This is a genomic window from Mesorhizobium sp. WSM4833 (assembly GCF_055811095.1).
The window spans coordinates 439,125-495,164 of the sequence record NZ_JBVVQG010000002.1 but is presented as its reverse complement, the minus strand read 5'-3'; the positions used below and the strand labels follow the sequence as shown (position 1 = coordinate 495,164).

At 63.0% G+C, this 56,040-nt stretch carries 54 protein-coding genes (1 of these 54 cut by a window edge); 31 read left to right on the top strand and 23 right to left on the bottom strand.

Annotated elements, in window-relative coordinates:
* The 5 genes in view from AC0L2D_RS05565 to AC0L2D_RS05545 are tightly spaced (at most 28 nt apart) and all read left to right on the top strand, a layout consistent with a single transcriptional unit that may run on beyond the window.
* Positions 1-54 carry the 3' portion of an ABC transporter substrate-binding protein gene (locus AC0L2D_RS05565; RefSeq protein ID WP_473540550.1) on the top strand. 1,113 nt of this gene lie to the left of the window's left edge, so the window shows 54 of its 1,167 coding nt (coding positions 1,114-1,167); its start codon lies off the left edge, out of view; the stop codon is at positions 52-54.
* 4 nt (positions 55-58) lie between these two features.
* Positions 59-763 carry an ABC transporter ATP-binding protein gene (locus tag AC0L2D_RS05560; protein WP_473540549.1) on the top strand — a complete coding sequence of 235 codons (705 nt, stop codon included), beginning with the start codon at positions 59-61 and terminating at the stop codon, positions 761-763.
* Positions 764-767: 4 nt separating this feature from the next.
* Positions 768-1,649, top strand: a complete 882-nt coding sequence (locus AC0L2D_RS05555; RefSeq protein ID WP_027035600.1) for a branched-chain amino acid ABC transporter permease — start codon at positions 768-770, stop codon at positions 1,647-1,649.
* 4 nt (positions 1,650-1,653) lie between these two features.
* On the top strand, positions 1,654-2,283 hold the full coding sequence (locus AC0L2D_RS05550) for an FMN-binding negative transcriptional regulator (RefSeq protein ID WP_473540548.1): 630 nt from the start codon (positions 1,654-1,656) through the stop codon (positions 2,281-2,283).
* Between the two features lie 28 nt (positions 2,284-2,311).
* A complete protein-coding gene (locus AC0L2D_RS05545; RefSeq protein ID WP_064994643.1) occupies positions 2,312-3,358 on the top strand; it encodes an ornithine cyclodeaminase in 1,047 nt (348 codons plus the stop codon).
* Positions 3,359-3,369: 11 nt separating this feature from the next.
* On the opposite strand, the gene AC0L2D_RS05540 is transcribed toward AC0L2D_RS05545, so the two are convergent.
* The 4 genes from AC0L2D_RS05540 to AC0L2D_RS05525 all read right to left on the bottom strand — a co-directional run bounded on the left by AC0L2D_RS05540 (position 3,370) and on the right by AC0L2D_RS05525 (position 8,009).
* Positions 3,370-4,473 (bottom strand): alcohol dehydrogenase family protein, encoded by a 1,104-nt coding sequence (locus tag AC0L2D_RS05540; protein WP_473540547.1) that lies wholly within the window; start codon positions 4,471-4,473, stop codon positions 3,370-3,372.
* 8 nt (positions 4,474-4,481) lie between these two features.
* Positions 4,482-5,861, bottom strand: coding sequence for an aspartate aminotransferase family protein (locus AC0L2D_RS05535; protein ID WP_063170117.1), 1,380 nt, complete (start codon positions 5,859-5,861; stop codon positions 4,482-4,484).
* 32 nt (positions 5,862-5,893) lie between these two features.
* A complete protein-coding gene (locus AC0L2D_RS05530) occupies positions 5,894-7,387 on the bottom strand; it encodes an NAD-dependent succinate-semialdehyde dehydrogenase (protein ID WP_064994645.1) in 1,494 nt (497 codons plus the stop codon).
* 130 nt (positions 7,388-7,517) lie between these two features.
* Positions 7,518-8,009: an Lrp/AsnC family transcriptional regulator gene (locus AC0L2D_RS05525; RefSeq protein WP_013530324.1), complete on the bottom strand. Its 492-nt coding sequence runs from the start codon at positions 8,007-8,009 to the stop codon at positions 7,518-7,520.
* Between the two features lie 82 nt (positions 8,010-8,091).
* Here AC0L2D_RS05525 and ehuR point away from each other — a divergent pair, with 82 nt between their 5' ends.
* From ehuR to AC0L2D_RS05470, 11 genes are all read left to right on the top strand, one after another.
* Positions 8,092-9,477, top strand: a complete 1,386-nt coding sequence (gene ehuR, locus AC0L2D_RS05520; RefSeq protein WP_224621652.1) for a MocR-like ectoine utilization transcription factor EhuR — start codon at positions 8,092-8,094, stop codon at positions 9,475-9,477.
* A 125-nt stretch (positions 9,478-9,602) separates the two neighbouring features.
* Positions 9,603-10,394 carry an ectoine/hydroxyectoine ABC transporter ATP-binding protein EhuA gene (gene ehuA, locus AC0L2D_RS05515; RefSeq protein WP_064994647.1) on the top strand — a complete coding sequence of 264 codons (792 nt, stop codon included), beginning with the start codon at positions 9,603-9,605 and terminating at the stop codon, positions 10,392-10,394.
* 87 nt (positions 10,395-10,481) lie between these two features.
* Positions 10,482-11,333 (top strand): ectoine/hydroxyectoine ABC transporter substrate-binding protein EhuB, encoded by an 852-nt coding sequence (gene ehuB / locus AC0L2D_RS05510; RefSeq protein ID WP_013530327.1) that lies wholly within the window; start codon positions 10,482-10,484, stop codon positions 11,331-11,333.
* Between the two features lie 157 nt (positions 11,334-11,490).
* Positions 11,491-12,150 (top strand): ectoine/hydroxyectoine ABC transporter permease subunit EhuC, encoded by a 660-nt coding sequence (ehuC, locus tag AC0L2D_RS05505; protein WP_013530328.1) that lies wholly within the window; start codon positions 11,491-11,493, stop codon positions 12,148-12,150.
* 34 nt (positions 12,151-12,184) lie between these two features.
* Entirely contained in the window at positions 12,185-12,844 is a 660-nt protein-coding gene (gene ehuD, locus AC0L2D_RS05500) for an ectoine/hydroxyectoine ABC transporter permease subunit EhuD (RefSeq protein WP_024502312.1), read from the top strand.
* 3 nt (positions 12,845-12,847) lie between these two features.
* Positions 12,848-13,624 (top strand): ectoine utilization protein EutA, encoded by a 777-nt coding sequence (eutA, locus tag AC0L2D_RS05495; RefSeq protein ID WP_064994648.1) that lies wholly within the window; start codon positions 12,848-12,850, stop codon positions 13,622-13,624.
* A 9-nt stretch (positions 13,625-13,633) separates the two neighbouring features.
* On the top strand, positions 13,634-14,626 hold the full coding sequence (gene eutB / locus AC0L2D_RS05490) for a hydroxyectoine utilization dehydratase EutB (protein WP_473540546.1): 993 nt from the start codon (positions 13,634-13,636) through the stop codon (positions 14,624-14,626).
* A complete protein-coding gene (gene eutC / locus AC0L2D_RS05485) occupies positions 14,623-15,615 on the top strand; it encodes an ectoine utilization protein EutC (RefSeq protein WP_127369274.1) in 993 nt (330 codons plus the stop codon). Before eutB ends, eutC begins: the two co-directional genes overlap by 4 nt.
* A gap of 129 nt (positions 15,616-15,744) precedes the next feature.
* Positions 15,745-16,923 (top strand): ectoine hydrolase DoeA, encoded by a 1,179-nt coding sequence (doeA, locus tag AC0L2D_RS05480; RefSeq protein ID WP_063172777.1) that lies wholly within the window; start codon positions 15,745-15,747, stop codon positions 16,921-16,923.
* Positions 16,924-16,928: 5 nt separating this feature from the next.
* Positions 16,929-17,927, top strand: coding sequence for a N(2)-acetyl-L-2,4-diaminobutanoate deacetylase DoeB (doeB, locus tag AC0L2D_RS05475; protein WP_024502317.1), 999 nt, complete (start codon positions 16,929-16,931; stop codon positions 17,925-17,927).
* A gap of 470 nt (positions 17,928-18,397) precedes the next feature.
* Positions 18,398-18,652 carry a DUF768 domain-containing protein gene (locus tag AC0L2D_RS05470; RefSeq protein WP_013530335.1) on the top strand — a complete coding sequence of 85 codons (255 nt, stop codon included), beginning with the start codon at positions 18,398-18,400 and terminating at the stop codon, positions 18,650-18,652.
* A 70-nt stretch (positions 18,653-18,722) separates the two neighbouring features.
* Here the strand turns inward: AC0L2D_RS05470 and AC0L2D_RS05465 are convergent, their stop codons facing one another.
* The 3 genes from AC0L2D_RS05465 to AC0L2D_RS05455 form a co-directional block, all read right to left on the bottom strand.
* Entirely contained in the window at positions 18,723-19,841 is a 1,119-nt protein-coding gene (locus tag AC0L2D_RS05465; protein ID WP_473540545.1) for a DmpA family aminopeptidase, read from the bottom strand.
* Between the two features lie 4 nt (positions 19,842-19,845).
* A complete protein-coding gene (gene xseA / locus AC0L2D_RS05460; protein WP_473540544.1) occupies positions 19,846-21,477 on the bottom strand; it encodes an exodeoxyribonuclease VII large subunit in 1,632 nt (543 codons plus the stop codon).
* An 83-nt stretch (positions 21,478-21,560) separates the two neighbouring features.
* Positions 21,561-22,517, bottom strand: coding sequence for a LysR substrate-binding domain-containing protein (locus tag AC0L2D_RS05455; RefSeq protein WP_013530338.1), 957 nt, complete (start codon positions 22,515-22,517; stop codon positions 21,561-21,563).
* A gap of 178 nt (positions 22,518-22,695) precedes the next feature.
* On the opposite strand from AC0L2D_RS05455, the gene AC0L2D_RS05450 reads away from it, so the two are divergent.
* Complete coding sequence (locus AC0L2D_RS05450) at positions 22,696-22,986, top strand: DUF1127 domain-containing protein (protein WP_013530339.1); 291 nt, start codon at positions 22,696-22,698, stop codon at positions 22,984-22,986.
* A gap of 160 nt (positions 22,987-23,146) precedes the next feature.
* Here AC0L2D_RS05450 and AC0L2D_RS05445 read toward each other — a convergent pair whose 3' ends face one another.
* From AC0L2D_RS05445 to AC0L2D_RS05430, 4 genes are all read right to left on the bottom strand, one after another.
* Positions 23,147-24,193: a DUF937 domain-containing protein gene (locus AC0L2D_RS05445; RefSeq protein ID WP_473540543.1), complete on the bottom strand. Its 1,047-nt coding sequence runs from the start codon at positions 24,191-24,193 to the stop codon at positions 23,147-23,149.
* 100 nt (positions 24,194-24,293) lie between these two features.
* Positions 24,294-25,667 (bottom strand): glutamate--cysteine ligase, encoded by a 1,374-nt coding sequence (locus AC0L2D_RS05440; protein WP_063170127.1) that lies wholly within the window; start codon positions 25,665-25,667, stop codon positions 24,294-24,296.
* Between the two features lie 144 nt (positions 25,668-25,811).
* On the bottom strand, positions 25,812-26,546 hold the full coding sequence (locus tag AC0L2D_RS05435; RefSeq protein ID WP_024502322.1) for a 16S rRNA (uracil(1498)-N(3))-methyltransferase: 735 nt from the start codon (positions 26,544-26,546) through the stop codon (positions 25,812-25,814).
* Positions 26,547-26,577: 31 nt separating this feature from the next.
* Positions 26,578-27,225: a hypothetical protein gene (locus AC0L2D_RS05430; RefSeq protein WP_063172772.1), complete on the bottom strand. Its 648-nt coding sequence runs from the start codon at positions 27,223-27,225 to the stop codon at positions 26,578-26,580.
* Positions 27,226-27,313: 88 nt separating this feature from the next.
* Here AC0L2D_RS05430 and AC0L2D_RS05425 point away from each other — a divergent pair, with 88 nt between their 5' ends.
* Positions 27,314-28,012 carry a type 1 glutamine amidotransferase gene (locus AC0L2D_RS05425; RefSeq protein ID WP_473540542.1) on the top strand — a complete coding sequence of 233 codons (699 nt, stop codon included), beginning with the start codon at positions 27,314-27,316 and terminating at the stop codon, positions 28,010-28,012.
* A gap of 293 nt (positions 28,013-28,305) precedes the next feature.
* Entirely contained in the window at positions 28,306-28,437 is a 132-nt protein-coding gene (locus AC0L2D_RS05420) for a hypothetical protein (protein ID WP_013893872.1), read from the top strand.
* 38 nt (positions 28,438-28,475) lie between these two features.
* On the opposite strand, the gene AC0L2D_RS05415 is transcribed toward AC0L2D_RS05420, so the two are convergent.
* From AC0L2D_RS05415 to AC0L2D_RS05405, 3 genes are read right to left on the bottom strand one after another with little or no spacing between them, the layout of a single operon-like run.
* A complete protein-coding gene (locus AC0L2D_RS05415) occupies positions 28,476-29,249 on the bottom strand; it encodes a metallophosphoesterase family protein (RefSeq protein ID WP_224675442.1) in 774 nt (257 codons plus the stop codon).
* A gap of 27 nt (positions 29,250-29,276) precedes the next feature.
* Entirely contained in the window at positions 29,277-30,422 is a 1,146-nt protein-coding gene (locus tag AC0L2D_RS05410) for an alpha-hydroxy acid oxidase (protein ID WP_013530347.1), read from the bottom strand.
* A 19-nt stretch (positions 30,423-30,441) separates the two neighbouring features.
* A complete protein-coding gene (locus AC0L2D_RS05405; RefSeq protein WP_032808722.1) occupies positions 30,442-31,245 on the bottom strand; it encodes an FCD domain-containing protein in 804 nt (267 codons plus the stop codon).
* Between the two features lie 206 nt (positions 31,246-31,451).
* Here AC0L2D_RS05405 and AC0L2D_RS05400 point away from each other — a divergent pair, with 206 nt between their 5' ends.
* From AC0L2D_RS05400 to glcF, 4 genes are all read left to right on the top strand, one after another.
* Positions 31,452-32,774 carry a DUF3422 family protein gene (locus tag AC0L2D_RS05400; RefSeq protein ID WP_013530349.1) on the top strand — a complete coding sequence of 441 codons (1,323 nt, stop codon included), beginning with the start codon at positions 31,452-31,454 and terminating at the stop codon, positions 32,772-32,774.
* 128 nt (positions 32,775-32,902) lie between these two features.
* Positions 32,903-34,399: an FAD-linked oxidase C-terminal domain-containing protein gene (locus AC0L2D_RS05395; RefSeq protein WP_064994790.1), complete on the top strand. Its 1,497-nt coding sequence runs from the start codon at positions 32,903-32,905 to the stop codon at positions 34,397-34,399.
* Positions 34,400-34,622: 223 nt separating this feature from the next.
* Positions 34,623-35,828 (top strand): FAD-binding protein, encoded by a 1,206-nt coding sequence (locus AC0L2D_RS05390; protein ID WP_024502329.1) that lies wholly within the window; start codon positions 34,623-34,625, stop codon positions 35,826-35,828.
* Positions 35,829-35,838: 10 nt separating this feature from the next.
* Positions 35,839-37,164 (top strand): glycolate oxidase subunit GlcF, encoded by a 1,326-nt coding sequence (gene glcF, locus AC0L2D_RS05385; RefSeq protein WP_473540541.1) that lies wholly within the window; start codon positions 35,839-35,841, stop codon positions 37,162-37,164.
* Positions 37,165-37,182: 18 nt separating this feature from the next.
* Here glcF and AC0L2D_RS05380 read toward each other — a convergent pair whose 3' ends face one another.
* Together AC0L2D_RS05380 and AC0L2D_RS05375 are read right to left on the bottom strand one after the other, a co-directional pair.
* Positions 37,183-38,103 carry a bifunctional 5,10-methylenetetrahydrofolate dehydrogenase/5,10-methenyltetrahydrofolate cyclohydrolase gene (locus tag AC0L2D_RS05380; RefSeq protein ID WP_013530353.1) on the bottom strand — a complete coding sequence of 307 codons (921 nt, stop codon included), beginning with the start codon at positions 38,101-38,103 and terminating at the stop codon, positions 37,183-37,185.
* A 260-nt stretch (positions 38,104-38,363) separates the two neighbouring features.
* A complete protein-coding gene (locus AC0L2D_RS05375) occupies positions 38,364-39,101 on the bottom strand; it encodes a L,D-transpeptidase (protein WP_013530354.1) in 738 nt (245 codons plus the stop codon).
* A 214-nt stretch (positions 39,102-39,315) separates the two neighbouring features.
* Here AC0L2D_RS05375 and AC0L2D_RS05370 point away from each other — a divergent pair, with 214 nt between their 5' ends.
* Positions 39,316-39,954: a DNA-3-methyladenine glycosylase I gene (locus AC0L2D_RS05370; RefSeq protein ID WP_013530355.1), complete on the top strand. Its 639-nt coding sequence runs from the start codon at positions 39,316-39,318 to the stop codon at positions 39,952-39,954.
* 2 nt (positions 39,955-39,956) lie between these two features.
* Here the strand turns inward: AC0L2D_RS05370 and AC0L2D_RS05365 are convergent, their stop codons facing one another.
* A complete protein-coding gene (locus AC0L2D_RS05365; RefSeq protein ID WP_024502332.1) occupies positions 39,957-40,208 on the bottom strand; it encodes a hypothetical protein in 252 nt (83 codons plus the stop codon).
* Positions 40,209-40,456: 248 nt separating this feature from the next.
* On the opposite strand from AC0L2D_RS05365, the gene hisS reads away from it, so the two are divergent.
* The 5 genes from hisS to AC0L2D_RS05340 all read left to right on the top strand — a co-directional run bounded on the left by hisS (position 40,457) and on the right by AC0L2D_RS05340 (position 47,113).
* Positions 40,457-41,959, top strand: a complete 1,503-nt coding sequence (hisS, locus tag AC0L2D_RS05360; RefSeq protein ID WP_473540540.1) for a histidine--tRNA ligase — start codon at positions 40,457-40,459, stop codon at positions 41,957-41,959.
* A 60-nt stretch (positions 41,960-42,019) separates the two neighbouring features.
* Positions 42,020-43,141: an ATP phosphoribosyltransferase regulatory subunit gene (locus AC0L2D_RS05355; protein WP_473540539.1), complete on the top strand. Its 1,122-nt coding sequence runs from the start codon at positions 42,020-42,022 to the stop codon at positions 43,139-43,141.
* Positions 43,138-43,836 carry an ATP phosphoribosyltransferase gene (hisG, locus tag AC0L2D_RS05350; RefSeq protein WP_473540538.1) on the top strand — a complete coding sequence of 233 codons (699 nt, stop codon included), beginning with the start codon at positions 43,138-43,140 and terminating at the stop codon, positions 43,834-43,836. Before AC0L2D_RS05355 ends, hisG begins: the two co-directional genes overlap by 4 nt.
* Before the next feature lie 331 nt (positions 43,837-44,167).
* Positions 44,168-45,940 (top strand): AMP-binding protein, encoded by a 1,773-nt coding sequence (locus tag AC0L2D_RS05345; RefSeq protein WP_473540537.1) that lies wholly within the window; start codon positions 44,168-44,170, stop codon positions 45,938-45,940.
* A gap of 69 nt (positions 45,941-46,009) precedes the next feature.
* Positions 46,010-47,113: a calcium:cation antiporter gene (locus tag AC0L2D_RS05340; RefSeq protein ID WP_127366006.1), complete on the top strand. Its 1,104-nt coding sequence runs from the start codon at positions 46,010-46,012 to the stop codon at positions 47,111-47,113.
* A 198-nt stretch (positions 47,114-47,311) separates the two neighbouring features.
* Here AC0L2D_RS05340 and AC0L2D_RS05335 read toward each other — a convergent pair whose 3' ends face one another.
* The 6 genes from AC0L2D_RS05335 to AC0L2D_RS05310 all read right to left on the bottom strand — a co-directional run bounded on the left by AC0L2D_RS05335 (position 47,312) and on the right by AC0L2D_RS05310 (position 53,833).
* Entirely contained in the window at positions 47,312-48,718 is a 1,407-nt protein-coding gene (locus AC0L2D_RS05335) for a M24 family metallopeptidase (protein WP_473540536.1), read from the bottom strand.
* 33 nt (positions 48,719-48,751) lie between these two features.
* A complete protein-coding gene (locus AC0L2D_RS05330; protein WP_275953928.1) occupies positions 48,752-49,639 on the bottom strand; it encodes an ABC transporter substrate-binding protein in 888 nt (295 codons plus the stop codon).
* A 33-nt stretch (positions 49,640-49,672) separates the two neighbouring features.
* On the bottom strand, positions 49,673-50,497 hold the full coding sequence (locus AC0L2D_RS05325) for an ABC transporter permease (RefSeq protein ID WP_082827471.1): 825 nt from the start codon (positions 50,495-50,497) through the stop codon (positions 49,673-49,675).
* Positions 50,494-51,510, bottom strand: a complete 1,017-nt coding sequence (locus tag AC0L2D_RS05320; RefSeq protein WP_473540535.1) for an ABC transporter permease — start codon at positions 51,508-51,510, stop codon at positions 50,494-50,496. The genes AC0L2D_RS05325 and AC0L2D_RS05320 overlap by 4 nt, the downstream gene beginning before the upstream one ends.
* On the bottom strand, positions 51,507-52,568 hold the full coding sequence (locus AC0L2D_RS05315; RefSeq protein WP_473540534.1) for an ABC transporter ATP-binding protein: 1,062 nt from the start codon (positions 52,566-52,568) through the stop codon (positions 51,507-51,509). Before AC0L2D_RS05315 ends, AC0L2D_RS05320 begins: the two co-directional genes overlap by 4 nt.
* Before the next feature lie 128 nt (positions 52,569-52,696).
* On the bottom strand, positions 52,697-53,833 hold the full coding sequence (locus AC0L2D_RS05310) for an extracellular solute-binding protein (protein WP_473540533.1): 1,137 nt from the start codon (positions 53,831-53,833) through the stop codon (positions 52,697-52,699).
* Between the two features lie 331 nt (positions 53,834-54,164).
* Here AC0L2D_RS05310 and AC0L2D_RS05305 point away from each other — a divergent pair, with 331 nt between their 5' ends.
* Both AC0L2D_RS05305 and AC0L2D_RS05300 read left to right on the top strand, forming a co-directional pair.
* Complete coding sequence (locus AC0L2D_RS05305; RefSeq protein WP_473540532.1) at positions 54,165-54,899, top strand: aspartate/glutamate racemase family protein; 735 nt, start codon at positions 54,165-54,167, stop codon at positions 54,897-54,899.
* 143 nt (positions 54,900-55,042) lie between these two features.
* The gene (locus AC0L2D_RS05300) at positions 55,043-55,765 is read left to right on the top strand and encodes a GntR family transcriptional regulator (protein WP_063172756.1); all 723 of its coding nucleotides are present in this window, start codon (positions 55,043-55,045) and stop codon (positions 55,763-55,765) included.
* Positions 55,766-56,040 lie beyond the last annotated feature (275 nt).

The following is a 56,040-nucleotide window of genomic DNA, read 5'->3' as shown; positions in this document are numbered from 1 at the left end:
GGCAAGCATGTCGAGACCCTGATCCCCGAAGCCGCCGACGTTCCGGCGCCGTGATGTCATGCTGAGCGTCGAAGCCCTGAAAATCCGGTACGGCGAGGTCGAGGCGGTGCGCCGCGTCGACCTCGCCGTCGACAGCGGCGAGATCATCGCCCTGGTCGGCGCCAACGGCGCCGGCAAGAGCTCGACGCTCGGCGCCGTCGCCGGGCTGGTGCCGGCGGCGTCCGGCAAGGTGATCTTCGATGGTGTCGACATCACCGGCCTGGCGCCGGAGGCGATCGCCCGCAAGGGCGTCGCGCTGGTTCCGGAAGGCCGCCGCATCTTCGCCAGCCTGACGGTGGCCGACAATCTGCGTCTCGGCGGCGCGGTGCATCAGCCGGCGGCCGAGGCGCGGCTGCGCGAAGAGGAGATGCTGGAGCTGTTCCCGATCCTGCGCCGCTACCACCGCGTCAAGGGCGGCAATCTGTCGGGCGGCGAACAGCAGATGCTGGCCATCGCCCGCGCGCTGATGGGCAAGCCGCGCATGATCCTCCTCGACGAGCCCTCGCTCGGCCTTGCCCCGCAACTGATCGACACCGTCTTCGACCTGATCGCCGAACTGCGCCGCAAGGGCCTGACCATCCTTCTGGTCGAACAGAATGTGGCGCTGGCGCTCGAAATCGCCGACCGCGCCGTCGTGCTCGCCAATGGCGAAGTGGTGCTGTCGGGCACGGCAAAAGAACTCGCCTCTTCGGACCTCGTCCGCCAGGCCTATCTGGGAGCTTAGAAGCATGATCGCGCAGCAGATCATCAATGCGGTGAGCCTCGGCGGCGTCTATGCGCTGCTGGCGCTCGGGCTGGCGATCGTCTTTTCCATCGTCGGCTTGATCAACTTCGCCCATGGCGAGCTGATGACGCTGTCGGGCTATGCGCTGCTCGCCTCGCTGGTGCTTGGCTTTCCGTTCCCCGTAGCCGTGCTTGTCGCCGTGTCCTGCGGCGCGCTCGCCGCTGTCGCCATGGAGCGCATCGCGTTCAGGCCGATGCGCGGCGCCAGCGTCACCAGTCTGTTGCTGACCAGCTTCGCTGTCTCCAGCCTGCTGAAGGTCGTCTTCCAGAACGGCATCTCGGCGCGGCCGCAGGCTGTCGCCATGCCTGGCTGGATGACCGGCGCTTTCTCCTTCGGCGATTTCACCATCGGCGTCGGTCCCAGCATCTCCATCGTCGTCTCCGCACTGGCGCTGATTGCGCTGGAAGTCTTCCTGCGCCGCTCGGTGACCGGGACGGCGATGCGTGCCGCAGCGGAGGATTTCGACGTCGTGCGCCTGATGGGCATTCCGGCCAGCCGCATCATCGCCACCGCCTTCCTGCTCTCCGGCCTGCTCGCCGGGCTGGCGGCCATGCTGTGGGTGGCGCAGCGTGCCTCGGTCGACCCGCTGATGGGTTTCACGCCGGTGCTGAAGGCGTTTATCGCCGCCGTCGTCGGCGGGCTCGGCAGCTTGCCCGGTGCTGTCGCCGGCGGCTTCCTGCTCGGCATCATCGAGGTGCTGCTGCAAGCGACATTGCCGGGAGCGATCGCGCCCTATCGCGACGCCATCGTGCTGTCGGGCGTCATCGCCGTGCTGCTGGTTCGCCCGCAAGGCCTGATCCCGGCGGTTCGCGCCCAGCGAAGCTGACCTGATGTATACCAAGCCCGAGTTCGCGCCACTGTCGCGCGACGAGGCGTTCGGCCTGATCGAGGCCGCGGCCTTTGCCACGGTGGTGACAGCGGGACCGCAGGGCCTTGTCGTCTCTCATCTTCCCTTCGTGCTCGATCGCGCGCGGGGTGAAAACGGAACGCTGATCTCGCATCTCGCCCGGGCCAATCCGCACAGCACCTTGATCAGCGAAGGCAGGGAGACGATCGCTGTCTTCCACGGCCCGTATGGCTACATCTCGCCGTCCTGGTATCCGCGCAATCCGGTGCGCGACAGCGCGCCGACCTGGAACTTTGCCGTCGTGCATTGTCATGGGCATCCGGTGCCGCTCGACGATCACGGCACCGCCCGGCATCTCCTGCAGCTTGTCGACGTGCTGGAAAAAGATCGCGACGATCGCTGGCGCATGCGTGAGCTCGGACCAGGCGACATGGAACGGCGCATACCTGGTATCATAGGGTTTGACCTGCCGATCGGGCGGCTCGAAGCCAAGTTCAAGATGGGCCAGGATGAGCGCCTCTACGACACAGGCGGAGCCATCAGGGTGCTGGAGCAAAACGATCCGGCGCTGGCAACGATGATGAAGGCGCACAACGCGCATCGCCAGGACTGACCGCCTGCATGCGGCAAGGAAAAGAAAAATGATCCCCAATCTCAACATCGTGCCCTTCGTCAGCGTCGACCATATGATGAAGCTGGTGCTGAAGATCGGCGTCGAACGCTTCCTCGTCGAACTCGCCGGCTACATCGAGGATGATTTCCGCCGCTGGGAGCTGTTCGACAAGACGCCGCGCGTCGCCTCGCACAGCGCCGAGGGTGTCATCGAACTGATGCCGACCAGCGACGGCGAGGTCTACGGCTTCAAATATGTCAACGGCCATCCCAAGAACATGCGCGAGGGACGCCAGACCGTGACCGCCTTCGGCATGCTCGCCGACGTCCACAATGGCTACCCGGTATTGCTGTCCGAAATGACCATCCTGACGGCGCTGCGCACGGCGGCGATGTCGGCTCTGGCCGCCAAGTACCTGGCGCCGGCCGGCTCCAGCTGCATGGCGCTGATCGGCAACGGCGCCCAGGCCGAATTCCAGGCGGTGGCCTTCAAGGCGCTGCTCGGCGTCGACAGGCTGAGGCTTTACGATATCGACCGCACGGCCACCGAAAAATGCATCCGCAATCTCGCCGGTCTAGGCTTCGACATGGTCGCCTGCGGCACCGCGCAGGAGGCGGTCGAGGGGGCTGACATCATCACCACCGTCACCGCCGACAAGCAGTACGCCACCATCCTCACCGACAACATGGTCGGCTCCGGCGTGCACATCAACGCGGTCGGCGGCGACTGTCCCGGCAAGACCGAATTGCATCGCGATATCCTGCTGCGCTCCGACATCTTCGTCGAATACCCGCCGCAGACCCGCATCGAGGGCGAGATCCAGCAGCTTGCGCCGGATCATGAGGTGATCGAGCTGTGGCAGGTGATGTCAGGCGCCGTGCAAGGCCGGCGCGATTCCGGCCAGATCACGCTGTTCGATTCGGTCGGCTTCGCCATCGAGGATTTTTCGGCGCTGCGCTATGTCAGGGATCAACTGCGCTCGACCGGCCTCTACCAGGAACTCGACATGCTGGCCGACCCCGACGAACCGCGCGACCTGTTCGGCATGCTGTTGAGGGCGGCCCAGCAGGGTTGAGGCATAGAGTGTCAGCCAGCCGAACCCCACATGGCATCCGGCACCACCACCAGCTTGCCGACGAAATCCTTGGCAATGAAATCCGCCTGCGCATGGTGGAAATCGGAGAGCTTGTAGACGCCACCGACCAGCGGCCGGATTTTCTTCGCCTCGATGTAACCAACGATGCGACGGAAATCCGCGCGCGTGCCCTGGCTCGAACCATGCAACTGCAACTGCTTGAGATACATGGTCCTGAGATCGAGTTGCACGACCGGACCGGCAATCGCGCCCGCGGTCGTGTAGCGGCCTTCGGGCCTGAGAATACGCAAGAGGTCGTTGAAGATCGCGCCGCCGACCAGGTCGGCCACCACGTCGATCGGTTGGCCGCCGGTCGCTTCAATCACGGCTTGCGGCAGGTCTGCGACGCCACGGGTGATGACCGCCTCGGCGCCGATGTCCAGCACCGCCTGTTCCTTGCCCTTGCCGACGACGGCATAGGGAATGGCGCCGCGCGCCCGTGCCAGTTGCACGATGCCGGAACCGACGCCGCCCGAGGCGCCGGTGACCAGCACGCGCTCGCCGGCCTTCAAGCCGGCGCGCTCCAGCATCTGTTCGCCGGTCAGGTAAGCGCAGCAGAAGGTGGCGAGTTCGACGTCGCTCATGTCGGTATCGACGACATGCGCATTCTCGGCCGGCACGGCCTGGTATTCGGCGTAGCCGCCGTCGCGGCCGTGGCCCATATAGTCGATGTCGGCGAGCGAATCGTCGTCGCGATTGTAGATGGAGAAATCGACCATCACCCGTTCGCCGATACGCTCCGGCGACACGCCTTCGCCGACGGCGGCGATGGTACCGACGGTGTCGGTGCCCTGGATGCGCGGGAAAACAAGCGTGTTGCCCTGGCGCCGCCATGTCGACACGGCGGCAGCGTCCTCCTCCGTGCCATAGGCGCCCTGGCGCACCCAGACATCGGTGTTGTTCATGCCGCAAGCGCTGACCTTGACCAGCACTTCACCTGGCGCAGGCGCGGGCACTTTCACATCCCTACGGTAGACGAGTTTTTCCGGCCCGCCGTGCCCGACAAGCAGCACGGCGGCCATGGTGGCGGGGAGGGTTCTGGTCATGGCATTCATAGTCGATCTCAGAGATTGGCAAACACGCTCTTGACCGCATCGGCGGTCTTCGACACGACGATGTCGGCTTCCTCGCGGGTCAGGCAGAGCGGCGGCGCGAAGCCAAGAATGTCGCCCTGCGGCATGGCGCGGCCGATGACGCCGCTTGCGGCAAGCGCTGTCGCCACCTGCGGTCCGATCTTCTGCGAAGCGTCGAAGAACACCCGGTCGTCCTTGTCGGCAACGAATTCCACCGCTGCCAGCATGCCGTCGCCGCGGACGTCACCGACATTCTTGTGGCCGCCGACCGCCTTGGCCAGCTCGGCGCGGAAATAGGCGCCGGTCTCCTTGGCATTTGTCACAAGATCCATCTCGTCGATCAGCTCGAGATTGGCCACACCGGCGGCAACGCAGATCGGATGTGCCGAATAGGTCCAGCCATGGCCGAGCGAACCGAGCTTGTCGGAGCCCTCAACCAGCACCTGCCACATCTTGTCGGCGACGATGACGCCCGACAGCGGCGCATAGGCCGAGGTCAGGCCCTTGGCGATGGTGATCAGGTCCGGCTTGATGCCGTAATGGTCGGAGCCGAACATGGTGCCCAGTCGGCCGAAGCCCGTCACCACTTCGTCGGCGACCAGAAGCACGTCGTACTTCTTCAACACCGCCTGGATCTTTTCCCAATAGCCGGCCGGCGGCGGCACGATGCCGCCGGTGCCGAGGATCGGCTCGCCGATGAAGGCAGCGACGGTTTCCGGGCCTTCGGCCAGGATCATCTCCTCGAGCTTGTCGGCACAATGCTGCGAAAACTGCTCCTCGCTCATCGAGCGGTCGGCGCGGCGGAAGTAGTAGGGTGCCTCGGTGTGCAGGATCGGCGCGCGCGGCAGGTCGAAGGCGTTGTGGAACAGGTCGAGCCCGGTCAGCGATCCCGTCATCACGCCCGAGCCGTGATAGCCGCGCCAGCGCGAAATGATCTTCTTCTTCTCCGGCCGGCCGAGCACGTTGTTGTAGTACCAGATCAGCTTGATGTTGGTTTCGTTGGCATCCGAACCGGAGAGGCCGAAATAGACCCGCGACATGCCCTGCGGCGCGCGATCGATGATCATCTTGGCCAGCGTGATCGAGGCCTCGGTACCGTGGCCGACATAGGCGTGGTAATAGGCGAGGTTCTTCGCCTGGGCGGCGATGGCGTCAGCGATCTTCTGGCGGCCGTAGCCGACATTGACGCAATAGAGCCCGGCGAAGGCATCGAGGCTCTTCCTGCCATTGTTGTCCCACACGGTGACGCCTTCACCGCCGGCCATGATGCGTGTCGGGCTTTCACCCCGCGCGTGCGTGCCCATATGGGTCGAGGGATGGAAGAAGTGGTCGCGATCCCAGGCGGCGAGTTCGTTGGACTGGTCGAGCATTTTTTAACTCCTTGAGGGATGGCAGGACGAACCTAGGCGACGTCCAGACAGAGATACTTCAGATCGGTGAAGGCTTCGAGCCCGTGGCGCGAGCCTTCGCGCCCGATGCCCGATTGCTTGACGCCGCCGAACGGGATCGGCGCGCCGGTGATCTTGACGCGGTTGATGGCGACCATGCCGTAGTCGAGCGCGCGGCCCATGCGCTGCTGCCGGCCACCATTCTCGGTCACGACATAGGCGACGAGGCCATACTCGGTGGCGTTGGCGCGGGCAATCACGTCATCCTCGCTGTCGAACGGCGTCACGGCGGCAACCGGGCCAAACGTCTCCTCGCGCATGATCAGCGCTTCGTCACTGACATCGGCCAGCAGCGTCGGCTGGTAGAACAGCGGGCCGGCCTGGTGCCGCTTGCCCCCGGTGAGGCAGCGCGCGCCGTGAGCGATGGCATCGGCGACCTGTTCCTCCACCTTCTTGATGGCGCGCTCATGCATCAGCGGCCCGATGTCGATCTTCTCGGCTAGGCCATTGCCGGTCCGCAGCGTCTCGATGCGCTTGGCGAAGGCGGCGCAGAACCGATCGTAGATCGGACGCTGGACGTAGATGCGGTTGGCGGCGAGGCAGTCCTGGCCCGACGTGGCGAATTTGGCGTCGATGGCGATATCAACCGCTTTGTCCAGATCTGCATCGGCAAAGACGATCAGCGGGGCATGACCGCCAAGCTCCATCACCAGCCGCTTCATGGTCGGCGCGCTCTGGGCGGCGATCAGCCGGCCGATCTCGGTCGAGCCGGTGAAGCTCATGGCACGCACGCGCGGATCTTCGCACATCCGGCCGACGATCGTCGAAGCCTTGCCGGTGACGATGTTGAAGACGCCCACGGGCAGGCCGGCGCGTTCGCCGAGTTCGGCCAGCGCCAGCGCCGACAGCGGCGTTTCCGAGGACGGATGCGCGACGATGGTGCAGCCGGCGGCAAGGGCGGCGGCCGCCTTACGGGTCAGCATGGCCGCCGGAAAATTCCACGGCGTGACGACGCCGACGACGCCGAGCGGCTCGCGCCGCACCATCATCTCGGCGTTCGGCAGATGGCTGGTGACGCTCTCGGCGTTCAGGCGTTTTGCTTCTTCGGCATACCATTCGACGAAGGAGGCGGCGTAGTCGATCTCGCCCAGCGATTCCTGCAGTGGCTTGCCCTGTTCAAGCGTCATCAGCAGAGCCAGATCATCCTTGGCGCCGACGATCAGCTCGAACCATTTTCGTAAAATTGTCGAGCGCTCCTGCGGCAACAGCGCCCGCCAGGCCGGGAAGGCGCGCGCCGCGGCATCGATCGCCTTTGTCGTCTGCCGGCCATCGAGCGCGGCGACGAAAGCGACGGTCGTGCCGGTGGCCGGATCGGTGACCTCGAAGCTTTCGGCAGCCTCGCTTGCGGTCCAGTGGCCATCGACATAGGCGAGTTCGCGCAGCAGCCGGCGGTCGGCGAGGCCGTCGAGCGCTTCATGGCGATGCGAGCGGGCGAAATGCGCGGACATGGTCAAAGCCTCCCGGTTCGGACTGATAAGGGAAGACTATCCGCCCGATGCAGATAGAGAGGCTGTTTGGAAGTCCTGACGTAGAGAGACTCTCTCTATCGGGTTGCCCGGCGAGAGAATCTCTCCGCTCCTACGACGACGCCGGCAAAAGCTCTGCGATGGGCAGCGCCACCTCGTCCTTCACGGTCTTGATGACGATGTAGGTGAAGTAACGATCGATGCCGATCTCGCGGTCCAGCAAGCCATCGACCAGCCGCTGATAGGCGTCGATGTCGCGCGCCATTACCTTCAACAGATAGTCGACGCCGCCGCCGACAGACCAGCAGGCGACGATCTCGGGAACATCGCGTATAACGCGCTCGAAGCGGTCGAAATCGGCCTGGCGGTGGTTTGCCAGCGTCACCTCCATCAGCACGGTGGCAACGGGTGCCACGACGCGCATGGCGATCCTGGCGTGATAGCCCGAGACGATGCCGGCCTTTTCCAGCTTGCGCAACCGCATCCAGCACGGCGTCGGAGACAGGCCGACCTGCTCGGCCAGCGCCAGCTTGGTGATGCGTCCGTCGCGCTGGATGGCGTCGAGGATTTTCAGGTCGATCGGGTCGAGTTTCGCTGATGTCATCAGGGCTCACTTTTTCGTCCGAATACCATGACGGCGCATTATTTCGATTGTCAATTGCACTGATTTCGATCTCTAATAAGTCATGACATTGTGGCAACCCGATCCCGCGCTTATCCGACGGCCGGCCTATCAGTCGCTGGCCGACCAGTTCGCGCGCGCCATCCATGACGGACGCCTTGCCAATGGCGCGCGGTTGCCGACCCATCGCAGGCTGGCCGACGACCTCAAGCTTTCGGTGCAGACGGTTAGCCGCGCCTATGAGGAACTGATCCGCCGCGGCCTGATTTCGGGCGAGATCGGCCGCGGCAGCTTCGTCCAGACGCAGCGCCGCGAGCCCGAGCCGCCCTATCTGCCGGAGCGGCTCGGTGAAGTCATCGACCTTTCGATCCTGAAACCGGTCTGCGAGCCGATGCATCTTGAGCGGCTGAAGCAGGCACTGGGATGGCTGGCTGAGAACCTGCCGTCGAGTTCTGCACTTTCGTTCCGGCCCAACATGGTGTTTCCCCGCCACCGCGCGGGGGCGGTCGAATGGTTGAGACTGTGCGGCCTCGATGCTTCGCCGCAGAACGTCAGCCTGACCAACGGCGCCACCGCCGGCATGACAGTGGCGCTGATGAGCGTCGCGCCGCCGGGCTCTACGGTCGCCACGGAGGCGATCGGCCACCATACGCTGGTGCCGTTGGCACGCTATCTCGGCTTCAACCTGGAAGGCCTGCCGATCGACGACAACGGCCTGATTCCGGAAGCGCTGGACGAGGCCTGCCGGCTTTCCGACATCCGCGCGGTCTTCGTTCAGCCCTCGGTCATCAATCCGACGGCGACGCTGATGGATGCGCGGCGGCGAGAAGAGATCGCGGCGGTCGCGCGCAAGCACGATATCGCCATCATCGAGAACGATGTGCTGGGTCCGCTGGTCGAAGACCGGCCGCCGCCGGTTGCCGCGTTCGCGCCGGAGCGCACGCTCTACGTCACCTCCTTCACCAAGATCACCGTGCCCGGCCTGCGCATCGGCTATCTGGCCGCACCCGACCGCTACGTCGCCGCCGTCGCCAACCGGCATCTGGTTTCGAACTGGATGGCGACGCCGCTGGTGGCCGAGATCGCCACCAAATGGGTGACCGACGGCACGGCGATGGAGCTTGTCCACTGGCAGCGCGCGGCTTTGCGGCGCCGGCAGGATATTGCAGCGCAGGTGCTGGCGGGGGTCGACTATCGCGCCCGGCGAGACGGGCTGCATGTCTGGCTTCAACTGCCCGCGGACCGTGCCGAGGAAAGCTTTGTCGCCCAGGCCCGCCTGCAAGGCGTGGCTATCGCGCCCGGAACATCCTTCCGTATTTCGGGTGCGCCCTGGCATCCGGCGGTGCGTATCTCGCTGGGTTCGACCACCGAGGGGGAACTGCGCGCCGGCCTCGGCGTTGTCACCAAGCTGCTGCTTGGCGATCCGGAGCATCTGCTGCTCGCAATCTAGCCCGGTTTGCCCGGAAATTGTGCGGAATCAGAATAATTGTCATGATATTATTTTCCCAATTGACATGATTTGGCGCGTTCCGCATCGTTAAGGGGCACAGGCTTCTCCAGCACGGGGAAATACATTTGTCCGCATCAGCGCCCATCATCAAGATCGACAGCATCTCGAAAAGCTTCGGCAGCTTCAAGGTGCTGGACGGCCTGTCGATGCAAGTCATGCCCGGCGAGAAGCTGGCACTGATTGGCCCGTCGGGTTCGGGCAAGACGACGATCCTGCGCATCCTGATGACGCTGGAGCGCATCGATGGCGGTCATATCCAGATCGACGGCGAGCAGCTCTATCACATGGAGCGCAATGGCCAGCTGTTGTCCGCCGATGAGCGGCATCTGACAAGGATGCGCCAGAAGATCGGCATGGTGTTCCAGCTGTTCAACCTGTTTCCGCACAAGTGCGTCATGGACAATGTCACGCTGGCGCCGATGCTGACCAAGGGCACGCCGCGTGCCGCCGCCGAAAAGCGGGCGATGGAACTGCTCGAAATGGTCGGCATGGCCGACAAGGCCAAGAACATGCCGGCGCAGCTGTCCGGTGGACAGAAGCAACGCGTGGCGATCGCTCGGGCGCTGGCGCTGTCGCCGAAGATCATGCTGTTCGACGAGGTGACGTCGGCGCTCGATCCAGAGCTGGTCGAGGAGGTGATGAACGTCATGCGCAAGCTCGCCGCCGAGACCGACATGACCATGCTGCTGGTCACCCACGAGATGGGCTTTGCCCATGATTTCGCCGACCGGGTGCTGTTCTTCGATCGCGGCAGGATCGTCGAAGAAGGCAAACCGGACGAGATTTTCCGCAATCCCAAGCAGGAGCGCACGCAAGGTTTCCTGAAGAAGATCATCGCGGCCGGACATCGGGTCTGACCGCAATGCCCAGGGCGACGAAGTCGTCCCGAGGCGGCGAGGGCCGCCATGCAACAAAGCAAGACAAGAAACAAGGAGTTGGGAACAATGAACAAACTTGGCATTCTGGCCGGCGTTGCCGGTCTTGCACTGACGGCGGTGCTGGCCGCCTCGATCCCCGGTTCGGCCGATGACAGCAAGCTCGAGCAGCTCAAGGCGCAAGGTTTCGCCCGCCTCGCTATCGCCAACGAGCCGCCCTATACGGCGGTCGCCGCCGACGGCAAGGTTTCGGGTGCCGCGCCTGATGTGGCCCGCGAGATATTCAAGCGGCTCGGCGTCGCCGACGTTGCCGCTTCGATCTCCGAATATGGCGCCATGATCCCCGGCCTGCAGGCCGGTCGCTTCGATGTCGTCACCGCCGGCCTGTTCATGAAGCCGGAGCGCTGTGCTGCGGTCGCCTATTCGGAACCCGTGCTGTGCGACGCCGAGGCGATGCTGGTGAAGAAAGGCAATCCAAAGGGCTTCAAGAGCTATGAGGATGTCGCCAAGGATACGACTGCGACCATCGGCGCGCCGGGCGGCGGCACCGAGGAGAAGCTCGCGCTCAATGCCGGCGTGCCACGCGATCGCGTCATCGTCGTGCCGGATGGCCAGAGTGGCGTGAAGATGCTCCAGGATGGCCGCATCGACGCTTATTCGCTACCCGTCCTGTCGATCAATGATCTGGTCAAGAAGGCCAACGATCCGAACCTCGAAGTCATCGCTCCGGTGCAGGGCGCACCGGTCTATTGCGACGGCGCCGCTTTCAAGAAGGGCGACGAGGCACTGCGCGACGCCTTCGATGTGGAACTGGCCAAGATGAAGAAATCGGGCGAGTTCGCCAAGATCATCGAGCCCTACGGCTTCTCGGCGGCAGCCGCGATGTCGACCAGCCGCGACAAGCTCTGCGCGGCGAAGTGATCCTTCCTTCTCCCCGTTCAACGCGGAGAAGGTGTCACGAAGTGACGGATGAGGGGCGGCGCCAAACCTTCGCAAGTTCGCGCCGCCCCTCATCTGCCTGCCGGCATCTTCTCCCCGTAAACGGGGAGAAGATGCTAAACCCAACGTTGGAAACCGAATGACCCAGTGGTCCGGCTATTTCGGCCTGATATTGCAGGGAGCGCTTGTCACCATCGAGCTGACGCTGATGGGGTCGGTGCTGGCGCTGATCATGGCCTTCCTCGCCGGCATGGGGCGCGTGTCGCGCTTCTTTGCGCTGCGTTGGTTGGCCACCGCCTACATCGAGTTCTTCCGCGGCACCTCGATCTTCGTGCAGTTGTTCTGGGCCTATTTCGTGCTGCCCTTCATCGGCATTTCGCTGACCCCGTTGCAGGCCGGCGTGCTGGCGCTCGGCCTCAATGTCGGCGCCTACGCCGCCGAAGTGGTGCGCGGTGCCATCCAGTCGATCGGCCGCGAACAGTATGAGGCCTGCACAGCGCTCAATCTCGGCCGCTGGCAAGGCATGCGCCACATCATCCTGCCACAGGCGCTGCTGGTGATGCTGCCGACCTTTGGCAACAATGCCATCGAATTGCTCAAGGCGACCGCCGTGGTGTCGCTGATCTCGCTCACCGACCTGACCTTCCAGGCGCAGGTGGTGCGCGCCCAGACCGGCAACACCCTGGTGCCGTTCACCACCATCCTGATCATCTATTTCATCCTCGCCCTGCTCATCTCGTGGGGCGTGCGCTCGCTGGAACGCCGCATGGCGCGCGGCCTCGACGGGGTGCGTGCCTGATGGCCAACTCCCTTCTGATAAATTGGGCTTGCTGATGGAGTGGGATTGGAACTTCGTCTGGGAAATCATGCCGACGCTGATCCAGGGGGTGAAGATCACCATCCTGGCGACGCTGCTCGGCTCGGTGCTGGCGGCGATCGTCGGGCTGGGCATTGCGCTGGCGCGCCGCTCGCCCAACAAGGCGTTGTCGCGCACGGTCGGCTGGGCGGCTGAATTCATCCGCGGCACGCCGCTGCTGGTGCAGCTCTATTTCATCTTCTACGTGCTGCCCGACATCGGCATCCTGCTGCCGCCGCTGGTCGCCGGTGTCATCGGGCTCGGGCTGCACTACGGCACCTACACGGCTGAGGTGTATCGTGCCGGCATCGACAATGTGCCGCGCGGCCAATGGGAGGCCGCCAAGGCGTGCAATCTGAGCGCCAGTCAGACCTGGACCCACATCATCGTTCCGCAGGCCATCCCACCGATGATTCCGGCGCTCGCCAATTACTTCATCGCCATGTTCAAGGAAACGCCGCTGCTGTCGGCAATCACCGTGCTGGAACTGATGAACCAGGCCAAAAGCGTCGCCAACACCTACTATCGCTATATCGAGCCGATCACCCTGGTCGGTGCTTTCTTCCTGGTCATCAGTCTGTTTTCGGTCGTGTTGCTGCGCTGGCTGGAACGCCGCTACGGCAAGATCGAGAGGTAGCCGATGAAACCCTTGCCCGAGATCAAGGTGTATCCGAAACGGCCGGCACTGGATGCGCGTCCTCTGGAGCGGCGCGTCGGCCTGATCATCCTGGCCACCGACCACACCAGCGAACCGGATTTCCGCCGCATGGTGGCGAGCGAACGCGTCGGCGTCTATGTCGCGCGCATTCCCTATGCCAACCCGACGACGCCCGAAAACCTGCGCAAGATGCAGCCGGCGCTGACGGCGGGCGCGGCCCTGATCCTGCCGGATGAGCCACTCGATGCCGTCTGCTATTCCTGCACTTCGGCCTCGGTGGTGATCGGCGATGCCGAGATCGAGGCGGCGATCCAGGTCGCAAAGCCCGGCGTGCCGGTAATCACCCCGCCGATGGCGGGCGTGCGCGGGCTGCGTGCGCTGGGCGCAAGCAAGATCAGCATCCTCACTCCCTACACGGTCGAGACATCCAGGCCGATGGCCGCCTATTTCGCGGCGCACGGCTTCGAGATCGCCAGCTTCACCTGCCTCGGTTTCGAGGACGACCGCGAGATGGCGCGCATCGCACCGGCGGCCCTCGTCGAACTGGCGCGTGAGGCGACCGACGCCAGCGCCGATGCGCTGTTCGTCTCCTGCACGGCGCTGCGTAGCGCCCTCGCCGTCACCGGCATGGAAAAAACTATTGGACGTCCCGTGGTGACCAGCAACCAGGCGACCGCCTGGAATTGTCTGCGGCTGTGCGGAGATGACACGCCGCATCCCGAATTCGGCCGTCTGATGACGCAGCCATTTGCCGCCTGATTGATGATCATGACACAGGTCACTCTTGAGCACATTCGCGCCGCGCGTGAGCGCATTGCCGGCAAGGTCGAGCGCACGCCGACCGTGCTGTCCCAAAGTCTTTCCGAAGAGCTGGGCGTCCCCGTCCACCTCAAGCTCGAACACCGGCAGACCACCGGCAGCTTCAAGCTGCGCGGCGCCTCGAATGCCGTCGCTTCGCTCAGCACCGCGGAGAAGACGCGTGGCGTGGTCGCGGCCTCGACCGGCAACCACGGCCGCGCGCTGGCGCATGCGGCGAAGCTTGAGGGCATGCGCGCGGTGATCTGCATGTCGCGGCTGGTGCCTGAAAACAAGCTCGACGAGATCCGCCGGCTGGGCGCGGAGGTTCGCATTATCGGCAACAGTCAGGACGATGCCCAGCAGGAGGTCGATCGGCTGGTGGCGCAAGAGGGGCTGGTTATGCTGCCGCCCTTCGACCATCCCGACATTGTCGCCGGGCAAGGCACGCTCGGGCTTGAGATGATCGAACAGGCTCCGGATGCTGCCCTCGTCCTGGTGCAGTTGTCGGGTGGCGGGCTCGCCTCAGGCGTTGCCGCGGCCATCAAAGGCGTCAGCCCCGGCACAAAGATCATCGGTGTCTCGATGGCTCGTGGCGCGGCGATGAAGGCCAGCCTCGATGCCGGCCGCCCGGTGCTGGTGGAAGAATTGCCGACGCTGGCGGATTCGCTCGGCGGCGGCATCGGCCTCGACAACCGGCTGACCTTCGCCATGTGCCGCGACCTGCTCGATGGTATCATCCTGCTTAGCGAGGACGAGATCGCCGCCGGCATCCGTCACGCCTATGCGCGCGAACGCGAAATCGTCGAGGGCGCCGGCGCGGTCGGCATCGCCGCGCTACTCGCCGGCAAGGTCAGGTCGGACGGGCCGGTGGTCGTGCTTCTCTCCGGCCGCAACATCGATATGGACGCGCACCGCAGGATCGTCTGCGGCGAGGCGCCATCGCTCAAGGAGCACGCCGCATGAGCCGGATGACGATCCTCACCGAGCAAGAATTGCGCGCGATCGTGACACTCGATCTCGATGCAGTCGCCTGCGTCGAAAACGCCTTCCGTGCGCTTGCCACCCTGCCGGTGGCGATGCCGCCGATCCTGCGGCTCGACATTCCCGAGCATCGCGGCGAGGTCGACGTGAAGACCGCTTACGTGCCTGATATCGACGGTTTCGCCATCAAGATCAGCCCCGGCTTTTTCGACAATCCGAAGCTCGGCCTGCCCAGCGTCAACGGCATGATGGTGCTGCTGTCGTCCAAAACCGGGCTGGTCGAAGCACTGCTGCTCGACAACGGCTATCTCACGGATATCCGAACCGCTGCTGCCGGCGCCGTCGCCGCCAAACATCTGTCGCGGCAGGACTCGTCAGTTGCCGCGATCTTCGGCGCCGGCGTCCAGGCCGGGTTGCAATTGGAAGCCCTGATGCTGGTGCGGCCGATTACCGAGGCGCGCATCTGGGCGCGCGATGCGGCAAAGGCCGAGGCAACCGCCGGAGCCCTGCGCGAAAAGCTCGGCATTCTCGTGCATGCCGAGCCCGACGCGGCAAACGCAGTTGTCGGCGCCGACATCATCGTCACCACCACGCCTTCGACCGAGCCGCTGATCAAGGCGGGTTTCGTTTCCGCCGGCCAGCACATCACGGCGATGGGCTCCGACGCCGAGCACAAGAACGAGATCGCGCCGGCAATCCTGCGCATGGCCGATCTCTATGTCGCGGACAGCGCCCGTCAGACGCGGCGGCTGGGTGAGCTGCATCACGCCATCGCGGCGGGCGTGATGGCCGCTGAGGAAGAGGTGACCGAACTTGGCCAGATTATCGCCGGTAAACGGCACGGTCGGCGCTCGGCCAGCGACATCACCATCGCCGATCTGACCGGCACCGGCGTTCAGGATACGGCGATAGCTACGTTCGCCCGCGATCGGGCGCGGGTGGCCGGTTCCGGGGCCATTTTCGAAAGCTGATGCTGGCCAAGGCGTGATCCGGAAAAGTGGGAACCGGTTTTCCGAAAGATCACGCCCAAACAAGAACGACGGGCCGGTTTCAACGAAGTTGAAACAGGCTCAAGGCCCAACAAACGAGGACCAAGAACAATGCAACCGAACCTGAGATTCTCGCGCGGCGAATATGCGGATCGCCTCGCCAAGACACGCAAAGCCATGGAGGTGAAGGGCGTCGATCTTCTTGTTATCAGCGACCCGTCCAATATGGCCTGGCTGACCGGCTATGACGGCTGGTCGTTCTACGTGCATCAGGCGGTTATCGTGCCGCCATCGGGCGAGCCGGTCTGGTACGGCCGTGGCCAGGACGCCAACGGTGCCAAGCGCACTGCCTATCTCGCGCATGATAACATCGTCGGCTATGCCGATCACTATGTGCAGTCGACCGAGCGCCACCCGATGGATTTTTTGGCCAGCGTGCTTGCGGATCGCGGCTGGGGCAAGCTGACAGTCGGCGTTGAGATGGACAATTACTGGTTCTCGGCCGCCGCCTTCGCATCGCTGCAGAAGCATTTGCCCAATGCCCGCTTTGTCGATGCCACCGCGCTGGTCAACTGGCAGCGCGCGATCAAGAGCCCGACCGAGATCGACTATATGCGCAAGGCGGCTCGCATCGTCGAGGCGATGCACCAGCGCATCTTCGACAAGATCGAGGTCGGCATGCGCAAATGCGATCTCGTTGCCGAAATCTATGATGCCGGCACGCGCGGCGTCGATGGCATCGGCGGCGACTATCCGGCGATCGTGCCGCTGCTGCCGTCGGGTGCCGATGCCTCGGCGCCGCATCTGACCTGGGATGACAGACCGATGAAGCGGGACGAGGGCACCTTCTTCGAGATCGCCGGCTGCTACAACCGCTATCACTGCCCGCTGTCGCGCACCGTCTTCCTAGGCAAGCCGACGCAGGAATTCCTCGATGCCGAGAAGGCGACGCTGGAAGGTATGGAAGCGGGGCTGGCCGCGGCCAAACCCGGCAACGCCTGTGAGGACATCGCCAACGCCTTCTTCGCCGTGCTGAAGAAGTATGGCATCGTCAAGGACAACCGCACCGGCTATTCGATCGGACTGTCCTATCCGCCGGACTGGGGCGAGCGCACGATGAGCTTGCGTCCCGGCGACCGCACCGAACTCAAGCCCGGCATGACGTTCCATTTCATGACCGGCCTGTGGCTGGAAACGATGGGACTGGAGATCACCGAGTCCATCCTGATCACCGAAACCGGTGTGGAGTGCCTGGCCAATGTGCCGCGTAAGCTGGTGGTGAAGGATTGAGACCGATGTCGAATCTACGCTCATCACCGGTCGCGCCGACCGTCGATTTCGACCGCGACGGCGTCCAGCACGGCTTCCTGCGCTTGCCCTACAGCCGCGACGATTCCGCGTGGGGCTCGGTGATGATACCGATCTGCGTCATCCGCAACGGCAACGGACCGGCAGCTCTGCTGTCCGGCGCCAACCATGGCGACGAATATGAGGGGCCGCTGGCCCTCTACGATCTCGCCAGGACCCTCGATCCCAGGCAAGTCAGCGGCACGGTGATCATCGTGCCGGCAATGAACTATCCGGCCTTCCGCGCCGGCACGCGCACCTCGCCGATCGACAAGGGCAACATGAACCGCAGCTTTCCCGGCCGGCCGGACGGAACGGTGACCGAAAAGATCGCCGATTACTTTCAACGTGAGCTGCTGCCTCGCGCCGACATCGTGTTCGACTTCCACTCCGGCGGCAAGACGCTGGACTTCGTGCCGTTCTGCGCGGCGCACACTTTGCCCGACAAGGCGCTGGAACAGAAAGCCTTTGACGCGGTCGCGGCCTTTGCCGCTCCGTTCTCGATGCGCATGATCGAGATCGACGCCGTTGGCATGTACGACACGGCAGCCGAGGAGATGGGCAAGGTCTTCGTCAGCACCGAACTTGGCGGCGGCGGCACGTCGCGCGCGCAAACCGTGCGGATCGCGAGGCGCGGCATTCTCAACGTGCTGCGTCATGCCGGCATTGTAGATGGTGCGGTCGAGAAGACTCGAACCCAGTGGCTCGACATGCCGTCGGGCGATTGTTTCTCGTTCGCCGAAGACGACGGCATGATCGAAACCATGGTCGATCTCGGTGAGCCCGTCAAAGAAGGCTCGGTGCTGGCGCGCATTCATTCCACCGGCCGCACCGGCGTCGCTCCGCAGGAGATCCGGGCAAAAATGTCGGGCATGCTTGCGGCGCGGCATTTCCCCGGGCTGGTTAAGGCCGGCGACTGCGCGGCGGTGGTGGCTGTGCACGTCTGAGCGGCTCCGCCGGGCCTGCTCCACCCGGTTCGGGTTCATCGTCACTTGTTCTGCGTCCGTCGCGGAGCCCTTCGGCGCGGCGGAAAGAAGCAGGATAGCGGGCGGAGTCGACATTGCAGGAGGATGTCACTATATAGCGGCGGCTTCGACCCGCGCGCCCGAGGGCAGCACCTCGAAGCAACTGTGAATGTGTAGTGTTTTGCGCCATCTATTGTGACGGAAATCGGCTCGGAAACCGGAAAAAAGCAAATAGAAACAGTGGCGCAGCGCTGGGTATGACCCAGCCAACGGTACCGACCCCTCCAGAATCAGAAAATGCCCTTGACCCCTCGATTTCCTATGGCTCTGTGGACCTTGGACGGCATTGGCTTGCCGGCTGACCGCGACTCGGCTGGAATGGGGACATGCATCCTTTGCGGGATGTCGACGTTTATGATTACCAACCGGCTTTGCCGCCAGGGAACAGCAGTATGAGCGAACACGCCATCGAATTCTTGCGGGGATGGATCGGCGAAAAGGTCCATTGCCAATCCTCCCAGGCAAGGATCGACAAGCAGGCCGAAACCTTGGCCAAGGAGTGCGCCGCCGAGGCGGCCGAGGTCGGCATTCCGCTGGAGGATATCCAGGAAGAAGTCGGCGATATCCAGGAACTTATCGCATCCCGGCTTGAGGAAGCGGCCGAGGCCGAAGAAAGCCAGCAGGCCCCCAGAAAAGCCGCGGAATGATCAAAGCCGCCGAATGATCGCATAGCGGCGACGTTGTTGCAGCGCGGGCTTCTGGCCCGCGTTTTTGTCTTCAGCCAAACGTCTCCTTCAGCCACGTCTTCGGCAGCGCCGGCACGAAATTCCCGTCGCGTCCGGTCATATCGTCATTGGCAACCAGCGCGTTGAGGATTGCTTCCTCTACGGTCTGGATCACCGCATCGAAAAACGGATCGATGTCGGTATCGGGAATAAAATCGGCACTGGCGATGCGGCCGGATGGCGCCCGCGCGGCGCTCGCATTGGCGGTCGAGAAGGCGATGAAAATGTCGCCTGAACTGTGATACCCGAAGCCTCCGGTCATGGCGACGCCAAGCGGCACCCGTCGGGCCAGCCGCTTCATCTGATGCGGCAGGAACGGTGCGTCGGTGGCGATGACGGCGATGATCGAACCCTTTTCGGCGCGCGGTGTGCCTTCGCGGACAGCCGGTTCGACGAGTTGCGGCCCGGCGCGCAGGCCGCGAATGGTTATATTGCGCCGTTTGCCAAAATTGGACTGCACGAAGGCGCCGACCGTATAGGCACGGCCGTGCCATTCGACGATGCGCGATGCCGTGCCGGAGCCGGCCTTGAAGCCGAAGGTGATCATGCCGGTGCCGCCGCCGACGCTGCCTTCCTCGATCGGTCCGCCGGCGGCACCGTCGAGGGCCTGCGCAACATGCTCCGAGGTCAAATGGTGGCCGTTGATGTCGTTGAGGAAGCCGTCATAGGTCTCCGCCGCCACCGGCAGTCCCCAGCCGCTGTCAAGCGTCGCCGGCAGCACGCTTTGCATCCAGCGCAGCGTGCCGTCGCGGGAAACACCGCAGGAATGCGTGTTGGTGATGGTGATCGGGAAGTTGAAAGCGCCGGTTTCCTCGACGATGTGCGAGCCGGTCAGTTCGCCGTTTCCGTTCTGGCTGAAGATCCCGGCGAAGACCGGGTTGGCGAGGTCGGCAAGCGGCCTGGGCAGGATCGCGGTCACGCCGGTGCGAACCGGTCCCTCGCCGACGACAAGCGTGCCATCGCCCGAGATCAGCGTCGCATAGCCGACCGCGACGCCGGGCACATCGGTGATCGCGTTGAACGGTCCAGGCCGTCCGTCGAAGCCGATGCCGAAATTTCGCGCGCGCGGTTTGCCTGAGGGCGTTGCCAGATGATGCGGATTGTCGGTCATGGTGTCAGAATAGGGATCCCTGATTGCCGGGCTCTTTGGCCTTGGCCGCCGGCTTGGCCACGGCTTTCGGTTTTGCCGTGCCGCTGATTGCCACCGCATCGGCGGTCCCGTCGGCGAACTCGAGCGAAAGCGCCATTCCCGACGACACGTCGGCAGCCTGCTTGACGACGGCGCCGTCCGCATCCCTCACCAGCGCAAAGCCGCGGGCCAGGACGGCCTTGTGCGACAGCGACGCCATCAACCTGTCGGCCTGGACGACGCGGCCGCGCAGGCGCTCCAGCCTGAGCACCACTGCTTGCGTGCCGCGTCTTGTCAAAGCTGTCAGCAAATCCCTCTGCACGCGTTGCCGCCGTGCCGTCGGCTCGATCGTGATGCGGCCTTGCAGCATGGCCAGTTGCTGCTTGTGCCGCTGCAGCGATGCCCTGGCACATTTTGGCAATTGATCCGCCGCCCGGTTAAGCTCCGCACGCCGGGCTCTTGCCATCGCACGCAGTGCCCCTTGTGCTCGCAAAAGATTGCGTTCGTTGGTGCGCCGGGCCTCTGCAATGCGCTGCGACAGCATTGCCGGTGTCAGTTTCACGGCAAAAAACCTTGCACGCTTGCGTTCGGTGGAGACCAACAGGCCCCGGCCGAGCCTGGATGTCGCCTCATCGAGGCGCCGGCGCGGCAGCGCCAGCAATTGATCGGGCGAGGGCAGAGCCCGGGCGGCGGCACGGGCGGCCTGCCGCTTGCGCTCGAAATTGCGCAGCACCGCCGCTTTCAGCCGCGCACCGAGGCTGGCAAGCGTTGCTTCGAGGTCGGCCTTCACCGGCACGGCGATTTCGGCCGCGCCTGTCGGTGTCGGCGCCCGCACGTCGGCGACGAGGTCGATCAGCGTCCAGTCGGTCTCGTGGCCGACAGCCGAGATCACCGGAATGCCGGAAGCGGCAACCGCGCGGGCGAGCGCCTCGTCGTTGAACCCCCAGAGGTCTTCGAGGCTGCCGCCGCCACGCGCCACGATCAACAGATCGGGCCGCTGGATGGCGCCATCCCATGCCAGCGCGTTGAAGCCGTTGACCGCGGCAGTCACTTCCGCGCCTGACGTCTCGCCCTGAACACGCACCGGCCAAACCAGGATGTGCAGCGGAAAGCGGTCCTTGATGCGGTGGATGATGTCGCGGATGACGGACCCTGTCGGCGAGGTGACGACGCCGATGACGCGCGGCATGAACGGCAGCAGCCGCTTGCGACCGGTGTCGAACAGCCCCTCGGCCTGCAGCCGCCGCTTGCGCTCCTCCAGCAGCGCCATCAGGGCGCCGGCGCCAGCCGGCTCCAGATTGTCGATGACGATCTGATAGTTGGATTTGCCGGGATAGGTGGTGAGCTTGCCGGTGGCGATCACCTCCATGCCCTCTTCGGGACGGAACTTCAGCCGGCTCATCGTGCCTTTCCACACCACGGCGTCGAGCCGCGCGCGGTCGTCCTTCAGCGCGAAATAGGCATGACCTGAGGAATGCGGCCCGCGATAGCCTGATATCTCGCCACGCACCCGCACATTGCCGAAAACGTCCTCGACCGTGCGCTTCAGCGCGCCGGAAATCTCGCTCACCGTATATTCGGCGGCGTTGGTGCGTGATTCGGATGCTACTTCGGTCATCCGTCGATTGGGGAACGGTTGGGCGCCCGCGTCAAGGCGGTTGCGTCGGGCCAGCCGTTCATAACCCGCACACCTGACCCTGCCTACCAGCCGGGCAGGATCTGGTTCGGCTTGGTTCGCCGCAGCTTGGTGAAGGCGAGCGCTGCGAAATCGAACGTTCCGGGGTCTTCGCCGACCGGCACCGAGATGTTGTCCAGGCTTTCCGAAATATGGCGGGCGAGCGCATCGACGATCTCCGGCCGCGACGTCTGGCCGCGCATGATGCCGATGCGGCAATCGGGCAGGGCGCCGAAGCCGTCGGCTTCGCCCAGCACCCGCATACCGGGTCTGAGCGCGCATTCCGGCAGCACCGAGATTGCCAGCCCGGAAAGCACCGCGGCGGTGATGACGGTGGCCGAGAAACTGGTGAACAGGATACGATAGTCGCGGTTCTGCTGGTCGAGCACATCGACGGCGGCGCGCCGCCAGATGCAGTTCGGCCGGCCGAAGGCCATCGGCAGCGTTTCCTGCTCATGCGTTGCATGGTTGGCCGAGGTGACCCACAGCAGCGGTTCGCGCCGCACCACCTCCGACTGGCCGCGCACGTCGTTGTGCGTCACCAGCGCTAGGTCGAGATTGCCGCGCTTGATATGCTCGACCAGCCCCGGCGTCGGCTCGCAGATGACGGTGAGTTCGACGCGCGGATTGGAGCGGGTGAACCGTGCCATGATCTCGGGCAGGAAACGGTCGGCGTAGTCGTCGGGCGTGCCGATGCGGATCGTGCCTTCGAGCCGCCGGTCGTCGAAGGCCGCCAGGGTCTCGCGGTTGAGATAGAGCAGCCGCCGCGCATAGGAGAGCAGCTTGTCGCCTTCCTCGGTCAGCCTGTTGGTGCGCCCGTCCTTTTCGAACAGCGGCTTGCCGATCCGCTCCTCCAGCCGGCGCATCTGCATCGACACCGCCGACTGGGTCCGGTGCACCTCTTCGGCTGCCCGCGTGAAGCTGCCGGTATCGGCGATCGAGATGAAGGTCTGCAATTGATCGAGATCGAGCGGCGATTTCATCGATATGATCCATCACTGGTGTTGATGGTAAAGATTAGAAACATTCGTTGGATTAATCAATCGGCCGATGGCAAATTGGCATTGTCCACATGAAGGCATGTGAATCGAAGCCGGAACGGCCGCTGTCGCCAGCGCCGATCGCAAGGCTTTGCCCGTTCGAGTCTGAAGGAGACCGACAATGACCACGTTCGATTTCGCCACCGAGACCTCGCGCATCACCTCGCGTCCGGCCGTTGCGACGCGCGTGGCCAACACCGTCTCCAACATCTACCGCGCCTGGAAAAACCGCCGCGCCTTCTATCGCCTTGGCGAGATGTCGGACGCCGAACTCGCCGATATCGGCCTGACGCGCGCCGACCTGCATGTCGCCATCGACGTGCCGTTTGGCCGCGACCCGACGGCGATGCTGCGCGAGATCGCCAGTGATCGCATCGAAACGATCGAGGATTTCGCTCGCAAGGTGGCCTGATCGGTTGCTTGTTGTTTAGGTTGCCGTGAACCTTTTCAGGGTTCGACGCGACTGACGAGTATGCAGGCTCCCACTCCCTGCCGGATCCCCCCGGCCCGCCTGCACTCTGCCCGGTCCTCCCAGGACCGGGCTTTTCTCTTTCTACCTCAGCGAAGACCGCCTACCGCCGGTCCATGTCCCGCTTAAACTGGTCGAAGATCGTCTCCACGCCCTTCTGGTAGTCATCACGCTGCTGGGCGCCGGTTTCGAACATCTTGCCGAACAGGTCGTCGAACGGGTTTTTCGGACGGCCGCTCGGATTGGCCTGTGGCTGCGGTGCCTGACGTTGCGGGGGCGCTTGAGGCTGTTGCGGCGCCGGCTGTCCGCCGGGGATGCCGCCTAAGCCACCGCCACCTTGCCGCAGCATCTCCTCGAAGATTTTCCCCAGCGGATTGTCTCCGTAGGGGCTTTGCGTCTGCTGGGGCTGCGGCTGCGCCCGCCCCTGCGGCTGCGGCTGAGGCGCGCCACCGCCGAACATGTCCTGCAGCACCTTGCCGAGCGGATTGTCGCCGTAGGGATTGGGTGCCGGCTGCGTCTGGCTTTGCGGCTGTGGCTGAGCCGCGCCGCCGCCGAATATGTCCTGCAACACCTTGCCGAGCGGGTTGTCCATCGGGTTCTGGGGCGGCGGCGCCTGGCGCGGCTGCGGCGCCGGGGCCTGCATGCCGCCGCCTTGCCGCATCATCTGCTCGATGATCTCGCCGAGCGGATTGTTGCCGCCGCCGCCAAAACCACCGGCGGCCTGCATCTGGTTTGCCGTCTGCTTGAACAGCCCGCCCATGACCATCGAGGCGATCGCCGGCAGCATCTGCTGCAGGATCTGCTGATTGACGCCGCTGGCTTGCGCCGCCTGGCTGGCCACGGCGCGAGACAGATCCTTCGAACCGAACAGGTGCCCGAGAATGCCGTTGCCCTCATCGACGCCTTGCGGCGAGAAGGCCCGGGTTGCGTCCTCGAAATACTTGGCGTGCTGGCCGCTGGCCATCGCCGTCATGAAGGCGCCGAGCCCATAGGGGTCGGCGGTGTTGCGTTGCAGCCCCTGCGAAAAGGCCGGCAGCAATGCAGCGACCGCGGCTTGCGTCTGCTGCATCGAAAGCCCGTATTGCTGGGCAAGGGCCTGCATGCCATTGCCGTTCTGGGCCTGCGTCAGCATGTCGAACAAGGTGGGCATCGGCGTCTCCTCCGGAAATCCTCGCCGAAGAAGCCTAGTTTGTTTCCACTTCCGATTGAAGCGACTTTTGCCGGCCGGTCAGCTTTGCCAAATCCGAGGGTTAATAGGCGTATTCCATGAAAACCGGCTCGATCGAGCCGCCCCAGCGCGTGTGATAGGCCGACAGCATCTCCTCGGCGCTGGTGGTGCCGCGCGCCACCACTTCGTCCAACGTGTTGAGGAAGGAGGTCTCGTCGTAGCCGTCGCGGTTCTTCTTGCCACGGTTCTTCAGTCCCATGCGGGAAATGACCATCACGTCACGCGCGATCTCGCGCAGCGTGGTGTTGCGGAACGGTGCGGAGATGCCTTGTTCCGGCACGGCATTGCGCATCGCCAGCGTTTCTTCATACGTCCAGCTCGAGGTCAGCGCCTCGGCGGCATCGAGTGCGGCCTCATCATAAAGCAATCCGACCCAGAAGGCCGGCAGCGCGCAGATGCGCCGCCATGGCCCGCCATCGGCGCCGCGCATCTCGAGGAAGCGCTTCAGCCGCACATCCGGGAACAGCGTTGACAGATGGTTCGCCCAGTCGCCCATTGTCGGCAGCCCGTCCGGCACTTCATTGCGCGCGGCCCCGGCCATGAACTGGCGGAAGGTGATGTGGGTCATGTCGTGATAGCGACCGTCGCGGATGACGAAATACATCGGCACGTCGAGCGCCCATTCGACATAGTCGGCGAAACCGAAATCGGGCGAGAAGCAGAATTCGAGCAGGCCCGAGCGCTGGTTGTCGGTGTCACGCCAAATGTCGCCGCGCCAGCTCTGCAAGCCGTTCGGGTGGCTTTCGGTGAAAGGCGAATTGGCGAACAAGGCCGTCGACAGCGGCTGCAGCTTCAACGACACCTGCATCTTGCGGCGCATGTCGGCCTCGCTCTCGAAGTCGAGATTCACCTGGATCGTGCAGGTGCGGTACATCATGTCGAGGCCCTTGGTGCCGACCTTGGGCATGTAGCGCGTCATGATCTCGTAGCGCGATTTCGGCATTTTCGGCGTCTCGGCTAGCGACCATTTCGGGCTGCCGCCGAGGCCGAGGAAGCGGATGCCCATCGGCTCGGCGATCTCGCGCACCTGCGCCAGATGGGCGTTGCCCTCGCGACAGGTCTGGTGGATCGTCTCCAGCGGTGCGCCGGAAAGCTCGAACTGGCCGCCGGGTTCCAGCGAAATCGCACCCTGGCCGGTCGGTTCGACCAGGCCGATGATGCGGCCATCATCGACGATCGGATCCCAGCCGAGCTTTTCCTGCATGCCTTCGAGGATGGCGCGGATGCCGCGCTCGCCGCCATAGGGGACCGGTGCATTGCCGTCGACATAGAAGGGGAATTTCTCGTGCTCGGTGCCGATGCGCCATTTGTCGCGCGGCTTGTTGCCTTCGGCCAGGTGCTCGACGAGTTCGTCGACACCTTCGATCGGGCGGAAATCGGTCGTATCGCGCGCCATGATGGTACCCTCAGAGGCGGCCGGATGACCGCCGGCGGTAAATGGACGAAATGTCAGCAGACGATCAAGCGAAAAATCCTGAGCCACAGGTCAACAGGAATTGAACGTTGCTGGAACTCTGCGTCCCTTGCAAGGGATGACGTCTCACCAGTCTCCGACCGTTGCCTGCATCACCGCGAGCGCGGCCACCGCCGCCGTATCGGCGCGCAGGATACGCGGGCCGAGCGGAATGGCGGTGACGAAGGGCAGGGCGCGCAGCATCTTACGCTCATCGTCGGAAAAGCCACCCTCCGGCCCGACCAGCAGCCCAAGCTTCTTGTCCTTGACCGCCTGCAGCGCGGCCAGCGGATTGTTGGTCGAAGCATCCTCGTCGCAGAAGATCAGCCGTCGCTCTGTGTCCCAGCCGGTCAACAGGCGGTCGAATTTTTCGGCTTCGCGCACCTGAGGCACCGCCAGGATGCCGCATTGCTCGGCAGCTTCGACGACATTGGCGCGCAGGCGATCGATCGACGGCTTGGCCACTTGCGTGTGCTGGGTAATGACCGGCTGCAGGATACCGGCGCCCATCTCGACCGCCTTCTGCACGAGATAATCGAGCCGGCCCTGCTTCAGCGGCGCAAAGCAGTAGACGAGATCGGGCAGAGGCGGCTGCGGCCGCTGCAGCGCCGACACCTTCAGCCGCACCGCCCTTTTCGTCTTCGCCGATATGGCCGCCGACCACTCGCCGTCGCGGCCATTGAACACCAGGATTTCGGCGCCTTCGCCAAGCCGCAGCACATGCAGGAGATAGTGGCTCTGCTGTTGGCCGGCCTCGAATTCGATGTCCGGCGCGAGATCGTCGGTCACGAACAGACGTTGCATTTTGTAATTGGCGCGCATCGCCGAGGAATGAGCGAGCCGGCCGCCGGCGTCAAGCCTCGGCGGTCGGATGCCACACCGGCCGAAAGCCGTGCCGCAGCACGCAGAGCGTCGTGGCCGGCGTCAGTAGCGAGAGTGTCTTGCTTTTGAGCATGTCGAAATCGTTGGGGTGCTCATATCCCGCAAAGGACCAGCGCAGTGCCTTGCCGCTACGCAAGGCATAAACAGTGCCGCCATCCGCAACCACGACGCCGTCCGGCAGGCCGGCAAGGTCTTCAACCGCAATCACTGGCGGCTTGCCGCCTGACGCCAGCCGCTCCTTGTGCAGCCGCTTGTCGACCATCGGCGCGCGCGGTTCGGCGATGCCGAAGGCTTCGCCGAAGCGGCCGACGAAATCCCTGGCCCGTTCGCGCTGGCAAAAGAAGCAGGGGCGATGCCCGGCCGCCAGTGCGGTCACCTCGTCGAGGAAGAACAGCTCGGTCCAGCCCGCTTTACCGCCCTTCCGGTTGCGGCCCATCGGTTCGCGCTGCACATTTCGGAATTGGCAGACGCAGACGATCCAGGCTTGAAGCGCCCAGCGCTTTTTCTTGAGCGTCTTCGTCTCGGGATCGTGGATGATGCCGCGATTGCCGGTGAACATGCCGCGATCGGGCACCGCGTGGATGATACCGAACGGATCGACCCGGTTCTGCAGTGGCATAGTTTTCTCTCCGGACACGCATCTTGGCTGCAATGCGAGCGGCATGATATCGGTCGTCGCAGCTTTTTCATGTCAGCAGGGTTTTGCGATGCGGGTGCTGGTGGTCCAGAACTACGACAATACCGGCCTCGGCCAGGTCGGCGCAGCACTTGCGGAAGCGGGCGCCGATCTCGACCTGCGTCTCCCTTACAGGGGCGATCCCCTGCCGGATGACGCGGCCGGGCATGATGCCATGGTGGTGCTCGGCGGGGGCCAGAATGCGCTGGCCGACGATGAGTATCCCTATTTCCCGGCACTGCTCGAACTGACCCGCGACTTTGCCGACAAGGATCGCGCCGTGCTCGGCATCTGCCTAGGCAGCCAGCTCGTCGCTCGTGCCTTTGGTGGCGAGAACCGTATCGGCGGCGCCAATGAGTTCGGTTGGCACGGCGTGTCGCTGACGCCTGACGCCAAGGCCGATCCGGTGCTGGGCGCTCTGCCGGCAAAGTTCCCGATCTTCCAATGGCACGACGACACCTTCGTGTTGCCCGAAAACGCCGTGCGGCTTGCCGGCAACGATGTCGCCGAGAACCAGGCGTTTCGCGTCGGCCGCGCCGTGTACGGTTTCCAGTTTCACTTCGAGGCCGACCGGCCGATGCTCAAGGACTGGAGCGCGTCCTTTGCCCCGACCATCGCTGCGCGCCATCCCGACTGGGCCGGCAAGCTCGATGGCGAAATGGCCCGCAACGGGCCCGATGCGGATGCCGCTGGCCTCGCCATTGCCCGGGCCTGGGTAGCGACCATCTGAGCGTTGGTCTCTCCGTACCCTCCAGCGTGACATAATTGGCACGCGGCGGTGAAACCGCCTGGGGAAAACGGTTTCATTCTTGGCTTGTGTCCGCCCGCCATCCTAGAAGGCGCGCGCTCTGCATCTTCTGTGCAACGGCTATGAACCTTTTGTGTGACCCGCGCGACACACCGTTGATACAGAACATGCCTAGAAGCGCAAAATCGTCGAAACTTTGAAGCGAATTCTCCGTTTCAACGCATTGGTAACCGCCTGGTGCACAGATGCAGAAAGCTCAACAAGAGATGACCTCCGTGAAAGCAGCGCTTCTGTCCTTTGCCATGTTGTCCGCCATCGTGCTGTGCGGTCTCGGCATCTATGCCGCCGACGCAGCCAACAACCACAACGCCGTCGACGGTTACGGCGTCACCGCCTCGCTGCGCTAAAGCGGGAAGCGTCTTTCGCGTCCTCCGACGCGCGGCGCTCAAGCTTCCTTGATCGTCATTGTCAGGATGCGTTTGTCCGCGCCGTCGACGACGAGCGCGCTCAGCATGCCTGATTGCCAGGCAAGCGTGTCGACATTGACGCGGTTGGCCATCACTTCCGCCTCCGGCACCGGCGTGTGGCCGTGCACCACGATCTTCGGATAGAGGTCGGGGTGGTTGTGGAAGACGTCGCGGATCCAGATCAGATCCTGCGGGTTTTGCTTCTCCAGAGGAATGCCCGGCCTGATGCCGGCATGGCAGAAGAAGAAGTCCCCGAAAGTCACGGAAAACGGCAGCGATCGCAGGAAGTCGATGTGGCTTTGCGGCACGGCCTCGACCAGTGCCTGATGTCCTCTGCGCACGGCCGATTCGGCCTTGCCGAACCACACGCTTGTGCCTTCACTGATCGTTACGCCGTAAGACTGTGCCGTCTGGATGCCGCCGAACCGGATGAAAAGCCCTTCCGGGTCAGGGGTCTTGAGAAAATCGAGAAAGCCGATGTCGTGGTTGCCGGCCAGCATCAGGTGACGAGGGTCTCGCTCTTGCGCTTCGATCAGGAAATCGATGACGCCCTTCGAGTCCGGCCCGCGGTCGACATAGTCGCCAAGATGGATGACGCGCCAGTCGGCAGGCGCCTCCTGCTCGACCTCGGCCCTGATGCGCAGATGCATGGCGGCCAGCAGGTCGAGCCGGCCGTGGACGTCGCCGATCGCATAGAGACGGATGCCGTCCGGCCCATGCGCGTCGAGAAAATGGATGCCGGATTCTGCCAATTCTTCGGTGTCTCCGTGGTCAGGCGGTCACGGGACCTGGCGCCGGAGCTGGTCCTTGCCCATGTCGGTGACAAGACGCTTTCCGCACAGCGCCAGCGTGATGTCCATCTCCTTGCGGATGATTTCCAACGCCTTGGTAACCCCTTCCTTGCCAAGCGCCCCCAGGCCGTAAAGAAACGGCCGGCCTATATAGGTTCCCTTGGCACCGAGGCAAAGCGCCTTCAGGACATCCTGGCCGGAGCGGATGCCGCCATCCATATGCACTTCGATCGTGTCGCCGACCGCGTCGGCAATCTCTTCCAGCACGCCGATCGACGACGACGCACCATCGAGCTGGCGCCCGCCATGGTTGGAAACGATGATCGCGTCGGCGCCGGTCTTGGCCGCCATCAGCGCGTCCTCCTTGTCGAGAATGCCCTTGAGGATCAGCTTGCCGCCCCAGCGCTCCTTGATCCAGGCGACGTCCTTCCACGACAGATGCAGGTCGAACTGCTCCGTCGTCCACGATGCCAGCGAGGCCATGTTGCCGACGCCCTTGGCGTGGCCGACAATGTTGCGGAAGGTCCGCCGCTTAGTGCCGGCCATGGCGGCGCACCAGCGCGGGCGGATGGCCATGTCGACGATGTTGGTCAGCGTCAGCTTGGGTGGCGCCGAAAGCCCGTTGCGGATGTCCTTGTGACGCTGACCGAGAATCTGCAGGTCGAGCGTCAGCACGAGCGCCGAGCATTTCGCCGCCTTTGCCCTGTCGATCAGGTTGAGCACGAAATCCTTGTCACGCAGCACATAGAGCTGAAACCAGAACGGCTTCGTGGTAACCGAGGCGACATCCTCGATCGAGCAGATGCTCATCGTCGACAAGGTAAACGGCACGCCGAATTCCTCCGCCGCCTGCGCCGCCAGCATCTCGCCATTGGCGTGCTGCATGCCGGTCATGCCGGTTGGCGCCAATGCCACCGGCATAGACACTTTTTCGCCGATCATCGTCGATGCCAGCGAACGGTTGTCCATGTCGACGAGGACGCGCTGGCGGAACTTGATCTTCTGGAAATCCTCCTCGTTGGCCCGATACGTGCTTTCGGTCCACGAACCGGAATCGGCATAGTCGAAGAACATCTTCGGCACACGCCGGCGTGCGAGGTCCTTGAGGTCGGCGATGGTCAGGATCTGGCTCATGGGCTTCCCGTTTCGATAGCTAGGAGCGTTTGCGTGCTGGTTCTGTATCGGTGGCGTCAACGCGCTGTTTCAACCTCAGCCGCGAGACGCGCTGCCAGTCGCCGCTGCGCTCGGCCTCCGCCATCGACCGTTCGACATAGGTGATGTGGTCCATCGCCGCCTGGCGGGCGGTGGCCGGGTCGCCGGCCTTCACCGCCGCATGGATCGCCCGATGCTGCGCAAGCAGGGCGTCGCGCGCGCCGGGCACGGTGAACACCAGCAGCCGGTTCTGGAACACGCCCTCCGACAGCAGCCGATAACAGGAGCGCAGCGTGTGCAAAAGGATGATGTTGTGCGCGCATTCGCAGATCGCGTGGTGGAACTCGACGTCGATCTCGGCCTCGTCGTCGAAGTCGCCGGTCCGGTGCGCATCGTCCATGCGTGCCATGATCTTGTCGAGCAGCGCCATGTCGTCTGGGGTGGCGCGCCGTGCCGCATATTCAGCCGCAACCCCTTCGATCTCGCGGCGGTATTCCAGATAGTCGGTCACTGCCTTGCGGTGCATCGAGATCAGGTCCGTCACCGGTTTGGTGAAGAGCTGGCCGATGACATCGGCGACATGCGTGCCGCCGCCGGGCCTTGTCGTCAAAAGGCCGCGTCCTTCCAGTGCCTTCAGGGCGTCACGCAGGATCGGCCGCGATACGTCGAACTGGCGTGCAAGCTCGCGCTCGCCCGGCAGCCGGTCGCCGGTGCGCAGCACGCCTTCGAGGATGAGGCTCTCGATCTGCTGCACCACCTCGTCGGCGGTGCGCGAATGCTCGATCCTGGAAAAAATGTCGCTCAACAGAATGCCTGGAAGGTGAACCGATGCCGCAGAATAGAGCCTGCCTCGCCAACTGGTCAAATTATTTATCCAATTGACAAAAAGCAGGCCGATTTCCCGCCCGATCCCGTGATCTTCGGCTAACTTTGCCGTTTGCGTCGTCAGGCCATTGGCACTAGAGGGACGCGAGTGCAAGCGGGTTCAAGGAAACCCCCGGGGAACAAGCCGTGTCAGACGACCCGTCCGATCTCGAATTCCAGCCGCGCGCCAAGGGCAGCGTCATGGGCTTTCCCGCGCATGAGGGCCGGCCCGGCGCACTCGGCGAGGTTCATGCCCGGCCGCATCCGCTGATCGAAAAGCCACGCGTCCTGATGCAACTCGCCTTCATGACGGAGGGCGGCTCCGGCGTCGACCACGCGGTGCTTTCCGAACTGTCGCGGCGCCTCGGCATCGCCGCGCCCGACCGCCAGGCCCGCCACCATGCCATGAAATGGGGCAAGGGCTCGCTGCGCTGGGAGCGGCACACCGAATTCTCGACCTATTTGTGGGAAGGGCCGCTTTCCGAAAGCGGCAGGACGCAGGAGGACTCACCCTTCGGCAACGGGTTTTCCCCGCCGGGAACCTGCATCTCCGGCATCAGGCTCGAAATCCGCAAATGGACGCAAGCAAGCGAGCAACTGATAGCCGGTTTCGATCCGACCAGCCTGTGCTACTCGCTGGTCGAGCGCGGAAACGCCGCCATCGTCACCGATTTTCGCCAGGATGGCGATGGCCTGACGCGCATGCTGCTGCTCGATCGCGGCTTGACCCCGGCGCGCACCGGCGCGTTGTCGCAGCGGCTTATCGACATCGAAACCTATCGGACGCTGGCCATGCTCGGCCTGCCGCTGGCGTTGACCTTGTCCGGCCGCGCCCGCCGCATCGAGGATCGGCTGGCGCAGACCACGCTGGAGATGAAGGTCGCCGGGACTCGCGACAGCCAGACCTTGCTGGCCGATCTGACCGAACTTGCGGCGGAGCTGGAGGCGGACGCGGCGTCGAGCCTTTACCGTTTCGGCGCCAGCCGCGCCTATGACGGCATCGTCGGCGAACGGCTGGACGCACTCGAGGAAGAGGCTGTGCCCGGCTATGACACATGGCGCGGGTTCCTGCAGCGCCGTGTGGCGCCCGCAATGCGCACCTGCCGCTCGGTCGAGGAGCGGCAGGAAAATCTATCGCGAAAACTGACCCGCGCTACGACGCTGCTGCGCACCTGGGTCGATGTCGAGGTCGAGAAGCAGAACCGCGACCTGCTTGCCTCGATGAACAACCGGGCCCGCCTGCAATTGCGCCTGCAGCAGACCGTCGAGGGGCTCTCGGTCGCCGCCGTCTCCTATTATGTGGTCGGCCTTGTCGGCTATGTCGCCAAGGGCGCCTCGATCTTCGGCCATGCCTTCGCCCCGGAGATCATTACCGCTGCTTCGGTGCCTGTCGCCATCCTGCTGGTCTGGTGGGGCGTGCGCCGCGTGCGCCGGATGCACTCCGAACCCGGCAAGCCGCCCGGCGAATAGCAGCGGCAGATTGCCGCTGCGTAAGCCTGTCTCTGCCTTGAAGTTGGATTCGCCGCCATTACAGGATTTGCACCCAACGCGCTTCACTGGTAAAAGATTTTGACCAGTCAAGCGAAATGAGGCTGCTGATGTCCGGCCTGGCCATGCCGAAACCAGACGATGCCACGATGCGCCGGCGCGACGAGATCGTCGCCGACATGCGCATCATCGTGCCGGGTGAGGGCGTTGTCGACGCCGCCAATTCCATGCGCGCTTTCGAGAGCGACGGCCTGACCGCCTATCGGCAGCTGCCGCTGGTTGTCGTGCTGCCGCAAACGGTGGCGCAGGTTTCGCGCGTGTTGAGATACTGCAACGACCGCAACATCCGCGTCGTGCCGCGCGGCTCCGGCACCTCGCTGTCGGGTGGGGCGCTGCCGCTCGAGGACGCGGTGCTTTTGGTGATGAGCCGCTTCAACCGTATCCTCGGGATCGATTTTCCCAATCGCGTCGTCGTTGCCCAGCCGGGCGTCACCAATCTCGGCATCACCACCGCCGTCGAGCAGGAGGGCTTTTACTACGCCCCCGATCCATCCTCCCAGATCGCCTGCTCGATCGGCGGCAATGTCGCGGAGAATTCCGGCGGCGTGCACTGCCTGAAATACGGCCTCACAGCCAACAATGTGCTCGGCATCGAGATGGTGCTGATGAATGGCGAGGTGGTGCGGCTGGGCGGCAGTCACCTCGATGCGGAAGGCTACGACCTGCTCGGCGTCATGACCGGGTCCGAAGGGCTGCTCGGCGTCGTCACCGAGGTCACCGTGCGCATCCTGAAGAAGCCGGAGACGGCACGTGCACTGCTGATCGGCTTCCCGACCAGCGAGCAGGGCGGCCAGTGCGTTGCCGACATCATCGGCGCCGGCATCATCCCGGGCGGCATGGAGATGATGGACCGGCCGGCGATCCATGCGGCGGAAGATTTCGTTCATGCCGGCTATCCCCTCGATGTCGAGGCGCTGCTGATCGTCGAGCTCGACGGGCCGGGCGTCGAGGTCGATCATCTGATCGGGCTGGTCGAGGCGATCGCCTACAAGAACGGCTCGACCACCTGCCGCATTTCGCAGTCCGAACAGGAACGGCTGAGCTTCTGGGCCGGCCGCAAGGCGGCGTTTCCGGCCGTCGGCCGCATCTCGCCCGACTACTACTGCATGGACGGCACCATCCCGCGCAAGGAGTTGCCGCGCGTGCTCGCCGGCATGCGCGAGCTGTCGGAAAAATACGGTCTCGGCGTCGCCAATGTCTTTCATGCCGGTGACGGCAATCTGCATCCGCTGATCCTCTACGACGCCAACGTACCGGGCGAACTCGACAAGGCCGAAAGTTTCGGCGCCGATATATTGCGGCTCTGCGTCAAGGTCGGCGGCGTCTTGACCGGCGAACACGGTGTGGGCGTGGAAAAACGCGACCTGATGCCGGAAATGTTCACCCAGATCGATCTCGACCAGCAGATGCGCGTCAAATGTGCCTTCGATCCCAACCATCTGCTCAACCCGGGAAAAGTATTTCCGCAGCTGCGGCGATGCGCCGAGCTTGGGCGGATGCATGTGCACCGCGGGCAGGTGGCGTTTCCGGACATTCCGAGGTTTTGAGGGTGATGACGGCGCGTGAACACCCCCCTCTGTCCTGCCGGACATCTCCCCCTCAAGGGGGGAGATTGGCAGCTTGCGCGCCTCGCCCTTCCGTCATCATTGAAGATTGGCGAAGCCATATGCGACATCCGATCTCCCCCCTTGAGGGGGAGATGTCCGGCAGGACAGAGGGGGGCGCCAGGGAACTCGGCATATCCGAACTCGCATCTGGCGCGGTCTCTTCATGACCACCTTCACCCCGACCACCCCATCCGAAGTCCTCTCCACCATAGCCTGGGCCGTGGCGGAAGAGGCGCCGCTCGAACTCCTCGGCCATGGCTCCAAGCGTGGCATCGGCCGGCCGCTGCAAACCGAACACACGCTCGACCTGTCGAAATTATCTGACGTCACGCTCTATGAACCGGCTGAACTGGTGCTGTCGGCCAAGGCAGGCACACCGTTGGCCGAGATCGAAAAACTGCTGGCGGAAAACGGCCAGCAGCTCGCTTTCGAGCCGATGGATTACGGCCCGCTGCTTGGTGGCGAACCGGGCAAAGGTACGATCGGCGGTGTGCTCGGCGCTAACCTCTCCGGTCCGCGCCGGCTCAAGGCGGGGGCCGCGCGCGACCATGTCCTGGGCATCAATGTGGTGTCCGGTCGTGGCGAGGCCTTCAAGTCGGGCGGTCGCGTGGTCAAGAACGTCACCGGCTATGACATGTCGAAGCTGATGGCCAACAGCTGGGGCACGCTGGCCGTCTTCACCGACGTCACCTTCAAGGTGCTGCCGGCAGCCGAGACTGAAGTCACGCTCGCCATCCGTAGCCTGCTCGACGATGCCGCGGCCGCCGCCATGGCCCTGGCGCTTGGCTCGAGTGCTGAAGTATCGAGTGCCGCCCACCTGCCGGAGCGGATCGCCGCGCGCGTCGCCAGCGGCAGTCTCGGCAGCGAGGCCGCCACGCTGCTGCGCGTCGAGGGTTTCGGCCCGTCGGTCGCCTACCGCATCGCCGCACTGAAAACGCTGCTCGGCAATGCCGGCCCGCTGGAGGAGATTGGCGGCGAGGTTTCGCGGCTGATCTGGCGCGACGTTCGCGATTGCAGGCCTTTCGCCGACGGCAGCGAGAAGCCGGTCTGGCGCATCTCGATGACGCCTTCTCAGAGCCACCAGATGGTCCTGACGCTGCGCATGCAGGCCGCCGTCAGCGCCTTTTATGACTGGCAGGGCGGACTGGTTTGGCTGCGCATGGAGCAGGGCGATCCGGAAGCCGCTCTGCTGCGCGGGCTGTTGAGGAAACATGGCGGCGGCCATGCGACGCTGGTGCGCGCCGCACCCTCGCATCGCGCCGCTCTACCGGTGTTCGAGCCGCAGCCGCCCGCTCTTGCTGCACTATCGGTCCGCCTGAAACAGGAATTCGACCCCAAGAATATCTTCAATCCCGGCCGCATGGCCTAGGACATCAGCGATGCAGACCAATTTTTCGCTTGCCCAGCTTGCCGATCCGCATGTCGCGGAATCGGAAAAGATCCTGCGCAAATGCGTGCATTGCGGCTTCTGCACTGCGACGTGCCCGACCTATGTGACGCTCGGCAACGAGCTCGATTCACCGCGCGGGCGCATCTACCTGATCAAGGACATGCTGGAAAACGGCCGTCCGGCCGACAAGCAGATCGTCACCCATATCGATCGCTGCCTGTCGTGCCTTGCCTGCATGACCACCTGCCCGTCGGGCGTCAACTACATGCATCTGGTCGACCATGCCCGCGCCCATATCCAGGAGACCTACAAGCGGCCACTGCTCGACCGCCTGACCCGCGCCATGCTGGCCTTCGTGCTGCCCTATCCCCAGCGGTTTCGCGCCGCGCTCAAGCTGGCGAAGCTGGGCAAGCCGTTCATAGGCTTGTTCGACAAGGTTCCGGCGCTGAAGCCGCTCAGTGCGATGCTCAAGCTTGCGCCGGCGTCGATCCCGGCAGCTTCGCCGATAGGCTCGCCGGGCATCCATGCCGGGCAAGGGACCAAAAGAGGTCGCGTCGCCATCCTCACCGGCTGCGCGCAATCGGTGCTCGATCCCGCCATCAACGAGGCGACGATTTCGCTGCTGACACGGCTCGGCGTCGAGGTCTTGGTGCCGCCGGGCGAAGGCTGTTGCGGTGCGCTGGTCCATCATATGGGGCGCGAACAGGCCGCGCTTGCCTCGGCGAGGCAGAATGTCGACGCCTGGACACGCGCCCTCGACCAGGGCGGGCTCGATGCCATCGTCATCACCGCCTCGGGCTGCGGCACGACGATCAAGGACTACGGTTTCATGCTGCGGCTCGACCCGGCCTATGCCGACAAGGCCGCGCGCGTCTCGGCACTGGCCAAGGACGTTACCGAATATCTCTCGATCCTCGACCTGCCCGAACCGGTTCGCAAGCCGGGCACTGTCGTTGCCTATCACTCGGCCTGCTCGATGCAGCACGGCCAGAAGATCACCCGCCAGCCGAAAGAACTGCTGGCCAAGGCCGGCTTCATCGTGCGCGAGCCGCGTGAAGGGCATCTCTGCTGCGGCTCCGCCGGCACCTACAACATCCTGCAGCCCGAGATCTCGGCCAAACTGCGCGACCGCAAGGTGAAAAACATCGAGGCGACGGGTGCCTCGATCGTCGCCACCGGCAACATCGGCTGCATCACGCAAATCGCTTCCGCCGCGAAGATGCCGGTGGTGCACACGATCAAGCTGCTCGACTGGGCTTATGGCGGGCCGAGGCCGGAAGGTGTTCTGGAAGAGACCCTGATCGCGGCGGAATAGGACGACCTTGGCGGGCGCTTACTCCGCCGCGAGCCTGTCCGCCGTGCCGTAAGTCGCCTCGTAGAGCGCGCGCTGGCGGCTGAGCGCGACCATGGTGTTGCGCAGCAGGATGGCGACCGTGATCGGGCCGACGCCGCCCGGCACCGGGGTGATCCAGGAGGCGACCTCGCGCACGCTTTCAGTGTCGACGTCGCCGACGATGCGGCTGGAGCCGTCGGGGGCGATTTCGGAATTGATGCCGATGTCGATGACGGCAGCGCCCGGCTTGACCATGTCGGCCTTGATCAGCCGCGGCTTGCCGACGGCGACGAACAGCGCATCGGCGCGCCTTGCATGGGCGGCGACCGATCGCGTCATGTGGTGGCAGACCGTCACCGTCGCGCCCTCGCTCATCAACAGGAAGGCGATCGGCTTGCCGACGATTTCCGAATGGCCGACGATGACGACTTCCAGTCCCTTGAGGTCGAGGCCGGTTTCCTTCAGCAGCTCGACCGAGGCGGCCGCCGTGCAAGGTGCGAGATCGAGCTGGTTGTAGACGATGTTGCCGATTGAGGCCGGATGCATGCCTTCGACATCCTTCAGCGGATGCACCGCCGCTTGCAGCGTCTTGATGGGGATATGCGCTGGCACGGGCCGCTGGATGATGATGCCGGTAACGCGCGGATCGGCATTCAGGCCGTGGATCGCAGCTTCCAACTCGCCTGCTGTGATGGTGGCGGGAAAGCGCCGTTCCTCGAAATCGATGCCGGCGAGCTCAGCCTTGGCGCGCTGGTTGCGCACATAGACGTCCACCGCATCGGTGTCGCCGACGGTGATCGAGATCAGCTTGGGCGGAAAACCCTCGGCTTTGGCGATCGCTGCGTCCTCGCGAACGGCGGCGATGATGCGCTGGGCTACCGGGCCGCCCTTGAGATAACGGCTGTCTTCGGACAGAGGCATGGGTGAACTCTTTTGTGGAACTTGCCACCGAGATAGCAAAAGAATGCGGCAAAGGGCAGCATGAAAGCGAACCGCTATGCCCGTTGCGCGACGCGTGGGTGACCTTTTGCCCTCGATTTCTGCTCAAAACGGAAAGGGCAGCGCGGTTTCCCGTGCTGCCCTTCCTGACCGGCCGCATCCCCATACGGCCCGTCCCCCGTATCCCTAAACTGGCCTCGAAACGCGGACTGCTTTGCCGGCCAGGTGATTCGCAAGGACTATTATATCACCTCGACCGTGGTTCCGACATTGACCCGCTCATAGAGATCGACGACGTCCTCGTTGCGCATGCGGATGCAGCCCGATGACACCGCGCCGCCGATCGTCCACGGCTGGTTGGTGCCATGGATGCGGTATTCGGTGGTGCCGAGGTAGAGCGCACGGGCACCAAGCGGGTTCTCCATGCCGCCGGCAAGATAGGTCGGCAAATAGCGGCCCTTGGCGGCTTCGCGCTTGATCATCTGCGCCGGCGGGCGCCAGTCCGGCCACTCGCGCTTGTTGGTGATCTTGTGCGTACCCGACCATTCGAAGCCCGGCTTGCCGGTGCCGACGCCATAGCGCCTTGCCTTGCCGTTCTTCTCGACCAGGAAGAGGAAATTCTGCGTGGTGTCGATGACGATCGTGCCCGGCTTCTGGCCTCCGTCATAGTCGACTTCCTGCGGCAGGTAGATCGGGTTGATCTGAGGACGCGCGACCATGCGCTTGGCCGGCGGCTGCACCGCCGCCGTCTGCACCCGGTCGGGCTGCGCCGGGCGCAGGCGTCGCTGCTGCTGCACCACCTGCCGGTTCTGGCGCACGATGCCGGGCGCATGGCCAAGCTGCAGCACCCAGGGTGCGGAAAGGTCGGGGCTCACCATCACCGGCGGCCTGTCGGCATAGCGGTCGCCGGCGATTGAGGGTGTGACGCCGGCGGCAAACACAGCCACGGCGCCGAGCACGGGAAACAACACTGTCTTCATCGTAACGCACCTTGATCGTCTGATACAAACGGGTGGAAACGTCCTCCCGGTTCGGCGATCATTGGCGCGCAAGCAGCAACCGAAACATGAATCGGAATGCGTAAAATGCGGCTTTGTCAGTAAACCTTTCGGTGTGGTTACCGCCGGGTTCAGGAATCTGGTAAAGCCGCAGTAAATGCCGCGCAAAAGCGCGTTAACGAACGGATTTTGGCCTATGGACAAGGAACACACCGGCCTGCTCGCCGGCCCCGACGGTGTCGCGCGCTGCTTCTGGCACGGCAATCTGCCCGACTATCTGCACTATCACGATCATGAATGGGGCCGGCCTGTGGCCGACGACCGCAGGCTGTTCGAAAAGATCTGCCTGGAAGGCTTTCAGTCGGGCCTGTCGTGGCTGACCATACTGCGCAAGCGGGAGAATTTTCGCGAAGCCTTCGCCAATTTCGAATTCGACAAGGTAGCAAGCTTCACCGACAAGGATGTCGAGCGCCTGCTCGGCAATGCCGGCATCATCCGCCATCGCGGCAAGATCGTCTCGACCATCAACAACGCCAGGCGCGCCCGCGAAATGGTGGACGAATTCGGCTCACTGGCCGCCTGGTTCTGGAAGTTCGAACCCGGCAAGGACGAGCGGCCGCAAATCGTCGACCTCGCCCATTTGCGCGCGAACCCGACAACGGCCGTCTCGGTGCGGATTTCGAAGGAGCTGAAGAAGCGCGGCTGGAGCTTTGTCGGCCCGACCACCGTCTACGCTTTCATGCAGGCCATGGGCCTGGTCAACGACCACCTCGAGGGCTGCGCCTGCCGCCAAGAGGTCGAGAAGCAGCGGAAGGCTTTCAGGCGGCCGAAATAGGCTCAGGTGCCGTTGGCGCTGGCCAGCACCAGGCCGGCGACGATCGCCACCACCGTGGCCAGGGTCGGATAGATCACCAGCAGGCCGGTCATCAACGCGTCGCGCATGGATGGTCCCTTGCCGGTGTCGGCGGGTACTTCGAACGGTCCGGCAGCCTGGCTGACCATTTTCGGGACGTTGATGTCGGCCGGGCGCAAGCGTGCGGACAATCCGGCATCGCTGTCGATGGCATGGAATCTTGCTGTGCTGGTCATGGCCGCGAACCCCTCATTTCCTGCGCTTTATCGGCGGCGATTGTGTCGGCACGATGCCGCACGCATGGCGGGATTGTTTCATTTGCGGTCCGGATTGGTTTCAAGGAGGTGCGGCGTCGCCTTCTCTCATCAGGAGCGCCAGAGGTCTGACCCTTGCCGCATCCGACCTCTTCGGTTAGGACACCCGCGTTGCGAAAATCGCAACATTGCCGACCTGCAAGCATCATAAAACGCCGAGCAAACACCCCATGGCCGATAAATCGGAAAAGACGAAAGCGCGACTGCCGCGCGGCTTTGCCGACCGCAGCGCCGAGGACATCCGCGCCGTCGAGAAGATGATGGCGACGATCCGCTCGGTCTATGAGCTTTACGGCTTCGAACCGGCAGACCAGCCGCTGATCGAATACACCGATGCGCTCGGAAAATTCCTCCCCGACCAGGACCGGCCGAACGAAGGCGTGTTCTCCTTCCAGGATGACGACGATCAGTGGCTGTCGCTGCGCTACGACCTGACCGCGCCGACGGCGCGTTATGTCGCCGAGAATTACGAGCGGCTGCCAAAACCTTACCGCAGCTATCGCTCAGGCTGGGTGTTCCGCAACGAGAAGCCCGGCCCCGGCCGCTTCCGCCAGTTCATGCAGTTCGATGCCGACACGATCGGCACGCCGGGTGTGGCCGCCGACGCCGAAATGGCCATGATGATGGCCGACGTCATGGAAGCGCTGGGCATCAAGCGCGGCGACTACGTCATCCGCGTCAACAACCGCAAGGTGCTGGATGGCGTGCTGGAGGCGATCGGCCTTGGCGGCGAGGAGAATGCCGGCCGCCGGCTGACGGTGCTGCGTGCGATCGACAAGCTCGACAAGCTCGGGCCGGAAGGCGTGAAGCTTTTGCTTGGCCCGGGCCGCTGGGACGGCGGCAAGGAGGGCGAAGGCGACTTCGCCAAGGGCGCCGGGTTGAACAACGGGCAAGCCGAGGCGGTTCTTCTCGCGACTGCGAGGACTATACAGGCCGGCCAGGATTCCATGGTCAGTTCGAACGCGATCTACCAGGAAGGCGTCGGCGAACTCGCCACGATTGAAGCGCTGGTCAGGGCGGCCGGATATGACAAAGACCGGATTGCCATGGACCGCTCGGTCGTGCGCGGCCTCGAATACTACACCGGCCCTGTCTTCGAAGCCGAGCTTCTGGCCGAAATCCCCAACGAAGACGGCCAGATCGTGCGCTTCGGTTCGGTCGGTGGCGGCGGGCGCTATGATGGCCTCGTCTCGCGCTTCCGTGGCGAGCCGGTGCCGGCAACCGGTTTTTCCATCGGCGTCTCCAGGCTGATGACCGCGCTGAAGAACCTCGGCAAGCTTGATGCCTCGGACGTGATTGCGCCGGTCGTCGTGCTGGTGATGGACAAGGACACCGACAGCCTCGGCCGCTACCAGAAGATGGTGGCGGAGCTGCGCGCCGCCGGCATCCGTTCCGAAATGTATCTCGGCGGCGCTGGTATGAAGGCGCAGCTCAAATATGCCGACCGTCGCGGCTGTCCGGTCGCCATCATCCAGGGCGGCGACGAGCGCGCCAAGGGCGAGCTGCAGATCAAGGACCTGATCGAAGGCGCGCGCATGTCGGCCGAAATATCAGACAACGCCGAATGGCGCGCGGCGCGCCCGGCACAGGTGACCGTGGCGGAGGGCGAGCTGGTCGTCGAGGTGAGGAAGATATTGGCGGCGCAGGCTGAGGAGAGGGCGCGTGGCAAGTAGAGGCCGCGTTGGCGCCTCTGGTTTGGGACCAGAGGGTCGTGCAGCACTGAGGTCAGCAAGTTGACCTCCCGCACCCCCGCCATCTCCACCGACATCACCAACCTTTTCGCCACGCGCAACACGCATGCGGTCGAGGTCGCCGTACTACAACCCGCCGACCCGTTCCTCGACATGGCCGGCGAGGATCTGCGCCGCCGGATTTTCCTGACTGAAAGCGAGACCGGCCAGACATTGTGCCTGCGGCCGGAATTCACCATTCCGGTCTGCCTCGACCACATAAGTTCGCAGGCCGGCACGCCGCGCCGTTATTCCTATCTAGGCGAGGTGTTTCGCCAGCGCCGCGAAGGCGGCAACGAGTTCTTCCAGGCCGGCATCGAGGATCTCGGCGACCGCGATACCGCGCAAGCGGATGCCCGCTCGGTGGCTGACGCGCATGCGCTGCTATCGCTGGTGCTGCCCGGCCAGGCATTGGCGATCACGCTTGGCGACCAGACCATTTTCGAGGCGGTGCTGGCCGCCCTTGGCCTGCCGCGCGGCTGGCGCATGCGTCTTGCCCGCGCGTTCGGCTCGGCGCCGATGCTTGAGGCGGCACTCGCCGATCTCGCCAACCCGCCGCGCAACAGCCAGCTCTCAGGTCCGGTCGCCGCTCTGGTCCTCGACGGTGATCTGGACGGTCTTTCCGCCCATATCGCCAGCGGCATGGAAGAGGCCGGCCTGTCGGCGTCCGCCGGACGCTCGCCATCCGACATTGCCCGGCGGCTGATCGAGAAAGCCGAATTGCGCAGCGTTCGGCTGTCGAGCGAGGCGTTTTCCGCGCTGAAGGATTTTCTGGCGATCGACGTTCCGCTTGATGGTGCGGCCCAGGCACTGGAGACCTTCGCCACCGGCGCAGGGCTGTCGCTCGATGTCGCGCTGGAAAAGTTCGCTGCCCGCGCCAAGGCGATCGAAGCGCATGGCTTGCCGGCCGATAAAATCCGCTACGACGCCGCGTTCGGCCGCCCGCTCGACTACTACACCGGCCTGGTTTTCGAAATCGCGGCGGACAATGGCGACCGGCCGCTGGTCGGCGGCGGCCGCTATGACCGGCTGCTGACCTTGCTTGGCGCCAAGACGCCTATCCCCGGCGTCGGCTTTTCCGTCTGGCTCGACCGCATCGAGGCGTTGCGGGAGACGGCGCCATGATCACGCTGGCGATCCCATCCAAAGGCCGCCTGAAAGAGCAGGCGCTGGACGTGCTGGCCAAAGCCGGGTTAGCCGTCAGCCTGCCCGGCGACGAGCGCAAATACCACGCCCGCGTCGAGGGCCTGGACGATGTCGAAGTGGTGTTCCTGTCGGCTTCCGAGATATCAGGCGAGATCGGCCAGGGCGCAGTCGATCTCGGCATCACCGGCGAGGACCTGGTGCGTGAAAACCTTGCCGACTGGGAGAGCCGCGCCGAAATCGTCGCCCGTCTCGGTTTTGGCCATGCCGATGTCGTGGTGGCCGTGCCGGACATCTGGTTCGACGTCGACAGCATGGCCGACCTCGACGACGTCGCCGCCGATTTCCGCCAGCGCCATGGCCGGCGGCTGCGCATCGCCACCAAATACTGGCGGCTGACCCAGCAATTCTTCTCGCAGAAGCATGGCATCCAGGTCTACCGCATCGTCGAGAGCCTGGGGGCCACCGAAGGCGCGCCGGCGGCGGGGCTGGCCGATGTCATCGTCGACATCACAACCACCGGCTCGACGCTGCGCGCCAATCATCTCAAGGTGCTGGGCGATGGCCTCGTCCTGCGCTCGCAGGCTTGTCTCGTGGCGTCCAGGAAGACACGGCCGGCGGCCGATGAAGCGGTCCTGCGCGACATCGCGGCGAAGATGGCGACTGCGGTCGGATAGCGGCGGGCCTTCGCCCGCTGCCCCTCAGGGCTTCGAACCCTGCTTGAAAACCCTGACGGCGGCCGTCCCGCGGTGTCGATAGCCTTGCGCCGGGGTTTTCCTGTATAGGAATTATTTCCTTGACTGGTGAGGGCAGCTACGCTACATTTTTGCCCATGGTGCTGATTTGCGCCAGTGACCGCCGCCCAGGCGGGTTTTTGCGTTTGATGTTCATCAACCAACGGAGGCCCCGAAGCGTCGTGGGCCGGATCGTTGCCCTGCCACGACTATCGGCGGGATTTTCACCACCCCCTCAGGCTGATAGGCTCGGCCATCCCGGGAGGAGAGAGCGATGCCGGTCAATCTCGACGAGCTGAAGAATGCCAGCAATCTGCGCGGACGCGGAGCGCGAGCGGGCGGTGTCTTCGTCGCACCCGTCGATGGTAGGGCGCATGTCTGTGGCGAACGCAGCGTGCCGCTGCTCGACAAGACCATCCCCGCGCTGTTTTCCGACACGGTCAGCAAATACGGCACGCTCGACGCCGCCGTCTTCGTCGACCAGGACAAGCGCTTCACCTGGAGCGAACTTTCGGACACGGTGGATGCGCTGGCCGCCGGCTTCCTGGCACTGGGCCTGGCAAAAGGCGATCGCGTCGGCATCTGGTCGCCCAACCGCTGGGAATGGCTGGTGACGCAGTTCGCCACCGCCCGCATCGGCCTGATCCTGGTCAACATCAACCCGGCCTACCGGTTGACCGAGCTCGACTATGCGCTGAACAAGGTCGGCTGCAAGGCGCTGGTCACCGCTGCCAGGTTCAAGACGTCAGATTATCTCGGCATGATCGAGACGCTGGCACCCGAGATTGCCAAGGCCACGCCGGGCAAGCTCAAGGCACAAAAACTGCCGGCGTTGAAGATCGTCATCCGCATGGGTGACGAGAACTCGCCCGGCATGTTCAATTTCGGTGATGTGCTGGCCATGGCCGGGCGTGACGAGCATGACAGCCTCGACCGCATCTCGGAGAAGCTGAAGCCGGGCGAAGCCATCAACATCCAGTTCACCTCAGGCACCACGGGAGCCCCCAAGGGCGCGACGCTGACCCACGGCAACATCGTCAACAACGGCAATTTCGTCACTTCGGCGATCAAGCTGACCGCCGACGACCGGCTCTGCATACCAGTGCCGCTCTACCACTGCTTCGGCATGTCGATGGGCACGATGGGTTGCGTCTCGAAAGGCGCCACCATGGTTTTCCCGGGAGAAGGGTTCGACGCCGGCGCCACGCTGAAGGCTGTGGCTCAGGAACGCTGCACCGGGCTCTATGGCGTACCGACCATGTTCGTTGCTCTGCTGGATCATCCGGATTTTTCCGCCTTCGATCTCTCCAGCCTGCGCACCGGCATCATGGCCGGTTCGCCATGCCCGATCGAGGTGATGAAAAAGGTGGTGTCGCTGATGCATATGGAACAGGTGACCATCGCCTACGGCATGACCGAGACCAGCCCGGTGTCGTTCCAGAGCGGCGTCGACGACCCCCTGGAAAAGCGCGTCTCGACCGTCGGGCGCATCCACCCCCATGTCGAGGTCAAGGCGGTCGATGCCGATGGCGCTACAGTTGCGGTCGGCGTACCGGGCGAGCTTTGCACGCGCGGCTATTCGGTGATGAAGGGCTACTGGGACGACGACGACAAGACCCGCGAGGCGATCGACAGCGACGGCTGGATGCACACCGGCGACCTCGCCACCATCGACGCCGAGGGCTATTGCAACATCGTCGGCCGGGTGAAGGACATGGTCATCCGCGGTGGCGAGAACGTCTATCCCAGGGAGGTCGAGGAATTCCTCTACCGCCATCCAAAGGTCAAGGAGGTGCAGGTGTTCGGCATTCCCGACGCCAAATATGGCGAGGAGCTGTGCGCCTGGATCGTGCTCAAGCCCGGCCAGATCGCCACCGAGCAGGAGGTCAGAAACTTCTGCGCCGGCCAGATCGCCCATTACAAGATCCCCCGCCACATCCGCTTCCGCACCGAATTGCCGATGACGGTGACCGGCAAGCCGCAGAAGTTCTTGATGCGCGAGGCGATGGTGGAGGAGCTGGGCTTGGTGACGCAGAAGACGGCGTGAACGGGTGAACGCTTCGATCTGTCGGTGCGCGAATGCAGCCACGGTTCGCAGCAGCGCGCAGGGGCTTGCATGAGCGGTTTCGGACGTTCGGTGACTTCATATGCGATGCCGCTGGCCGCCTTGGTCATGGCTGTCGCCGTCAGGGCAGGCGGGCTGTCGGCGGACGAAGGTTCGCTGGGCGTCAGGATACTCGTCGGAGCGCTTTCGAGTGCGATCATGTTCACCACCATTTTCGTGGTGCTCGACCACGCCGAGGCTGTGGCTCGGCGTGTAGGAGAGCCCTACGGCACATTGGTGCTGACTTTTGCCGTGACGGCAATCGAGGTGTCGATCATCGTTTCCATGATGCTGCATGGAGAGAACAACCCTACGCTTGCGCGTGAGTCCGTCTTTTCAACGGTGATGATTGCATCCACCGGCGTCGTCGGCACGTGTCTCGCGCTTGGCGGCTGGCGCCATCGCAAGCAGGCAATTGTTCGACAAGGGACCAGCGCATATTTGGCGGTTCTGATCGCGCTGACCATCATGACGCTTATTCTGCCGACCTACACACAAGCTACGGGGCCGGGCACATTTTCGGCAGCTCAACTTGGCTTTGTGAGCGTGCTTTCGGTGCTGCTTTATGCAAGCTTCGTGTTCGCGCAGACTGTCCGCCACCGGGAAGACTTTGTCGAAGGGCAAGCCCACGGCGTTTCGTTGCGGACTGCTCCTCACGAAAGCGTCTTTGCCGGCGCATTGCTGCTTTTGATCGGGCTGATCGGCATTGTCATGCTCGCCGAGCAGGTCGCGGCAAGCGTCGAAGATACGCTCGTTGCCTACCAGGTGACCCAGGCTGACAGCATTGTGGGGGCAATGATCGCCGGGCTGGTGTTGATGCCGGAGGCCATTTCGGCGGTTCGCGCTTCGCTCAACAATGAGCTGCAACGCGGTTTGAATGTCGCGATGGGTTCCGCTTGCGCCACAATCGGTTTGACAATACCGGCGGTCGCAGCCGCCAGCCTGCTGACGGGCAGAGGGTTAACCCTGGGGCTTCCAGCGACTGACACAGTGCTTTTGATTTTAGCGCTCTTCATATGCAATGTGAGCTTTAGTACTGAAAGAACAACATTCTTGACGGGCGCTGTCCATATCGTGGTATTTCTTACATATATATTTCTTATATTTGTGCCATGAACTCTGGCTCAGGTTGGCGCTTGAGGGCTGGCTCGCGCTGCGGCTGGGCAATGGCCGACGTCAGCCGGGTCAAGGACATGGTCATCCGCGGCGGCGAGAACGTCTATCCCGGGGAGGCCCGAAAATCGGAGGCTTTCGCATACGCTGTCAGCTTCAGGGGAACAACCATCGACCTGAGGGCAATCCCGGTCCCATATCTCAAACGGAGACTCTGTGGGTTTCAACCGGAGTGTATCGGGTTAGATTCTCCACGCCGGTCGATGTGACGACGAAGCAATCCCCCAAATTGGCACCTGCGACGGAGGGCTCTAGCCACTGCGAGTGCAACACAAAGACCATTCCCGGTTCCAAGCGATCAAAATTGTTCGAAGATATGTTGTAAAGAGGCATGCCTGGCATAGAAACCTCGTGACCTAGGTTGGGGTTGTGCGGCCCCCTTTGCGCCGGATAGATATGGTCCAGGCGACGGCCCTGACGTTCCCAGTCAGCATCCGGAACATACTGCCGCAGGATCTCTCTTGCCGACCCGTCTGGCATCGACTCCCAGTTGAAGGGCATCGTTCTAGCCTCTGCGTCAGGGAGATATCCGAGTTCTATGAATGGGGAGAACGAGGCCTCGTTGATATCGCGCAACAGAACACCAGGGCGAGCCATAGCGGTGGCGCGTCGAACGCCTTCCGCGCACATCTCCAGGACCTCCTCCTGCTTGGCGCTGATCTTGCCAACGGCAATCATCCGGGAGGATTGCGCGAAGTAGCCTCGATACGTGACATTTGAAATGTAAAGATTTATCAGATCGCCTGGAGCCACAATATGTCCGTAAGGTCGCCCGCAGTGGGTGCCAAACGGGTTGATACCAATCTGATAGCCGTCGCCCGTCTCTCCCCCTCGAGACAACTGCGCAAAGGTAAAGGCGGCATAGATTTCGTAGTCTGTCACCCCGGGCCGGATGACATGATACGCGGCCTGGATGCCGATATCGATGAGTTGCCCTGCTGCGCGAAACAGTTCGATCTCCCTGGGGGATCGAACACGCTGCATTCGGTCGACAATGCCGTTCTCGGCTGAGAACTCGACATCGGGACATGCGGCGCCCAGTTTTGCCCAGTAAGGCGCGGATGTGTGGTCGCCGATCAGCCCAATTCGTCCACTACCCAGTCCCATCTTGGCCAGGATGTCGCGAACCGAGGTCACTGCCTTCTGAATCGGCACCCCTGGCCTGTCCGCATATTCGCGGCCCCAGCAGCCGACCTGCCATATCTTGTCTACCAGCAGAGGTTCTCCAGCCGGCGGAAGCACGACCGAGTCACTGAAGAAGGATACGAGCTGCAGGCCCTTGTCGATATCGGTCGGAATGATCAGAAGGCCTTCGCGCGACCAATCGCAGATGTAGCGCAAATACGAGTTCGAGGTGTGATACCAGCCGACATCGTCGGTATGGACGATGAGCGCGTCATACTCACCAACGACCGCCGCACGCCGGATGCGTCGCAACCGGTCGACGAATTCAGCTTCAGGCAAGGGATCGACGGGTATGAAATCGAAACTCGGCTCGAACCCCTCGAGCAGCTTTTCTGTCCTGTTTGAAAATGCGTAATGTCCCATCGATCCCTCAGACGCTTGGCACGTGAAACAGCATTAGATGCTGATGGTGTCGATGATGTCGTTGTAGGCGACCGGCGCATCGATGAGCCCGTACGCGGCAATCATTCCCTGATAGCGCATGAACGGTTCGCGCCTCACCGACATATCGGCGGACCAAGTTTGGTGTGAGCGCATTCGCTGCACTGCTGCGGTTAAAACGGGGATCGGTATGGTTTGAAAATCAGGAGAGATCAGGTTCGCGATTTCCTCCGGCGTATGCGCGCCGATCCACTCGCTGGCTTCGGATAGCGCACGAACGAAACTGGTCAGTTCCGTCCTGTTTCCTGCCAGGAACCGGGGGGTCGTGTAGTAAACGCTCCAAGGCACCTCCCCGGCAACCACCGATAGGTCTGCGGCCAGGTGGAACCCCTCCATGAGAAGCGCGTCGGCAAGCGGCGAATAGGTCAGATAGAAATCGGTAAAGCCACCCCGCCATAGCCGGGTTGTGGTGGCTTCATCGAGGTCGCGGATGAACTGAATACGGCTGAGATCGATACCACTTTCGCGCAGCACACCTTTTAAAAACATCCACTGACTCGTCGAGCCGGCGGGAAGAAGGACTTTCTTCTCGTAAAGATCGCTCCATTGGAAATTGAGATATGGCTCGCGCGCGATCAGTACTTGAGTGTTGAATCCGCAGAGTTGGGTGAAGATGCGCAACTCTTCCAGCCTGCCGCGATACATCAACGGAATCCACACGCCGCCCCGCGCGATGTCTGCCTTGCCCTCGGCCAACACATCGGCAAGCCACGAACCGCCCGGACCGGAATCGTAGTTTACCTCGATCGCAAGCCCCTGACGTTCGAACAGACCCAGATGCTCGGCAACGTGGTGAGGAACATATGTGAGGTGTTCTTCCGCGATCAGGCGAATGGTCTTCATTCTGGAACTCCTTGGGGTTCTGTCTGTCCGCCGCTAACGGCGCGAACTGGTTGCCTCGATGCGTCGGCTGGCGATTTCGTAACCAACGGCAATGAGCAGGGTCAGCGCGACAATCACCACGGCCAACGCACTGATTTCTGGAGTCAAGCCCACGCGTATGCGGCCGGCCAGCACGGTCGTGAGCGTTTTATCGGCCAGGATGGTGAATGTCGTGGCGTTGAATTCCTCCACCGAAGACAACAGCGCGAGCACGGCCGATGAGGCAAGTGCCGGACGAAGGAACGGCAGTGTGATGCCAAAGAAAATCTGCAGTGGAGTTGCACCGAGATCCAGGGCGGCTTCCTCTTGGCTTCGGTCAAAGCGCTGCAGGCGAGCGAGAACAATCAGCATGCACAGGCTGGAGATGAAGGTGGTCTGCGCGATGACGCTGAGGAGCAGCCCGTTATAGAGATAGCTTAGCCCGGCCTGACGGGTGATCTCCCGCCAGAAGACCACGGTGGCAACCCCGGTAATGATCCCGGGCGTCAGCATTGGGGAAATAACGACGAGGTAGTAGATCGATCGGAATCTCGCCTGGAGCTGATTCATGACGATCGCCGCCGCGAGACCGATAGGCACTGACAGAGCCGTGACGGCGACGGCGATGATGATGCTGTTGCGCAACCCTTCCAGCAGATCGCTGCTGGTCGTGAGCTTGCGGAACCAAGCCAAGGTAAAACCCTCGATCGGCCAGGCTTGCGGATAGCTCGGAGTGTTGAAGGCCGAGAGCCCCATGACCGCCAGCGGCGACAAGAGCAGCAGCATGAACAATCCCAGGTAGATGCGGAAAGCTACGCGATGCATCGGCTCGGCTTTCATCGCGCGATCTGCCCTAGTTTCAGCCTGAACAGCCGCAGGGTCACCAGGACGAAAATCACGCAGCTCACCAGGAGAATGAACGCGTAGGCGGCACCTTGAGGCCAGTTCAGGGCCTGATAGAACCGGTTGTAGATGACGGGAGTGAACCACAAGGTCCGTGGGCCGCCGAGCACGAGCGGTGCCGCCAGTGATCCGACGCAGAACATGAATGTCAGCGAGCAGCCGGACGCAATTCCAGGCTTCGCATGCGGCATGGCGACGAATGCGTGAACATGCCACCACGGCGCGCCCAGATCCCTGGCAGCCTCTATCTGGCTCTTCTCCAGGCTCTCCAGCGCATTGTAGAGCGTGAACACCATCACCAGGATGCAGGAATAGCTGAGGCCCCAATACAGACCGACATTGTTGCCGATGAAATCCACCGGCTCCGTCAAAATACCGGTGCCGATCAGGACGTTGTTGACGATGCCGGAATTGGACAGCAGCAGGCGTATCGCGAATACGCGTAAAACCTCGTTCACCCAATATGGCAATATCAAAAAAGCAATGAGGCGGCGAAGCGTGCGCGGATACGCGGACTGCGCCATGAAATATGCAATCGGATAACAGAGTAAAAAATTGAATATGGTTATGCAAACGCTCGCGACAATGGTCGCGACATAGGCATTAAGGTGTAGAAAATTGAACAAATCGGTGCTGCCTGGCGGCCCGAACAAGAAATACCGATAGTTATCCAAAGTATAATGATCATCCGGGCCGCCGGCCTGCCTGGGCGGCAGATTTGGGCGGAAAGACAAATCCACCATGGCAATCTGGGGAAAAATAATGGTGACGAATATCCATATGGAAGCGGCAAGGACCAGGTAGGTGGCGACAATGGCGCCGTTTCGCTCCAGGAATCCCTGGCCCCGCACCGTGCCCGACCGGCGGTCGTACCGGCTGCCCAGGATCAGCAGGACCACCGTAGTCAGGGGCAGCAGAAAAATCACATACAGGACGACCTGGCTCCTCATGAGCCGCTCCCGTCGGCAGCCATGATTATCCCATCAGCCCGATCGAGGCCGACATGGATCCGTTCGCCCGCGACAGGCGCAAATGTCCTGCTCGTGGTCGCGCGCGCCAGCATGCGCTGGCCAGTGTCCGTTCTAAGCACTATTTGCGAGGTGCTTCCTTCGTAGGACACCTCGGTGACCTCCCCCGAGAAACTGAAATCACATGCTGAGTCTTGCAACCTCAGAGTCTCCGGCCGAATGAAGAACGCAGCCTGATCTCCTTGCCGCAGTGTTCCCGTGGTTCGACCCGCAAGATTCCCCAGTGGCGTCGCTATCACTGCCTCGGCGCCCGACACCTTTTTGACCTGCCCGTGGATCACATTGTTCTCGCCCACGAACGACGCGACGAAAGGGGTCTTCGGGTCGCAATAAACAGATCTGGCCGTTCCGACTTGTTCGATGCGACCGGCATTCATGACGGCGATGCGATCCGACATGGCCAACGCTTCGCCTTGATCGTGCGTTATGTAGATGAAGGTTATGCCGATCCGCTGCTGGATCGCTCGCAGTTCTGCCCGCATGTGCTGACGCAGTTTCAGATCCAGTGCCGAAAGCGGCTCGTCCAGCAAGAGGACCGACGGTTCCACCGCAAGAGCTCGTGCGATAGCCACACGCTGCTTCTGCCCTCCCGACAACTCGGCAATCATTTTCTTGCCCTGGCCAGGCAAGGAAACGAGATCGAGCAGGCGCTCGACGGCGGCATCTCGTGTCGGCCGGGGAACACCGCGAACACGTAGGCCATAACCGATGTTGTCGGCGACCGTCATCAAAGGAAACAAGGCCAGATTCTGAAAGATCAATGCGGTCGGCCGCTTGTTGGGACCGCCGCCTTTCATGTCCACCCCCCCGATCTTGATCTGTCCGACGGTCGGCTCCATGAAACCCGAAATGGTTCGCAGCAGGGTGGTTTTTCCACATCCCGAAGGCCCGAGGAAACTGAAGAACTCGCCGGATTCAATTTTCAGATTTGTGCGGTGGACTGCCACGAAATCGCCGAACCGGACCTCCAGTTCCGACAACTCGACAGATCCTCGTCCCGGTGCGGCATCGGACACGCCAGAAATGTGCAACACAGTCCCTCTGCTTTTGAGTCTAGCTGTAGTCAGGTTTCCGGCCCGCCCCGGGCCGATCAACCCGCCCTTGGTTGCTAGGCTGCCTTGAACTTTTCGGCGTACTCGTTGCGCGCCGCCCCGTACCAGCCGGGCTCTTCCGGGCGGCTCCAAAGTTTCGACAAGGCATCTTCAGGATAGGCCTCGGCAAAACTCTTCTTGGTTTCGGCCGAAAGAAAAGCATCAGCTCCCTTCATGACACCATTATAGCCGGAACCCTCCGCCACCATGGCCGAGACCTCGGGCGTATAAAGGAACTTGAGAAACTCGTAGGCCTGTTCAACATTTTTGGACGCGGCGACCACGGACAGCCCGTCTATCCAGGATTGAGCCCCTTCCTGCGGAGCCATGTACTGAATTGGCTTGCCTTCCTTCTTCAATGAAAGTGCCGGCCCGTCCCACACCTGGCCGATGACGCATCCATTCTCCATGAAACCGGACTTGACCAAGTCGGACGTGTCGAAAAACTGCTTGATCTGCGCTTTGTGAGCGACGGCAAACTTCAGAATTTCATCGAAAATCTTCCTCATCGTCGGCTCGTCTTTGTAGCTGTCGAGCATACGATTTGACGGCAGCTTTCCCGATGCATCGAACCAAAGGCCAATTCCAAGCAGCAGCGTGTCCGGCTTGCCTTGCACTTTGCCGACATATTCTTCCTGCCACAGGGTACCGTAGCTCAGCGTCTTGTAGTCGAGCTTCGTCAGGTCGCTACGCCAACCGATGGCTTCCGTGCCCCAGCAATGCGGCAAGCTGAAAAGTCCTTCCGCAGACTGCCAGGCTTTCATTCCCTGCATTACGGCCGGCAAGATATCGTCGATGGGGATCTTGTTTGGGTCGATCGGCGCCAATACCCCAAGATCCTTGAACTGCGCAGCCCGATCGACCGTGGGTTGGCATAGATCGAAACCCTCACCCTCGGTCGCCATGAGCTTGTTCATCTGCTCCTCGTTGGACGAGAACGGCGTGATTTTGATCTCGATGCCGGTTGCGGCCGTGAACTTCTTGGTGACCGAGTCGGGCAACTCCTCGGCCCAACCGAGCACATTCACCTGACCGGACGATGCCCTTGCCCCGCGAATGAAGAGGGGCGAGGCCAGTGCGGTGGCTCCCGCGGCGACAATCCCGTTCAATACGGTGCGTCGGCTCACCTGGTTCGCGGCCAGCAGGGTGGCCATAGTTGAGTTTGCGACAGGATCTCTGTTCATTGTTACCCTCTTTTGGTTGAAGCGATCTCGTTGGAGTCTGGATCGTATCGGACATTGTGAACAAAATTTTCCACTCACGTCAACAATCTTTTTCCACAATCGAGAAAAGGCGTGATCTACTGATAACGAAACGTAGGCCGGTGAAGAGGGCTCCGGGTAGGGAAATAGCCCAAAAAGCGATCCCAATCAGGCAACTCGCTTGACAGGCGGTACAATTGTTTACAATCTAGCATGAGATTGTATTCGATTTTCCCTTTCCGGCCGCACCTTCCGACGCATCCAAGTTTCCCCCGAAGGCACAATGAAAATTCTCATCATCAATCCGAACACGACAGCCTCGATGACGGCAACGATCGATATAGCGGCGCGACGGGCGGCGAGCGTGTCGACGACGATCGTGACCGTCAACCCGCAAGATGGGCCACCAAGTATCGAGGGTTATTATGATCAGGCCTTTGCCGTTCCCGGCCTCATCGGCGAGATTATTCGTCATCGCGGCACCGCCGATGCGGTGATCATTGGATGCTTCGACGATACCGGGCTCGATGCGGCGCGGTGCACGACCAGAGCACCGGTGCTGGGGATTGGCGAGGCCGCATTCCACATGGCGAGCCTGATTGCCGGGCGCTTTGGAGTTGTAACCACACTCCGGCAGTCCATTCCCTCGGTCGAACAGAACCTCATCCGGTATGGACTATCGGTCCGTTGTACGGGCGTCCGGGCGTGTGATGTTCCTGTCCTGGAGCTGGAGCGTCCGAATTCCAACGCGCACGATCGCATTGCGAAGGAAATCAAGCGGTCGATTGACGAGGACGGGGCCGAGGCGATCATCTTAGGCTGCGCAGGAATGGCCGACCTTGCTCTGGCGCTTACCCACCAGGTGGGCGTTCCGGTTCTCGAAGGTGTATCTTGCGCTGTGCGGCTTTGCGAAGGTCTTGTCCATCTGGGCCTATTGACGGCCGTGCAAGGCGGATATCAACGACCTCGGCCCAAATCGTTCGCCGGGATGTTTTCTCCTTTCTCTCCGGTCGGCTAGCTCGGGCGTGGTGGAAGAACTGGTATTTCGGCATGCAAGATCTTACGTGCTACGCATGAATTGTGCACATCCCAGGCCATGATTGTGGATTTTTGCCCTCACTCATGATAGCCAGACAAAATCTGAGAGATCGCCAACCGAGCATGAAGTCACCAAATCAAGGTCAACAATCTGGGGATGCGCAACTCGCGCGCTGGAGCCCGGTATACCGAGCACTAAGCGAAGCGATCATCAGCCATCGTATCCCCCCTGGGACGAAGCTTCCCGAGGACGAGCTCTCGTCGATTTATTCCGTAAGCCGGGCCTTGGTTCGTCAGGCATTGCAGGCCCTTTCTCATGATCGGCTTGTTCGTCTGGAGCCGAACCGTGGTGCTTTTGTCGCCCAGCCGACAAAACAGGAAGCACGAGAGGTATTCGAAGCTCGCGCGCTTATAGAGCCAAAGGTGGCCGCGCTTGCCGCTGAAGTGGCAAAGCCGGCGGCCATCAAGCAATTGCGGCACCATCTGACCATGGAGCACGAAGCCCTGCATGCCAATCAGGACGGCGAAGCGATCGTTCTGTCCGCGAGGTTCCACCTCGCGATCGCCGACATCGCTGGGCACGCCACCCTTGCGGGTTTTGTCAAGGATCTCTTATCGAGATCTTCTCTGATTATAGCCCTTTATTGGAAGCGTCGGGACACAACCTGCGAAAGCCATGCCCATCACGCCCTTGTTGACGCCATAGAACGCCATGACGCCAAGGCCGCGGCAGACTTGATGAGAAGTCACCTTGTCGATCTGCTTTCCGGCCTGGACCTTGCGTTCACAGGCCAGCAGGAGCGAAGCCTCTCGGAAATGCTGCAAACAGTGCCGACGGGGAGATAGTTTGGCTCCTCAGCCTGTCCTATTTGGCGCAACCGCGACCGCAGGCGATGTCCGTTCTCGGGCGCCGCACAATTCAGTTCCAGGACCGACATGAGGCGTGAAGCTGCCGTCTAGGGCCGAGCCTATTTATGTCGTGATCGGGAATAGAAGACTTACCGGGTCTATCGTGCCAATCGCGAAGGGGGGGGGGCGCCGCCCCCCCCGGCGCATATCATTCCTAACAAAGAGGGGTCTGCAGTTCCCAGGTGGGCGGCTAGGAGCACCCGCCCCCAGAG

Excerpts from the sequence above, each read along its gene's own strand:
- AC0L2D_RS05560 (WP_473540549.1), top strand. The coding sequence starts at position 59 with ATGCTGAGCGTCGAAGCCCTGAAAATCCGGTACGGCGAGGTCGAGGCG.
- AC0L2D_RS05555 (WP_027035600.1), top strand. The coding sequence starts at position 768 with ATGATCGCGCAGCAGATCATCAATGCGGTGAGCCTCGGCGGCGTCTAT.
- AC0L2D_RS05550 (WP_473540548.1), top strand. The coding sequence starts at position 1,654 with ATGTATACCAAGCCCGAGTTCGCGCCACTGTCGCGCGACGAGGCGTTC.
- AC0L2D_RS05545 (WP_064994643.1), top strand. The coding sequence starts at position 2,312 with ATGATCCCCAATCTCAACATCGTGCCCTTCGTCAGCGTCGACCATATG.
- AC0L2D_RS05540 (WP_473540547.1), bottom strand. The coding sequence starts at position 4,473 with ATGAATGCCATGACCAGAACCCTCCCCGCCACCATGGCCGCCGTGCTG.
- AC0L2D_RS05535 (WP_063170117.1), bottom strand. The coding sequence starts at position 5,861 with ATGCTCGACCAGTCCAACGAACTCGCCGCCTGGGATCGCGACCACTTC.
- AC0L2D_RS05530 (WP_064994645.1), bottom strand. The coding sequence starts at position 7,387 with ATGTCCGCGCATTTCGCCCGCTCGCATCGCCATGAAGCGCTCGACGGC.
- AC0L2D_RS05525 (WP_013530324.1), bottom strand. The coding sequence starts at position 8,009 with ATGACATCAGCGAAACTCGACCCGATCGACCTGAAAATCCTCGACGCC.
- ehuR (WP_224621652.1), top strand. The coding sequence starts at position 8,092 with ATGACATTGTGGCAACCCGATCCCGCGCTTATCCGACGGCCGGCCTAT.
- ehuB (WP_013530327.1), top strand. The coding sequence starts at position 10,482 with ATGAACAAACTTGGCATTCTGGCCGGCGTTGCCGGTCTTGCACTGACG.
- ehuC (WP_013530328.1), top strand. The coding sequence starts at position 11,491 with ATGACCCAGTGGTCCGGCTATTTCGGCCTGATATTGCAGGGAGCGCTT.
- ehuD (WP_024502312.1), top strand. The coding sequence starts at position 12,185 with ATGGAGTGGGATTGGAACTTCGTCTGGGAAATCATGCCGACGCTGATC.
- eutA (WP_064994648.1), top strand. The coding sequence starts at position 12,848 with ATGAAACCCTTGCCCGAGATCAAGGTGTATCCGAAACGGCCGGCACTG.
- eutB (WP_473540546.1), top strand. The coding sequence starts at position 13,634 with ATGACACAGGTCACTCTTGAGCACATTCGCGCCGCGCGTGAGCGCATT.
- eutC (WP_127369274.1), top strand. The coding sequence starts at position 14,623 with ATGAGCCGGATGACGATCCTCACCGAGCAAGAATTGCGCGCGATCGTG.
- doeA (WP_063172777.1), top strand. The coding sequence starts at position 15,745 with ATGCAACCGAACCTGAGATTCTCGCGCGGCGAATATGCGGATCGCCTC.
- doeB (WP_024502317.1), top strand. The coding sequence starts at position 16,929 with ATGTCGAATCTACGCTCATCACCGGTCGCGCCGACCGTCGATTTCGAC.
- AC0L2D_RS05470 (WP_013530335.1), top strand. The coding sequence starts at position 18,398 with ATGAGCGAACACGCCATCGAATTCTTGCGGGGATGGATCGGCGAAAAG.
- AC0L2D_RS05465 (WP_473540545.1), bottom strand. The coding sequence starts at position 19,841 with ATGACCGACAATCCGCATCATCTGGCAACGCCCTCAGGCAAACCGCGC.
- xseA (WP_473540544.1), bottom strand. The coding sequence starts at position 21,477 with ATGACCGAAGTAGCATCCGAATCACGCACCAACGCCGCCGAATATACG.
- AC0L2D_RS05455 (WP_013530338.1), bottom strand. The coding sequence starts at position 22,517 with ATGAAATCGCCGCTCGATCTCGATCAATTGCAGACCTTCATCTCGATC.
- AC0L2D_RS05450 (WP_013530339.1), top strand. The coding sequence starts at position 22,696 with ATGACCACGTTCGATTTCGCCACCGAGACCTCGCGCATCACCTCGCGT.
- AC0L2D_RS05445 (WP_473540543.1), bottom strand. The coding sequence starts at position 24,193 with ATGCCCACCTTGTTCGACATGCTGACGCAGGCCCAGAACGGCAATGGC.
- AC0L2D_RS05440 (WP_063170127.1), bottom strand. The coding sequence starts at position 25,667 with ATGGCGCGCGATACGACCGATTTCCGCCCGATCGAAGGTGTCGACGAA.
- AC0L2D_RS05435 (WP_024502322.1), bottom strand. The coding sequence starts at position 26,546 with ATGCGCGCCAATTACAAAATGCAACGTCTGTTCGTGACCGACGATCTC.
- AC0L2D_RS05430 (WP_063172772.1), bottom strand. The coding sequence starts at position 27,225 with ATGCCACTGCAGAACCGGGTCGATCCGTTCGGTATCATCCACGCGGTG.
- AC0L2D_RS05425 (WP_473540542.1), top strand. The coding sequence starts at position 27,314 with ATGCGGGTGCTGGTGGTCCAGAACTACGACAATACCGGCCTCGGCCAG.
- AC0L2D_RS05410 (WP_013530347.1), bottom strand. The coding sequence starts at position 30,422 with ATGAGCCAGATCCTGACCATCGCCGACCTCAAGGACCTCGCACGCCGG.
- AC0L2D_RS05395 (WP_064994790.1), top strand. The coding sequence starts at position 32,903 with ATGTCCGGCCTGGCCATGCCGAAACCAGACGATGCCACGATGCGCCGG.
- AC0L2D_RS05390 (WP_024502329.1), top strand. The coding sequence starts at position 34,623 with ATGACCACCTTCACCCCGACCACCCCATCCGAAGTCCTCTCCACCATA.
- glcF (WP_473540541.1), top strand. The coding sequence starts at position 35,839 with ATGCAGACCAATTTTTCGCTTGCCCAGCTTGCCGATCCGCATGTCGCG.
- AC0L2D_RS05380 (WP_013530353.1), bottom strand. The coding sequence starts at position 38,103 with ATGCCTCTGTCCGAAGACAGCCGTTATCTCAAGGGCGGCCCGGTAGCC.
- AC0L2D_RS05375 (WP_013530354.1), bottom strand. The coding sequence starts at position 39,101 with ATGAAGACAGTGTTGTTTCCCGTGCTCGGCGCCGTGGCTGTGTTTGCC.
- AC0L2D_RS05370 (WP_013530355.1), top strand. The coding sequence starts at position 39,316 with ATGGACAAGGAACACACCGGCCTGCTCGCCGGCCCCGACGGTGTCGCG.
- AC0L2D_RS05365 (WP_024502332.1), bottom strand. The coding sequence starts at position 40,208 with ATGACCAGCACAGCAAGATTCCATGCCATCGACAGCGATGCCGGATTG.
- hisS (WP_473540540.1), top strand. The coding sequence starts at position 40,457 with ATGGCCGATAAATCGGAAAAGACGAAAGCGCGACTGCCGCGCGGCTTT.
- hisG (WP_473540538.1), top strand. The coding sequence starts at position 43,138 with ATGATCACGCTGGCGATCCCATCCAAAGGCCGCCTGAAAGAGCAGGCG.
- AC0L2D_RS05345 (WP_473540537.1), top strand. The coding sequence starts at position 44,168 with ATGCCGGTCAATCTCGACGAGCTGAAGAATGCCAGCAATCTGCGCGGA.
- AC0L2D_RS05340 (WP_127366006.1), top strand. The coding sequence starts at position 46,010 with ATGAGCGGTTTCGGACGTTCGGTGACTTCATATGCGATGCCGCTGGCC.
- AC0L2D_RS05335 (WP_473540536.1), bottom strand. The coding sequence starts at position 48,718 with ATGGGACATTACGCATTTTCAAACAGGACAGAAAAGCTGCTCGAGGGG.
- AC0L2D_RS05330 (WP_275953928.1), bottom strand. The coding sequence starts at position 49,639 with ATGAAGACCATTCGCCTGATCGCGGAAGAACACCTCACATATGTTCCT.
- AC0L2D_RS05325 (WP_082827471.1), bottom strand. The coding sequence starts at position 50,497 with ATGAAAGCCGAGCCGATGCATCGCGTAGCTTTCCGCATCTACCTGGGA.
- AC0L2D_RS05320 (WP_473540535.1), bottom strand. The coding sequence starts at position 51,510 with ATGAGGAGCCAGGTCGTCCTGTATGTGATTTTTCTGCTGCCCCTGACT.
- AC0L2D_RS05310 (WP_473540533.1), bottom strand. The coding sequence starts at position 53,833 with ATGGCCACCCTGCTGGCCGCGAACCAGGTGAGCCGACGCACCGTATTG.
- AC0L2D_RS05305 (WP_473540532.1), top strand. The coding sequence starts at position 54,165 with ATGAAAATTCTCATCATCAATCCGAACACGACAGCCTCGATGACGGCA.
- AC0L2D_RS05300 (WP_063172756.1), top strand. The coding sequence starts at position 55,043 with ATGAAGTCACCAAATCAAGGTCAACAATCTGGGGATGCGCAACTCGCG.